General features: G+C 36.9%; 59 protein-coding genes (2 of these 59 running past the window's edge). 40 read left to right on the top strand and 19 right to left on the bottom strand.

Annotated features, from left to right (window positions below; translation table 11 throughout):
- The 26 genes from DN064_RS04960 to DN064_RS04835 form a co-directional block, all read left to right on the top strand.
- Positions 1-124, top strand: the 3' portion of a protein-coding gene (locus DN064_RS04960) for a glycosyltransferase family 2 protein (protein ID WP_115461523.1). 773 nt of this gene lie to the left of the window's left edge; 124 of the gene's 897 nt are visible here — the last part of the coding sequence; its start codon lies beyond the left edge, outside the window; it ends in the stop codon at positions 122-124.
- Positions 121-1,248: a glycosyltransferase family 4 protein gene (locus DN064_RS04955; protein ID WP_115461522.1), complete on the top strand. Its 1,128-nt coding sequence runs from the start codon at positions 121-123 to the stop codon at positions 1,246-1,248. The genes DN064_RS04960 and DN064_RS04955 overlap by 4 nt, the downstream gene beginning before the upstream one ends.
- 50 nt (positions 1,249-1,298) lie before the next feature.
- On the top strand, positions 1,299-2,204 hold the full coding sequence (locus DN064_RS04950) for a glycosyltransferase family 2 protein (protein WP_157962238.1): 906 nt from the start codon (positions 1,299-1,301) through the stop codon (positions 2,202-2,204).
- Between the two features lie 10 nt (positions 2,205-2,214).
- Positions 2,215-3,060, top strand: a complete 846-nt coding sequence (locus DN064_RS04945; RefSeq protein ID WP_115461520.1) for a glycosyltransferase family 2 protein — start codon at positions 2,215-2,217, stop codon at positions 3,058-3,060.
- 6 nt (positions 3,061-3,066) lie between these two features.
- Complete coding sequence (locus DN064_RS04940) at positions 3,067-3,807, top strand: class I SAM-dependent methyltransferase (RefSeq protein WP_115461519.1); 741 nt, start codon at positions 3,067-3,069, stop codon at positions 3,805-3,807.
- Between the two features lie 9 nt (positions 3,808-3,816).
- On the top strand, positions 3,817-4,656 hold the full coding sequence (locus tag DN064_RS04935) for a hypothetical protein (protein WP_115461518.1): 840 nt from the start codon (positions 3,817-3,819) through the stop codon (positions 4,654-4,656).
- The gene (locus tag DN064_RS04930) at positions 4,653-5,585 is read left to right on the top strand and encodes a glycosyltransferase family 2 protein (protein ID WP_115461517.1); all 933 of its coding nucleotides are present in this window, start codon (positions 4,653-4,655) and stop codon (positions 5,583-5,585) included. Before DN064_RS04935 ends, DN064_RS04930 begins: the two co-directional genes overlap by 4 nt.
- Positions 5,582-6,184, top strand: coding sequence for an acyltransferase (locus DN064_RS04925; RefSeq protein ID WP_115461516.1), 603 nt, complete (start codon positions 5,582-5,584; stop codon positions 6,182-6,184). Before DN064_RS04930 ends, DN064_RS04925 begins: the two co-directional genes overlap by 4 nt.
- Before the next feature lie 24 nt (positions 6,185-6,208).
- Positions 6,209-7,462 (top strand): glycosyltransferase family protein, encoded by a 1,254-nt coding sequence (locus DN064_RS04920; RefSeq protein WP_115461515.1) that lies wholly within the window; start codon positions 6,209-6,211, stop codon positions 7,460-7,462.
- Between the two features lie 123 nt (positions 7,463-7,585).
- Positions 7,586-8,131: a class I SAM-dependent methyltransferase gene (locus DN064_RS04915; RefSeq protein ID WP_157962237.1), complete on the top strand. Its 546-nt coding sequence runs from the start codon at positions 7,586-7,588 to the stop codon at positions 8,129-8,131.
- 21 nt (positions 8,132-8,152) lie between these two features.
- Positions 8,153-9,235, top strand: a complete 1,083-nt coding sequence (locus DN064_RS04910) for a glycosyltransferase family 2 protein (RefSeq protein WP_115461513.1) — start codon at positions 8,153-8,155, stop codon at positions 9,233-9,235.
- A 3-nt stretch (positions 9,236-9,238) separates the two neighbouring features.
- A complete protein-coding gene (locus DN064_RS04905) occupies positions 9,239-10,096 on the top strand; it encodes a polysaccharide pyruvyl transferase family protein (RefSeq protein WP_232827390.1) in 858 nt (285 codons plus the stop codon).
- Positions 10,080-10,694 (top strand): class I SAM-dependent methyltransferase, encoded by a 615-nt coding sequence (locus DN064_RS04900; protein ID WP_157962236.1) that lies wholly within the window; start codon positions 10,080-10,082, stop codon positions 10,692-10,694. Before DN064_RS04905 ends, DN064_RS04900 begins: the two co-directional genes overlap by 17 nt.
- Positions 10,695-10,697: 3 nt before the next feature.
- Complete coding sequence (locus DN064_RS04895) at positions 10,698-11,855, top strand: glycosyltransferase (RefSeq protein WP_157962235.1); 1,158 nt, start codon at positions 10,698-10,700, stop codon at positions 11,853-11,855.
- Positions 11,855-12,562, top strand: coding sequence for an acylneuraminate cytidylyltransferase family protein (locus tag DN064_RS04890; protein ID WP_232827388.1), 708 nt, complete (start codon positions 11,855-11,857; stop codon positions 12,560-12,562). The genes DN064_RS04895 and DN064_RS04890 overlap by 1 nt, the downstream gene beginning before the upstream one ends.
- A 44-nt stretch (positions 12,563-12,606) precedes the next feature.
- A complete protein-coding gene (locus DN064_RS04885) occupies positions 12,607-13,650 on the top strand; it encodes an N-acetylneuraminate synthase family protein (RefSeq protein WP_232827386.1) in 1,044 nt (347 codons plus the stop codon).
- Entirely contained in the window at positions 13,643-14,773 is a 1,131-nt protein-coding gene (neuC, locus tag DN064_RS04880) for a UDP-N-acetylglucosamine 2-epimerase (RefSeq protein ID WP_115461510.1), read from the top strand. Before DN064_RS04885 ends, neuC begins: the two co-directional genes overlap by 8 nt.
- Positions 14,770-16,158 carry a UDP-glycosyltransferase gene (locus tag DN064_RS04875; protein ID WP_157962234.1) on the top strand — a complete coding sequence of 463 codons (1,389 nt, stop codon included), beginning with the start codon at positions 14,770-14,772 and terminating at the stop codon, positions 16,156-16,158. The genes neuC and DN064_RS04875 overlap by 4 nt, the downstream gene beginning before the upstream one ends.
- A 12-nt stretch (positions 16,159-16,170) precedes the next feature.
- A complete protein-coding gene (locus DN064_RS04870) occupies positions 16,171-17,298 on the top strand; it encodes a glycosyltransferase family 4 protein (protein ID WP_115461508.1) in 1,128 nt (375 codons plus the stop codon).
- 38 nt (positions 17,299-17,336) lie between these two features.
- Positions 17,337-18,890, top strand: a complete 1,554-nt coding sequence (locus DN064_RS04865) for a glycosyltransferase family 2 protein (protein WP_115461507.1) — start codon at positions 17,337-17,339, stop codon at positions 18,888-18,890.
- Positions 18,883-19,872 (top strand): glycosyltransferase family 2 protein, encoded by a 990-nt coding sequence (locus DN064_RS04860; RefSeq protein WP_115461506.1) that lies wholly within the window; start codon positions 18,883-18,885, stop codon positions 19,870-19,872. The genes DN064_RS04865 and DN064_RS04860 overlap by 8 nt, the downstream gene beginning before the upstream one ends.
- Positions 19,869-20,990, top strand: coding sequence for a glycosyltransferase family 4 protein (locus tag DN064_RS04855; RefSeq protein ID WP_115461505.1), 1,122 nt, complete (start codon positions 19,869-19,871; stop codon positions 20,988-20,990). Before DN064_RS04860 ends, DN064_RS04855 begins: the two co-directional genes overlap by 4 nt.
- Positions 20,987-22,060: a glycosyltransferase gene (locus DN064_RS04850; protein ID WP_115461504.1), complete on the top strand. Its 1,074-nt coding sequence runs from the start codon at positions 20,987-20,989 to the stop codon at positions 22,058-22,060. The genes DN064_RS04855 and DN064_RS04850 overlap by 4 nt, the downstream gene beginning before the upstream one ends.
- 31 nt (positions 22,061-22,091) lie before the next feature.
- The gene (locus DN064_RS04845) at positions 22,092-23,474 is read left to right on the top strand and encodes an O-antigen ligase family protein (RefSeq protein WP_115461503.1); all 1,383 of its coding nucleotides are present in this window, start codon (positions 22,092-22,094) and stop codon (positions 23,472-23,474) included.
- Positions 23,428-24,453: a glycosyltransferase family 4 protein gene (locus DN064_RS04840; protein ID WP_115461502.1), complete on the top strand. Its 1,026-nt coding sequence runs from the start codon at positions 23,428-23,430 to the stop codon at positions 24,451-24,453. Before DN064_RS04845 ends, DN064_RS04840 begins: the two co-directional genes overlap by 47 nt.
- Before the next feature lie 153 nt (positions 24,454-24,606).
- Complete coding sequence (locus DN064_RS04835; RefSeq protein WP_115461501.1) at positions 24,607-26,001, top strand: exopolysaccharide biosynthesis polyprenyl glycosylphosphotransferase; 1,395 nt, start codon at positions 24,607-24,609, stop codon at positions 25,999-26,001.
- Between the two features lie 5 nt (positions 26,002-26,006).
- On the opposite strand, the gene lnt is transcribed toward DN064_RS04835, so the two are convergent.
- Positions 26,007-27,596, bottom strand: a complete 1,590-nt coding sequence (lnt, locus tag DN064_RS04830) for an apolipoprotein N-acyltransferase (protein WP_115461500.1) — start codon at positions 27,594-27,596, stop codon at positions 26,007-26,009.
- A 27-nt stretch (positions 27,597-27,623) separates the two neighbouring features.
- On the bottom strand, positions 27,624-28,694 hold the full coding sequence (locus DN064_RS04825) for a putative type IX sorting system protein PorV2 (protein ID WP_115461499.1): 1,071 nt from the start codon (positions 28,692-28,694) through the stop codon (positions 27,624-27,626).
- A gap of 150 nt (positions 28,695-28,844) precedes the next feature.
- Between DN064_RS04825 and DN064_RS04820 the strand changes: the two genes are divergently transcribed.
- Both DN064_RS04820 and DN064_RS04815 read left to right on the top strand, forming a co-directional pair.
- Positions 28,845-29,615 carry a CDP-alcohol phosphatidyltransferase family protein gene (locus DN064_RS04820; RefSeq protein ID WP_115461498.1) on the top strand — a complete coding sequence of 257 codons (771 nt, stop codon included), beginning with the start codon at positions 28,845-28,847 and terminating at the stop codon, positions 29,613-29,615.
- A gap of 17 nt (positions 29,616-29,632) precedes the next feature.
- Positions 29,633-30,430 carry a TerC family protein gene (locus tag DN064_RS04815; protein ID WP_115461497.1) on the top strand — a complete coding sequence of 266 codons (798 nt, stop codon included), beginning with the start codon at positions 29,633-29,635 and terminating at the stop codon, positions 30,428-30,430.
- Here the strand turns inward: DN064_RS04815 and lptB are convergent.
- From lptB to DN064_RS04795, 4 genes are read right to left on the bottom strand one after another with little or no spacing between them, the layout of a single operon-like run.
- Complete coding sequence (gene lptB / locus DN064_RS04810) at positions 30,427-31,167, bottom strand: LPS export ABC transporter ATP-binding protein (RefSeq protein ID WP_115461496.1); 741 nt, start codon at positions 31,165-31,167, stop codon at positions 30,427-30,429. The genes DN064_RS04815 and lptB overlap by 4 nt on opposite strands.
- Before the next feature lie 40 nt (positions 31,168-31,207).
- Positions 31,208-31,558 (bottom strand): carboxymuconolactone decarboxylase family protein, encoded by a 351-nt coding sequence (locus DN064_RS04805; RefSeq protein WP_115461495.1) that lies wholly within the window; start codon positions 31,556-31,558, stop codon positions 31,208-31,210.
- Position 31,559: 1 nt separating this feature from the next.
- Complete coding sequence (gene tatC, locus DN064_RS04800) at positions 31,560-32,378, bottom strand: twin-arginine translocase subunit TatC (protein ID WP_115461494.1); 819 nt, start codon at positions 32,376-32,378, stop codon at positions 31,560-31,562.
- Entirely contained in the window at positions 32,379-33,362 is a 984-nt protein-coding gene (locus DN064_RS04795; RefSeq protein WP_232827385.1) for a KpsF/GutQ family sugar-phosphate isomerase, read from the bottom strand.
- Between the two features lie 74 nt (positions 33,363-33,436).
- On the opposite strand from DN064_RS04795, the gene DN064_RS04790 reads away from it, so the two are divergent.
- Positions 33,437-35,638: an ATP-dependent DNA helicase RecQ gene (locus tag DN064_RS04790; RefSeq protein WP_115461492.1), complete on the top strand. Its 2,202-nt coding sequence runs from the start codon at positions 33,437-33,439 to the stop codon at positions 35,636-35,638.
- Between the two features lie 84 nt (positions 35,639-35,722).
- Entirely contained in the window at positions 35,723-36,655 is a 933-nt protein-coding gene (locus DN064_RS04785) for a peptidylprolyl isomerase (protein ID WP_115461491.1), read from the top strand.
- A gap of 45 nt (positions 36,656-36,700) precedes the next feature.
- Here the strand turns inward: DN064_RS04785 and DN064_RS04780 are convergent, their stop codons facing one another.
- Both DN064_RS04780 and DN064_RS04775 read right to left on the bottom strand, forming a co-directional pair.
- Positions 36,701-37,684 (bottom strand): S41 family peptidase, encoded by a 984-nt coding sequence (locus DN064_RS04780; RefSeq protein WP_115461490.1) that lies wholly within the window; start codon positions 37,682-37,684, stop codon positions 36,701-36,703.
- A 118-nt stretch (positions 37,685-37,802) separates the two neighbouring features.
- Positions 37,803-38,615: a LytTR family DNA-binding domain-containing protein gene (locus tag DN064_RS04775; protein WP_115461489.1), complete on the bottom strand. Its 813-nt coding sequence runs from the start codon at positions 38,613-38,615 to the stop codon at positions 37,803-37,805.
- Between the two features lie 221 nt (positions 38,616-38,836).
- Between DN064_RS04775 and DN064_RS04770 the strand changes: the two genes are divergently transcribed.
- From DN064_RS04770 to DN064_RS04740, 7 genes are read left to right on the top strand one after another with little or no spacing between them, the layout of a single operon-like run.
- Complete coding sequence (locus tag DN064_RS04770; protein ID WP_115461488.1) at positions 38,837-39,256, top strand: DUF2141 domain-containing protein; 420 nt, start codon at positions 38,837-38,839, stop codon at positions 39,254-39,256.
- Positions 39,257-39,269: 13 nt separating this feature from the next.
- Complete coding sequence (locus tag DN064_RS04765; protein WP_115461487.1) at positions 39,270-39,893, top strand: tetratricopeptide repeat protein; 624 nt, start codon at positions 39,270-39,272, stop codon at positions 39,891-39,893.
- 11 nt (positions 39,894-39,904) lie between these two features.
- The gene (locus DN064_RS04760) at positions 39,905-41,260 is read left to right on the top strand and encodes a histidine kinase (RefSeq protein ID WP_115461486.1); all 1,356 of its coding nucleotides are present in this window, start codon (positions 39,905-39,907) and stop codon (positions 41,258-41,260) included.
- A 9-nt stretch (positions 41,261-41,269) separates the two neighbouring features.
- Complete coding sequence (locus tag DN064_RS04755) at positions 41,270-41,608, top strand: 2TM domain-containing protein (RefSeq protein ID WP_115461485.1); 339 nt, start codon at positions 41,270-41,272, stop codon at positions 41,606-41,608.
- A gap of 4 nt (positions 41,609-41,612) precedes the next feature.
- Complete coding sequence (locus DN064_RS04750; protein ID WP_115461484.1) at positions 41,613-41,966, top strand: 2TM domain-containing protein; 354 nt, start codon at positions 41,613-41,615, stop codon at positions 41,964-41,966.
- A 5-nt stretch (positions 41,967-41,971) separates the two neighbouring features.
- On the top strand, positions 41,972-43,105 hold the full coding sequence (locus tag DN064_RS04745; protein WP_115461747.1) for an amidohydrolase family protein: 1,134 nt from the start codon (positions 41,972-41,974) through the stop codon (positions 43,103-43,105).
- Positions 43,105-43,866 (top strand): LytR/AlgR family response regulator transcription factor, encoded by a 762-nt coding sequence (locus DN064_RS04740; protein ID WP_115461483.1) that lies wholly within the window; start codon positions 43,105-43,107, stop codon positions 43,864-43,866. Before DN064_RS04745 ends, DN064_RS04740 begins: the two co-directional genes overlap by 1 nt.
- Here DN064_RS04740 and DN064_RS04735 read toward each other — a convergent pair.
- The 3 genes from DN064_RS04735 to DN064_RS04725 all read right to left on the bottom strand — a co-directional run bounded on the left by DN064_RS04735 (position 43,863) and on the right by DN064_RS04725 (position 46,180).
- Positions 43,863-45,032, bottom strand: coding sequence for an LETM1-related biofilm-associated protein (locus tag DN064_RS04735; RefSeq protein WP_115461482.1), 1,170 nt, complete (start codon positions 45,030-45,032; stop codon positions 43,863-43,865). The two genes, DN064_RS04740 and DN064_RS04735, sit on opposite strands and share 4 nt — an antisense overlap.
- 68 nt (positions 45,033-45,100) lie before the next feature.
- On the bottom strand, positions 45,101-45,697 hold the full coding sequence (locus tag DN064_RS04730) for a superoxide dismutase family protein (RefSeq protein WP_115461481.1): 597 nt from the start codon (positions 45,695-45,697) through the stop codon (positions 45,101-45,103).
- A gap of 63 nt (positions 45,698-45,760) precedes the next feature.
- Positions 45,761-46,180 carry a YdeI/OmpD-associated family protein gene (locus tag DN064_RS04725; RefSeq protein ID WP_115461480.1) on the bottom strand — a complete coding sequence of 140 codons (420 nt, stop codon included), beginning with the start codon at positions 46,178-46,180 and terminating at the stop codon, positions 45,761-45,763.
- Positions 46,181-46,327: 147 nt separating this feature from the next.
- Between DN064_RS04725 and hemN the strand changes: the two genes are divergently transcribed.
- On the top strand, positions 46,328-47,692 hold the full coding sequence (gene hemN, locus DN064_RS04720; protein WP_115461479.1) for an oxygen-independent coproporphyrinogen III oxidase: 1,365 nt from the start codon (positions 46,328-46,330) through the stop codon (positions 47,690-47,692).
- An 11-nt stretch (positions 47,693-47,703) separates the two neighbouring features.
- Positions 47,704-48,537: a universal stress protein gene (locus tag DN064_RS04715; RefSeq protein ID WP_115461478.1), complete on the top strand. Its 834-nt coding sequence runs from the start codon at positions 47,704-47,706 to the stop codon at positions 48,535-48,537.
- 70 nt (positions 48,538-48,607) lie between these two features.
- Here the strand turns inward: DN064_RS04715 and DN064_RS04710 are convergent, their stop codons facing one another.
- The 8 genes from DN064_RS04710 to DN064_RS04675 all read right to left on the bottom strand — a co-directional run bounded on the left by DN064_RS04710 (position 48,608) and on the right by DN064_RS04675 (position 57,250).
- A complete protein-coding gene (locus DN064_RS04710; RefSeq protein WP_115461477.1) occupies positions 48,608-49,309 on the bottom strand; it encodes a sulfite exporter TauE/SafE family protein in 702 nt (233 codons plus the stop codon).
- A 4-nt stretch (positions 49,310-49,313) separates the two neighbouring features.
- Positions 49,314-49,760 carry a FixH family protein gene (locus DN064_RS04705; RefSeq protein ID WP_115461476.1) on the bottom strand — a complete coding sequence of 149 codons (447 nt, stop codon included), beginning with the start codon at positions 49,758-49,760 and terminating at the stop codon, positions 49,314-49,316.
- A 22-nt stretch (positions 49,761-49,782) separates the two neighbouring features.
- Positions 49,783-51,207: a cytochrome c oxidase accessory protein CcoG gene (gene ccoG, locus DN064_RS04700; protein ID WP_115461475.1), complete on the bottom strand. Its 1,425-nt coding sequence runs from the start codon at positions 51,205-51,207 to the stop codon at positions 49,783-49,785.
- A 12-nt stretch (positions 51,208-51,219) separates the two neighbouring features.
- Entirely contained in the window at positions 51,220-52,206 is a 987-nt protein-coding gene (locus tag DN064_RS04695) for a cbb3-type cytochrome c oxidase N-terminal domain-containing protein (protein WP_115461474.1), read from the bottom strand.
- Complete coding sequence (locus tag DN064_RS04690) at positions 52,203-52,394, bottom strand: CcoQ/FixQ family Cbb3-type cytochrome c oxidase assembly chaperone (protein WP_115461473.1); 192 nt, start codon at positions 52,392-52,394, stop codon at positions 52,203-52,205. The genes DN064_RS04695 and DN064_RS04690 overlap by 4 nt, the downstream gene beginning before the upstream one ends.
- Positions 52,395-52,399: 5 nt before the next feature.
- On the bottom strand, positions 52,400-54,607 hold the full coding sequence (gene ccoN, locus DN064_RS04685) for a cytochrome-c oxidase, cbb3-type subunit I (RefSeq protein WP_115461472.1): 2,208 nt from the start codon (positions 54,605-54,607) through the stop codon (positions 52,400-52,402).
- 2 nt (positions 54,608-54,609) lie between these two features.
- The gene (ccoS, locus tag DN064_RS04680) at positions 54,610-54,804 is read right to left on the bottom strand and encodes a cbb3-type cytochrome oxidase assembly protein CcoS (protein WP_115461471.1); all 195 of its coding nucleotides are present in this window, start codon (positions 54,802-54,804) and stop codon (positions 54,610-54,612) included.
- Positions 54,805-54,877: 73 nt separating this feature from the next.
- Complete coding sequence (locus tag DN064_RS04675; protein WP_115461470.1) at positions 54,878-57,250, bottom strand: heavy metal translocating P-type ATPase; 2,373 nt, start codon at positions 57,248-57,250, stop codon at positions 54,878-54,880.
- 105 nt (positions 57,251-57,355) lie between these two features.
- Between DN064_RS04675 and DN064_RS04670 the strand changes: the two genes are divergently transcribed.
- Positions 57,356-57,671: the 5' portion of a Crp/Fnr family transcriptional regulator gene (locus DN064_RS04670; protein ID WP_115461746.1), read on the top strand. 362 nt of this gene lie beyond the right edge of the window; only the first 316 of its 678 coding nucleotides appear in the window; it begins with the start codon at positions 57,356-57,358; its stop codon lies off the right edge, out of view.

The following is a 57,671-nucleotide window of genomic DNA, read 5'->3' as shown; positions in this document are numbered from 1 at the left end:
TAATAAGAAGTTAAGAGATACAAATAGGTTAATTAGTTCTATTTATCCAGTGTATAGTTTTCAATCTATTAAATATAAAATTTACTCGAAGTTATACCATATTAAAATGTTCTTAAAGATTTGAAAAAGATACTATTTATTACCCATGATACATCCAGAACAGGGGCTCCAAAGGTTCTTTTATTGTTTTTGAATTGGATTGTGGTTAATTACCCCAATATTTATTTTGAAATAGTGGCTCTTAGAGGGGGGGGGATGGAAGGTGAATTTAAGGATTTAAAAAGGCCTTATTACAATTTTGATGCTGAAAAAAAATTGTTTTACGGGAGTATGGTAAATCGTATTCTAATGAGATTAAGGATTTTTAAGAATGACATTTTTAGAGATTCCTTTATAAAGAATAATGAATTGGACAAATTTGATATTATTTATGCCAATAGCGTGGTTTCAATACCTTTTGCAATAGCACTTAAGGATAGTAATCCAGGGTCAAAATTGGTCACTCATATCCATGAATTTAAAACCGTTATAAGTCAAAAGCTCCCAAACCTGGGCGACTATGTCGATAAAATCAATCGAGTTATTGTGCCAGCAAATAGTCTAAAACAAGAGTTAGAAGATGAATTTGAAATTGAAAAGGAAAAAATTAAAGTTATTCGTGAAGTAAGTACAATCAGACCTAAAACTGATTCTCATCAATCTAACGGTGTTTTTGTGGTTGGTGGGGCTGGATCTTTTAGTTGGCGTAAAGGACCTCATCTTTTTATTCAGGTAGCTCGCCATTTTCTAAAAATGTATAATAAGAATGTTGAGTTTAGATGGTATGGAAAGCTAAATAATGCAGAGAGATTGACCATAGGAGAAGATATTAGAAAGTTAGGTTTAGAAGAGTCTATTTTTTTTAAAGGAGAGATAATGGAAATTAGTGATCATTTTAATCAAATGGACATATTTTTATTAACGTCAAGAGAAGACCCATTTCCTTTGGTCTGTATTGAGGTTGGGATGTTGGGTAAACCCATAATTTGTTTTGAAAAGGCTAGCGGAACTCAGGAAATTATTGAAGAAAAAGGTGGTTTTGTGGTTTCTTATCTAGATATTGAAGAAATGGCGATGCGTATCAATCAGTACATGGAAGATAAGGAATTAATGACTTCACATGGGGAGTATAATAGAAAAGAATTCTCCAAATTCACACCAGACGGAATTTGTCCTAGGTATTTTCAAGTAATTATGGAGTTATGTTAATAAGCTATCATCTTTTTTAACCTAAAGAAAAATGAAATAAAATTCTGAATTTGAGTTTAGCCATTATTATACCCTATTATAAACCAGATTTTTTTGAAGACACTTTAAATTCAATTCTATCCCAGACCGACCAGAGGTTTTCATTATATATTGGCGATGATGCGAGTAGGACTGCACCGGTGAATTTATTAGATAAATTAAAATTTGAATGCCCGATACGATATAAAAGGTTTGAGAACAATCTAGGAGGTAAGAGTTTAGCACAGCAATGGTGTCGTTGCATTGACATGTCAATAGATGAGGAATGGATAATGATATTATGTGATGACGATACAGTTAGTTCTAATTTGGTTGAGGAGTTTTATAAAAATTATCACCAATTTAATGAAAAGGCTAATGTCATTAGATTCGCTTCCAAAGTTTTAAATATGAAAACCCAAGAGTTATCACAGGCTTATACCCACCCTATTAAAGAAAATATCTTTGAGTTTCTGGAACGAAAAACAAACGGTATGCGTAGTTCTCTTTCTGAATATGCGTTTAGAAGGGATTCGTATTTAAAATATGGATTTAGAGATTACCCCTTGGCCTACCATAGTGATGATATGGCTTGGGTTCAATTTTCAGAGGAGAAGCCCATATATTCTATTAATGAAGCGGAAGTAATCTTTAGATTGTCTGATGTCAATATAACTGGTAACTCTCAGTTGAAAAGACAGAAAGACGTAGCTTCTCAGAAATATTTTTCTGATTTAATAAGAGGATATGGGTCAAAACTCAATAAGAGAACCCTTATTTTCTATTTGATGCTGTATGAAAAAAATATAAAACAAAGCAGAAAACTAAATAATTCAGAATGGTTGTTTTTATTGAGGTATTATTTGAGGTTTTTTCATAAGAGTCCAGTAAGTTTCCTTAAATTTCTCAGGCGTTTTATAATTAACTCCCAAAAGTAGTATTGTTAATATGGGGAAAGAAATGATATCTGTAGTTATAGCATGTTATAATGATGATCAGTTTGTTACCAAAGCTGTCGATTCAATTTTAAAACAGACCTACAAGAATATTGAAATAATTGTGGTTGATGATGGTTCGAACGCCAAGACTAAATTGGTTTTAAGCACAATTGAACCACGCATTACCAAGCTAATTACCCAAGAAAATAGAGGACAAAGCATTGCGAGGAACAACGGTATAAAAGTCTCTAAAGGGCAATTGATTTTAAATTTAGATTCAGATGATTATTTTGAACCTGAGTTTTGCGAAAAAGCAGTTGCACTTCTCTCCAGAAATGAGGATATTAGAATAGTGACCTGCTGGGCCAATCGTTTTAGTGAGTCTGGACATTCAGAGCTTGTCAAACCCAGAGGTGGTTCTTTTAAAAACTTTTTGTTTGCTAATTCCGCTCTAGGCAGTTCCATGTTTAGGAAAGGCGATTGGTACAGATGTGATGGATATGAAGAGAATCTCCCCATCTTAGGTTTTGAAGATTGGGAATTATACCTAAACATATTAAAAACTGGAGGTCGGGCTCATGTCATTGATGAAGTCTTATTTAATTACCAAGTACGGGTAAATTCTACAACAGATCGTATAAGAAGCAAGAAGTTAGACAAGTTTAAAGAAATAGTCTTAAAACACAAAGATTTGTATCTGGAGGATTTTGAGGACCTCTTAGATCACTTTATTCATAGGGTCAAGCAAGAAGAATTTCAAGTCCTTAAAACTAAAAACAAATTAGACTTTCGTCTGGGGCAGCAAATACTGAACCCAATTAGAAAGATAAAATCGATCGCTAAAAAACGAAATTAAATTTAGGTGAAGGATCTCAATAATTCAGATAAAGTATTCTGGCATCGATATCTACCCTTCTATGAAGAAGAATTTAAAGGTATGGATGGATTTGAACATATTCTTGAGTTTGGAGTTTTTAAAGGGGCTTCTATTAGATGGCTTTTTGAAAGATTTCCGAAATCTATGATTCATGCAGCTGATATACTTCCTGTTCAAGAAGAATGGCCTATACACGATAGAATTCAATACTATTATGTGGATCAGGATTCTAAGCAGTCAATCATTAAGCTTTTTAAAGCTATTGATACCAAACTCGACCTAATTATCGAAGATGGAAGTCATAGGCCTGTTCATCAAAAAAATTGTTTGATCCAAGGATTAAATAATTTAAATCCTGGTGGTGTTTACATTCTTGAAGATCTACAGACTTCTCATCCTGGCCATATTTTCTATAAAGAACTTAGGAAGAAATATTTTGGTCCATACCACTTATTGTTGGCGTTAGAACATCAATTGGCTACATTCAATAAGATTGACCTTGATAGCTTAATAAATGGAGAACCTAAGTCTTTATTCTCTAAAGAAGAACTAGGCTCTGTCGTTGAAAAAATTAAATCAGTTAAAATCTATAAACGTTCCACATTGCCTTTAAAATGTTATCGCTGTGGCAGTTCATCTTTTAACTACATAGATTTAAAATGTTCTTGTGGAATTGGTTTAATGTCTGAATCAGATTCGATTTCAGCTGTTATTCATCTTAAATAGCAGACTTAAATGACCAATCTTCGTCATGTTGATCATATAGCATTCCTAACCACTGTTTATAATTTTAAACTCTATAAAAAATCTTCGTTGTATCATCCTGAGGGTGTGAGGCGTTATATTATTGATGGAAGAAATGGTATGTATGGTATACATAGCATCGTTTACATGATGCAAATGCTTTGGGAAGAGGATATTGATTGGTTAATAATGTTGGATGAAGATGTAATTGTATTGGATTTTGGGGCTATTGAGGATTTAATAAAGTATATGCACCATAATTCTTATGTTCTAGCTGGCATGCAGGATGGCGGTGTTCATGAAATAAGGCATCATAGTCCTTATGCAATTAACACCTACTTTTCAATATTGGATTTTAAAAAAGTAAAGCAATTTTGGAATAAAGAAGAAGTTTTGAAAAATCAATACATCTTTAAAAACGAATTCCAGATCAATAATCAGTTTATACGGCATAACTATGACGAAAACAGCCTCTTTGAAGGGTATTATTGCTTCTATTTTTGGTTATTAAGACAAGGTCAGAAACTATTGTATTTGAATGCAGAACAGCTATTTAAGGATGATGTTTATACCAATGTGCTTTATAATCATAATAACGAACCATTACTATACCATACTTGGCATGCCAGAAGTTTTGGGGTGTCAAAAGTGCATACAAAGAGAATTAGTAGAGTGTTTTCTGAAGCTCAGACTCAACTAAAACCTAAAGGAGTAAAAGAGAAGCCAGTAATTTTTAAGGATAAGTCTTTTAAAGGATATGTGCACAAAAATTCACTAAAAAAAAGAGTCAAGCGTTTGCTGAAAAAGCTAATAAGTGGTTTTAAATTATGAACTGTACAGGTCTCGTCTCTATCATCATGGCTACTTTTAACAGGGCACACCTGATTGAAAAGAGTCTGGAAAGTATTAGCCAGCAAACGTGTGCTAACTGGGAGTGTATCATCATAGATGATGGATCAACAGATAACACACAACATATAATAGAAACCTATAGCGGTAGAGATAATAGATTCCAATATTATTTAAGAAACAATACTTATAACAAAGGCCTGCCTGGATCTAGAAACATGGGGCTTGATATGGCTAATGGTCAGTTTATTTTATTTATTGATGATGATGATTATGCGCACCCACAACTCTTAGAAATATGCTGTAACTATCTGGAAAACAATCTATATGCCTTTTTTTGTCATTATTTAAAACAGCCGTTTACAACAGATATTCCAGAGGTGACTTCCGCTTATCTGCCTAATGGAGATTACTCTATTACCAATACTAGTTTTTATGAAGATTTTGTTACCTATAAAACTCCAATGGCCTCTTGCACTGTGATGTGGCGTGCGATGTGTTTTACAGGCCAACGATTTAATGAAGAACTGACTTATGCTGAAGAATGGGAGTGTTATACAAGGCTATTGGTTGATTTTTCAGTTGGTATTTTGTTAAACAAAATCCTTTACTTTAATAGGAAGCATCCGCATTCTAACACCTATGAATTTTACAGCGGAAATCAAGAAAGGGTAGAGTCAAAAAAGAAGGCAATTCAACTCATAATGAACATGCTTAAGAAAAAAGGGAAACTATTACCAGGAACTAGCAATTATTTAATAAATACTGCCCTAGGTTTTAACGATATCGATTTGATAAATATATTAATGACAAATGCTGAACTAAATTTGGTGAATCGTTTTATTCTGAGGCTTAAGTTTTATAGTTTGCCAATTAGGAGAACCTTAAAGAGACTTAAGACCGTGATATGACACTAAAGCGTTTTGTTTTAACAGTTATTAAATACATTCCTTCCTCTAGAATGAAAGTATTATCCTACCGCCTGTTTTTTAAATATAAAATTGGGAGAAATGTACAATTAGGGCGTGTATTTATAAATTGTAAGAAGGTTGAGATTGGTGATAGTGTGGTCATTTCAAATAGAACTGTTTTTTCATGCAATGAATTATATATTGGTGCTCAAACCAAAATTCATTCATCCAATAATTTTATTGGAGTGAATAATTTTAGTATCGGCTCAAATTCAAGAGTAATCAACAATCATTTTTTTGACCTAAGTAATTCTATTGAAATAGGCGATGATACATGGATAGCTGGTCGTAATTCTGAATTTTGGACACATGGGTCTTTATATACAAGAACCGGTACAAAAGATTTGAGTATTAAGATTGGGTCTGAGGTTTACATTGGATCTTCCTGCTTAATTGCACCTGGAACTGAAATTGCTTCTTATACGCTTGTTGCCATGGGAAGTGTGGTTAATAAGAAGTTTGAAGAGGAAAATGTGCTAATTGCAGGAAATACTGCATCAGTAGTTAAAAAAGGTATTAATTGGAGAGACCATTGGTAATCCATAACAGAAGAGTATTCCTTAATGAGTAAGTATCGCATATTAATTCTGGCAGAATCTATAGATATAGATAAGAGCAGTGGTGTTAAAGGGAGGTTAGCCTTAATACAAGCTTTTCAAAAATTAGATTATGCGATTACAGTCCTCCATTATTCTCAGAAAGACATCGATTTAGAGGGTATATCCTGTATGGCCGTTTACGAGAGTAAGTCAAGTTTTCTTTATGTTCTTAGCAGAATACAAAGACTACTTAACCGATGGTTTGGTTGGGACTTAAGTGATGTCGTCGATAAGTTATTTGGTTTTTCTTTTGGGTTTTTTAATGACTCTAGGAGTATGCGAAAGTCATTGAAATCTTTTAACTCTAAGGATTATGATATGGTCTGGACCCTAAGTATGGGCAACAGTTACCGAACCCATAAGGCTGTTCTGGATCTTGAAGAATGGCATGAGAACTGGTATGCCTATGTTCACGACCCTTTTCCACAACAATTATATCCTAGACCCTACAATTATGTTCCACATGGCTATCGTAAGAAGCGAATGTTCTTTAGAGCAGTATGCGACAAAGCTTTTAGGGTGGTATTTCCAAGTCTTGGACTTAAAGAATGGTTACAGAGTTATTATACCCCAGTTTTAAACAAATCACTTGTGATCCCGCATCAAATTCCAGAAGGAATCGGCGACAGTATGAAATTACCTGAGTTCTTCAGAAAAAATTGTTTTAGCATATTGCATGCTGGAAACCTACTGGATTTGAGAGACCCTTCAATAATTATTGAGGCCTATACTATGTTTCTTCAAAAGTATCCAGAAGCAAGCGAAGAAAGCAGTTTGATGTTCATCGGAAAGTCCTCAGTCTACACGGAATATCTTAAAGGTAAATACAAAGAACTTCCCTCTCTGTATGTGAGTGGGGACTACATGCCTTTTGAAATTGTATATAACCTTCAAAACACGGTGTCTGTTAATGTGATTCTGGAAGCTAAATCTGAAATCAGCCCGTTTTTACCTGGTAAGTTTTCCCATTGTGTGACTGCTGATAAACCAATAATTTTTGTTGGTCCATATTACAGTGAATGCAAGCGTTTACTGGGCGATGAATATCCTTATATATTTGATTTTGATAAGGTTAAAGAGCTAAGTCAGGCTATTGGAAAATTGTATAAGCAATGGAAAACAAATCCTGGTACATTAGTATTAAACAGGCCTGATTTAATGAACTATTTGTCAAAAGAGTATCTTAAAGACGTTATTGAGAACGATAAACTTATCTAGTTATCCCAAAGAATGATGATTAAATATCAATTATACAAACTAAAGGTTAGAACTGTAAGATTTTTAAAAAGACCGTGGTTCCAGCCTTTTTACAAGAGCAGTAATCCTTATTGGGTGCAAAAAATGACCTATATACCAATTGATAATCGATTAGAATTTTTCACGGATTTATGTAAAAACAAGACGGTTATTCATTTTGGATGCACAGATTGGCCAGTTTTTAACCCCGATAATAATCTTCACATTCAATTGTCAAAACATACCAAGGCTATTGATGGTTTTGATATTGATTTAGATGGTTTGAATAATTTAAAGAAATACGTTTCAGGTAATTATTTTAGTGACTTTAGCCAATTAAAAGATAAAAGTTATGATGTATGTCTTGTTCCTGAAACTATTGAGCACGTGGACAATGTTCGTTTATTTTTGGAGGGATTGTCAAAAGTTAGGGCAGAAAAGTTTTTGATTACCGCACCGAATGCTTTTTCCAATGAACAAAAGCAAAGGTTTTACAAAAGGAAGAATCAATTTGTAGAACTCATTCATCCTGATCATAATTATTGGTTTAGTCCATATACCTTAAAGAATTGTATCAAAAAATATATGGAAAAAGACGTCAAACAAATTTACCTTTTACAAAAGGGAAATATGGTTTGCTGTGAATTCTAGACAATTAAAGCTGTAGAAAATTTGAAGAATAGAATAACCATTATTTATGCCTACAGAGATCGAAATGTTGAATTGGTAGAAAATTCTTTGCAGTCTCTAATCGTACAATCGAGTCAGGATTTTTCGATCGTTTTTGTGGATTATGGTAGCCAAGCTAATAGATCACAAAAACTAAAGACATTTATAAATGAAGTTGACAACATATCTTACTATTATGTTGGTCATCCGGGTTTACTATGGAATAAGAGCAAAGCTTTGAACTATGGTATTAGATCTGTTCAATCTGATTTTGTTTTAACGGCAGATGTTGATGTGTTATTTCCTTCAAATTTTATTGAATGTTGCCATGGGTTATTGGATGCCTCCAAGTTTACACTGTTTAAAATTGCCTATTTAACCAAATCATCAACTTCTAAATTGAAGTTTCCACTTGATATTTTAGAACTTGGACATTCTCATATTGGTCAAACATTTGGGATTGGACTTTATCCCAGAGCAGCTTTTGAGTCGGTTTCTGGATACGATGAGTTTTTTCATTTTTATGGATTTGAAGACGAGGATATTAATAACCGCTTGGTTATGTCAGGATGTACTCAGGATCTAAATGATACTACAATTTTTCATCAATGGCATGAGAAATTTCCACGTCAATTGAAGAATGAGTTATCGGTCATACCAAGGTATAAACACGCGCTTCGATTAAATCAACAGCATTTTGTTTGGAATAAATCCACTAAAAGGACAATGGCTAATACCAAACAATGGGGGCAATGTTGGAATTTTGATGATTTAGATCGTTTAAAGAATCCAGATCAGACTATTAAATTGAATAATAATCTGTCTGTTTTAAATCATTTTTTTGAAGTGCAATTGATGCAAATCCCATCTAAGGTTGTAAAAATTGAAATTACAGAATCTCCTATTGCACGGTCGTTAAAGTTTAAACTCAAGAGTTTACTGAATAAGACAACTCAAGTGTATCTAAATATGAGTGAGGTGAATGATTTAATTCTTAAGCAAATTGTTTTTAAATACAGTGACCATAATTATAGCTTTAGGATTTCTGAAGATTTAAAAAGAATTACTTTAATCATAAGTCTTTAGCAAATGATATTTGGAGGTAACAGGATACGAGTTTTCTGGTGGAGTGAGACTAAATTAATGGGTAAGAGCCTGGATAATTATGGGGACATTATCGGTCCTTATTTGGTAGAAAAGCTATCAGGTAAGAAAGTGGTTTTTGTAAGGCCAACAAACAGCGGGATATTTGATTTGCAGCAACCTATTTATTTAACCGTAGGTAGTATTCTTGCCCATGCTACTGCAAAATGTATTGTTTGGGGTAGTGGCATAATTTCTTCTGATCAGAAGGTCAAATCTGCGAAATTTCTAGCTGTTAGAGGGCCTAAAACTCGAGAAAGTTTAATTGATCAGGGTTATCAGGTGCCTAAAGTTTATGGAGATCCGGCGTTGTTATTACCATTATTTTTTCGACCAAAGGTTCAAAAGAAATATTCATTAGGCATAATTCCGCATTATGTGGATTATCATAAGGTAAAAAAGACTCTGAGTAAAAATCCTGAAATTAAGGTCATTGATCTAATGACCAATGATGTTGAGGAAACTACAAAATCAATCATGGAATGTGAGAGAGTAATTTCCTCATCTTTACATGGTCTAATTGTCTCACACGCCTATGAGATTCCGGCAGCTTGGATGAAATTCTCAGATAAGTTGTTTGGCGATGGAGTTAAGTTTGTTGATTATTTTGCTTCCGTTGGTTTAAGAGGCACCTTAGTGGGTGATTTTCAAAATTCTTTTGACTTGATGGACCTCAAAGATATTTCCCCTAATCACTTTACACTTCCAGAAAAACTGGTACTAGGTCAATTACAAAAAGGATTATTAATAAGTTGTCCTTTTAATTATAGTAACATAACTATTAAGGATGAAGAAATTAGTTAAGTGGATATATAATCGATTTGTGAGAAGTCGACAAAGGGTTCTGGAGCGAAAAATGAGCATAAGAACAAAAAGTTTAAAAGAAAATGAGGAGAGTGATTTACAGCGATGGAAGAAAACTGATGAGCTAAAGGATGATTGGAGCCAAAGGACCCACGTGATGTCAACTTTTCTTTCCACCAGTACTAATATTATAGAATTTGGAGCGGGTAACATGTATTTAAAATCGGTTCTGGGTAAAGAACAAAATTACACTCCTTCTGACTTAGTAAAGCGTTTTGATGAAACAATAATATGTGATTTAAACAACCCGATAGAAATAGACCTTACACCATATGATGCTGCTGTTTTTAGTGGGGTATTGGAGTATGTTTATAATTTGGATTTGGTTTTTAAAAAGTTACATGAAGACCAGGTTGCAAAAGTCGTATTGTCCTATGCATGTTCAGATCGCGTGAATCTCTCACGGAGTGCAAATGGATGGTTAAGTGATTACACATTGAATGATATTAAATTGTTAATTGATAGATATGACTATATCATTCTGGATTACAAAGAATGGCGGGATCAATCAATTTTTAACTTGAGTCTTAATAACTAATTGGTGAGAATACTTTTTGTTTCGATAAAGTCTGTGCATTTTAAGAGATGGATTTCTCAGCTAGAGGATTGTGGTTTTGAGCTCTATTTTTTTGATATAAATGGTTCAGATGGTTCTTATTTGGATTTGCCTTGGTTGCATCAAAGGGATTCATGGAAGTTGAAATTAAAGTTACCTGGATACTATCGTCTAAAAAAATTATTTCCTTGGGCTTTTGAGGTTGTAAATAAGTTAATTTCACGTAGGACGGACGAGGTATTTGAAGGCTATTTAAATGAAGTAAAACCTGATGTTGTGCACAGTTTTGCGTTGCAATTATCTTGTACTCCTATAATTAGTATTATGCAAAAGTATCCTAATATTTATTGGATATATTCTTCCTGGGGCAGTGATCTATATTACCACCAATCATTTCCAAAATTAAAAACTAATATTCAAAGAGTGCTTGGTAGAGTTAACTATGCTTTTAGTGATTGTAATAGAGATGTGGCATTAATGAAGAATTTAGGGTTTGAAGGATCTCATTTGGGTGTTTTCCCAGGAGGTGGTGGTTATAAATTGGATATGGTTGAGACATTAATAGAAACCAATTTAAACGATAGAAATTGCATTATTGTTAAGGGTTATGAAGGAGAAATAGGGCGTTGCATCAACGTGCTAAAAGCTCTGGAATTGATTTCTCATGAATTAAAGAATTATAGGATTATTATCTTCAGCGCTGATGAAGAAGTGATAAATGTTATTGAACAGAAGCAGCTTAAGTGGGTATTTGATATATTACTGATAAAAAGTTCAAAACCAATTTCACAAATAGAGGTGATGAGGTTAATGGGAAAATCGCTTTTGTATATTGGTAACAGCATTTCAGATGGAATGCCCAACACCTTATTAGAAGCTGTTATTATGGGGGCTTTCCCGATTCAGTCAAATCCAGGTGGTGTTTCCGAGGAAATAATTACACCCGGACAAAATGGATTAGTAATTAATGATCCGGAAAATATTGAAGAAATAAAGGTGCTGATTCAAAAAGTGATTACAGATAAAGCACTCCAACAACAGGCCTTTGAATTTAATCAAACTACCATAAAACCTCAATTGGATTATGAACTTGTTAAAACAAGAGTTTTCAATGCTTATAAAAGTATTTCAATATCAACATGATGATAGAATCAAAATTAGTTGTAGTTATACCAGCACGTGGTGCTTCTAAACGATTAAAGAATAAGAATCTAAGATCTCTAGGAGGTTATAGTTTGTTAACCCATAGTATATTATATGCATTAAGCAGCTTAAAAGATATTCCTGTTTTTGTTTCTACAGAGGATGAAAATATTAAGAAAGAGGCCCAAAAATATGGGGCTCAGGTCATCGACAGGCCTATTGAACTAGCCATGGATGAAACCACAACTGTGGAGGTAATACAACATGCTATTGATTCAATTGCATTTGACGTAGAGGACGTCATACTTTTGCAGCCAACGAATCCGTTAAGGCCGCAAGGTATTCTGTATAGCGCCCTAAAGGCTTATAAATCAAGAGGCTCCAATTCTCTTTTTACTGTTAGTCCTCAATTAAAGAAATTAGGTGAAATTAATGACCATAGATTCGTTCCAAGAAATTATCAACCAGGACAGCGTAGTCAGGATATGAATCCCTGGTATTATGAGAATGGCCTTTTATATATAGCTTCAAGGGATATTATAAAATCTGGGCAGCTCATCACCAGAGAAGCACACCCTTATATAGTTGATCATATATTTGGTACTGTTGATATAGATACGGCAACAGATTTAGATTATGCGGAATTCATTTTTAGTCATTATCGGAAGGAAATATTCTATTTACCGGACTCAAGAAAGAGTTTTTAATTCCTGTCTTTTATGCTATTTTTGAGAAGCTTAATCTCATTTTTTTGAACCAACAAAATTTTTCAATTCAGGGGCGACACATAGGTCCAGAATTCCCACCACTAGTACTCGCAGAAATAGGCATCAACCATGAAGGCTCTCTCGAGGTGGCGAAGCAAATGGTAGATGCCGCTGCCAGAGCAGGGGTGGAAGTCGTCAAGCACCAAACACATATTGTAGAGGACGAAATGAGTCCAGAGGCCAAAAAGGTAATTCCAGGTAATGCCAAGGTGTCTATTTATGAGATTATGGAGCGCTGTGCCTTAAATGAAGCGGACGAACACGCTTTAAAAGCTTATGTAGAATCCAAAGGCATGATCTTTATTTCCACACCATTTTCTAGAGCGGCGGCTAATCTCCTAGAAGCTATGGACGTCTCCGCTTATAAGATCGGATCAGGGGAATGTAATAATTACCCTCTTTTGGAACATATTGCCAGCTTTGGAAAACCGGTTATACTTAGTACGGGAATGAACACTATAGACAGTGTGTCCAAAGCTGTACAAATCTTTGATCAGGCCAAGGTGCCAGTTGCTTTATTGCATACCACTAACTTATATCCCACGCCACCACATCTGGTACGACACGGCGCGATGATGGAATTACATCAAGCTTTCCCAGAAAAAGTATTTGGACTAAGTGATCATACGTTGAATAACAATGCCTGTCTAGGTGCGGTAGCCTTAGGCGCCAGTATTCTGGAGCGTCATTTTACGGATCATATGCAGCGTACGGGACCTGATATTGTTTGTAGTATGGATGAACAGACTTGTAGAGAGCTTATTCAGGGATCCAAGGAGATCTGGCAGATGCGAGGTGGTACTAAGGAACCCGCGAAGGAAGAGCAGGTGACCATTGATTTTGCCTTTGCCACCGTGTGTACTATAAAAGATATTGAAAGGGGAGAAACACTGACCAAAGAAAATATTTGGGTAAAACGGCCTGGTACTGGATCTATACTAGCTAAAGATTTTAATCAACTTCTTGGTAAAAGGGCAATCAGAGCTTTAACCGATGGGGTGCATCTAAACTGGACTGATTTTGAATAAAGATAGAAAGCGCATAGTTTTTCTTACAGGAACCAGAGCTGATTTTGGAAAGATTAAGGCCTTGATCCAGTCTGTGGAAGACCAAGAAGATTTTGATCCGTTTGTCTTCGTGACAGGCATGCATATGATGACAGAATACGGTTATACCTTGATAGAGGTGGAACGCTGTGGATTTTCTCATATACAGAAGTTCGAGAATCATACCGCTGAAGACACAATGGATTTGAGCTTAGCCAGGACTATTGAAGGGTTTTCAGCCTATATAAAAGATATTCAACCAGATTTGATTGTGGTGCATGGTGATCGGGTAGAAGCGCTAGCCGGTGCCATAGTAGGGAGTTTAAATAATATACTGGTGGCACACATTGAGGGAGGGGAAGTATCGGGGACTATTGACGAATTGATAAGACATTCCGTCTCAAAATTGAGCCATATCCATTATACTGCAAATGAGGAGGCCAAAGAACGACTAAAGCAGATGGGTGAGCTACCTGAAAGTATTTATGTGATTGGTTCTCCTGACCTGGATGTCATGTCCTCCAAATCCTTACCTGAACTTGACGAAGTCACTTCATATTATAATATTCCTTTCGAGGACTATGCATTAATGCTTTATCATCCCGTAACAACCGAGGTTGATCGTATTGAAAGAGATGCAGAAACCATAGTACAAGCTCTAATTGAAAGCGGCCTGAATTATGTGGTGGTATATCCCAATAACGATCTGGGAAGTATAAAGATTTTAAAGGCTTATGAAGCGTTTAAACAACACCCAAAGTTTAAAGTATTTCCTTCGTTACGATTTGAGTATTTTTTAATCTTGTTAAAGAATGCACAATTTATAATTGGTAACAGTAGTGCTGGAGTTAGAGAAGCTCCTTTTTATGGAGTGCCAAGTATTAACGTGGGTTCCAGGCAAAAAAATCGCAGTCTTCTTGAGAGTATCCTAAATGTATCGCATAATAAATCAAAAATTATAAGTGCTATTAATGCTCAAAAAGATAAGTCATTTTTACCAGACGCGTATTTTGGGCATGGTAATTCTAAAGTGCTTTTTATGACTAGTTTGAATTCTACTCGTCTATGGGAAACCCCCCATCAAAAGCAATTTCAAACAGTATGAAACGAAAGAAAGTCCTTCTTTTGTTAACGGATGGGATAAGTTTAAGAAACTTCACGTATAGTCCATTTGTAATTGAGGCCGAAAAATCCGGCTTAGAGCTGGTATTTTGGAATGGAACTTCCTTTGATTTTGAGAAGATGGGCTTACAAGCAATTCCACTGCCAAAAGGGAAAACTCACTGGTTGACCCCTGTATTTAAAAATGCCAGAAAACATATAGAACTCAATTGTTTTTCAAAAAGGAATCAGGATCCAATTTATCAAGCCTACAAATTTCCTTTGAATAAAAAAGGATTAAAAAATTGGTTTCGTACTCTTTTAACCCAATTGCTTATTTTTTTCCTCAATAATGAGAACGGAGCTAATCTTACCAGAAAATGGACTTATCGCTTGGAGTCAAAGACAGCCTATTATAGGAGATGTAGACAAGTGTTATCAGAAATAGAGCCTGATGTTATTCTCAATTCATCACAGCGTTCTTTATTAAGTATAGCACCTGTGGAAGCAGCAAAAGATCTGGGGATAACCAGCCTTGGTTTTATCTATTCCTGGGATAATCTACCAAAATCTACTTTAGAGGTTACCACAGATTACTATCTAACCTGGGGCCAGTTAATGAAGAGTGAATTGATAAAATATCATCCATTTATAGAATCGGATCAGATTTTCGTGACTGGAACCCCGCAATTTGAACTGCACTATCAGGATGAGTTGATAGAAACAAGAACGTATTTTTTTGAAAAGTATAACCTGAATTCAGACATAGAATATTTCTGTTTTAGCGGAGATGATTTCACCACAAGTCCCAAGGATCATTTGTATCTCAGGGATACCGCTAGAGCCATTAGAGAATTAAATCAAAATGGGTATAAAGTTGGTTTAATTTTCAGGCCGTGTCCGGTAGATTTTTCAAATAGATATGATGAGGTGATTGATGAGTTTAATGACATTATTATTCCTATAAGGCCAGAATGGTCTGCGAATGGAGATGTCTGGAATACTGTGATGCCTTTGCCTTCAGACAATAAATTACTAGCCAATCTAGCTTATCATTGTAAAGGGGTTATTAATCTGGGTTCCTCTATGATTTTTGATTTCATAACAAGGGATAAGCCTTGTATGTATTTAAACTATAGGTATAATGAAGAGGGTAAGCCGTTAGAAGGTGTTCATGTTTATGACTATGTTCATTTTAGATCTATGCCAAATAATAAGTCAGTTGTCTGGGGGACAAACCCTTCTAGTCTTTCAAAGAATTTACAAGTGTTTTTAGACTCATCGAAACAAAACCTGACCTATACAAAAGATTGGTTTGACATAGTTAATCTTGCTCCACAGGAAATAGCGTCAAAAAGAATTGCCGAACGTCTCTTGAACCTACATTGATTTGTCTTTTTTATGCATATTTCCTTTTTAACACCAGAGTATCCACATCCAGATTTGAAGAAGTCAGGAGGAATAGGTACCAGTATACAGAATCTAGCTAAGGGTCTTGCAGGTCAAGGAATAGACGTGACCGTATTTGTTATAGGACAAAAGAAGGATGCAATACTTTTTGATACAAACATCAGACTCATATGTATACCTGCGAAACGGCATAAAATTCTATCATGGTATTTCGAGCGAAAGAAATCCCAACGAATCATTAATGATTATATTAAACAATTGAATATCAATTTAATTGAAGCTCCTGATTGGGGTGGGATCACCGCTTTTATGAAATTTTCTGTTCCGCTCGTTATCCGATTACATGGCAGTGACACCTATTTTTGTCACCTGGAAGGGAGGTCTCAAAATTGGAAGTATCGTTTGCTGGAATGGAAGGCCATTAAAGATGCTAATTATATTGTCTCAGTGAGTGAATTTGTAGCCGATTTTACCAAACGTCATTTTAAATTAAAAAACCCTATAGAGGTTGTTCATAATGTAATAGATACTAATTACTTTAAATCAACTCACGATTTTAAGACTGGTAGTCTACTGTATTTTGGCACAATTATTAGAAAAAAGGGCATTTTGCATTTAGCCCATATTTTCAATTTGGTAGTTGAAAAAAATAGAGATGCCACTTTAACTGTTATTGGAAAAGACACCATAGACGTCATTCTAAAAAAATCAACGCTATCGATTTTTAAAGAAATTTTAACCCCTGAAGCTGTAAATCGGACTACTTTTTTGAGTGAAGTTGAGTATTCTGCTATCCGAGATTTAATTCAGTACGCTCAGGTAGGTATCTTACCAAGTTTAGCCGAGGCATTTCCAATGACCTGGTTAGAGGTATTGTCAATGTCACGCCCCTTGGTGTCGTCTAATATTGGTTGGGCAAAAGAACTAATGGTGGAGGGAGAAACAGGGTTTATGGTAGACCCTAAGGATCATCAATTGTATGCTCAAAGAATTGTTGAATTAATTTGTGATGTAGATAAAAGTAAACACCTTGGGCGTAACGCCCGTGCTCATATAGAGAAGCACTTTAGTTTAGAACAGGGTTTGATAAAAAATATTGAATTTTATCATCATGTTTGAGCACATAAATTATATTTTTTCTATTGAAATTAAATAGAATGAAACTAATACTATTAATTCATCAGAATAACAAGGTGCTAGAGATCAGGGATTATCCAAGCGATATAAAAGTACCGATGAATGATGAAGTTGGTCTGATTGGTCAGCTCTTTAATATGGCTATTAGTTATCCAGATCATTTTTTAGGTTGGTGTGAAGAAAGATTATTTCCTTTTTTTAGTTACAATAAGTTTAGAAGCATCTTTCTTCATAAAAGAATAATGTCATCGTTTGAGATTCACGATTATTATATACCTGATACCATTGGTTATATTGAGCATTCGCCTTTAATAAACATCAATAAAAATGTTCCTTATCCTACATGGCGTATGAGTAGTTGTGTTGGTGGAATACATGCTTCCCTAATTTCACAACTTAAGAAGGCCCAATATAAGGACCACTCATTTGAATTGTTCTTAAATGTTATGGCCAAACAAAACATGAAGAATGGGCTATTATGCTATAGTACCCCTGGACTTCTAGAGGGCTTTATTGAGAATTCATATAAGCAATCTCCAAGAGTAAAAGATGAACTATTTCATTTCGTTAGATCTAACTATAAGAAAAGATGGCTTTTCATATTATTTTTAAATTTCCTTATTTACGAGGGCAAGTTGAAGTTGTATAGTTTGATTAAATCCCTCTTTACCAAGGAGGTTAGAGTTAAGTTGACTCTTGACGAATTTGAGATTAATTCGGCAAAAGAGGATTCAGCTGAGGCAAGTATCGATGTAATAATACCAACTTTAGGTAGAAAGAACTTCTTATATGATGTGCTTAAAGATTTAAGTAATCAATCTCTTTTACCTCATAGGGTAATCATTGTTGAACAGAATGCAAACCTTTATTCAGAATCCGAATTGGACTTTTTGACTGAAGAAGAATGGCCGTTTACAGTGGTTCATCACTTTATTCATCAAACCGGGGCATGTAATGCTAGAAATCTGGCTTTACAAGAAGTGTCTTCAGAATATGTTTACTTGGCAGATGATGACAACCGTTTTTCAGCTGACTTGCTGGAAAAGGCGATAATCGAAATGAATAAACTAGGAACCAAAGTATTGAATATGTCCTATCTACAAAAAGGTGAAGTTGAAACAGCTAGGACATGGCTACAATGGCATACTTTCGGCGCAGGGTGTTCCATAATTCGATCTGAATTGCTTAAAGAAGTAACTTTTGATATGGCATTCGAACATGGTTATGGGGAAGATGCTGATTTTGGTATGCAATTGAGAAATATAGGTAAGGACGTCATTTATTCTCCTAATCTTCATGTTCTGCATTTAAAAGCACCAATTGGCGGCTTTCGAAAAGTAAATGTAATGCCATGGGATAAAGATCTTATCATTCCAAAACCGTCTCCTACCATCATGTTATATAAACTGAAACATCAAAGCATAATACAAATTAAGGGTTATAAGCTTTTGTTGTTTTTAAGACTTTTATTTAAACAGAAAAGGTTACATTTTCTAAAATTTAAGAGGCAATTTAATCAACAGTGGAATTCCAGTGTCAGATGGGCAAAATATCTAAAGAGCGAGCATGAATAATCGCAAATTTTCCTTAATCGTTTGTACTTATTCTCGTCCTGAATCTTTGAGTACTCTCCTAAAATCTATAGCCACCCAATCTGTAGCCCCAGATGAGATTTTAATTATAGATGCTTCCTCTGATCAAAAAACTGAAATTGTATGTCAATCCAGCCAATTACCTAGTTTGAAATATTTTCAGGTAAACACGGAACATCGTGGCTTAACAAAGCAGCGTAATTATGGGATTTCTAAAGTAGGTAAGGATATAGATTATGTTTGCTTCCTTGATGATGATATTATTCTGAGCAAAGATTATTTTACGAGCTTAATTAATACTTACATTGCTTTTCCGGATGCTATTGGTGTTGGCGGCTATATAACTAATGAAGTTATATGGGAATTTAAATCAAGTAAAAGTTTAAGATCAAAGTTTTATTTCGAAGAGTTTCAAAGACAGGAACCGATGAGATTTCAGGTAAGACGGCTTTGTGGTTTGGCACCCGACCGTCAACCTTGTTTTTTACCAAGTTTTGGTCATGGAAGATCGGTGAGCTTTTTGCCACCTTCAGGCAAAATTTACGGTGTAGAGCATTTTATGGGTGGTGTGTCTTCATACAAACTTGATGTTCTCAAAAAGGTTGGATTTTCAACTTTTTTTGAAGGCTATGGATTATACGAGGATGCTGATTTCTGTTTTAGACTGCTTAGCTTTGGTGATTTATATGTAAATACGGCAGCCCAATGTGAACATCATCATGATAAGTCCGGGCGTCCAGATTGGTTTGAATATGGTAAAATGGTCATTAGAAATGGATGGTATGTATGGCGAATTCGCTTCCCAAAACCCTCCGTTAAAGATAAATTCAGATGGCGTGCATGTAGTTTGTTGCTAATTTTATTGACTTTAGGAACTCTTAATAGAAAAAGTATAAGGGAGGGTATGGGACGCTTATTTGCATGGACAAAACTGTTCTTTTTTAAACCTAGTATCCAATCATGAAGCTTGCCATTTTTACTATTGTTCAACATACTAAAAAAAATCAACAGTTGTTTGGATACGGACCCTATATAAGAGAAATGAATCTTTGGGGTTACTATGTTGAAGAAATGCTGGTTTGTGGTCCTTTGAATAAAAAGTCTGATCCAGGAACAATTGATGTTGCTTACGAGCATTCAAGGCTCACTTTTTTTAAGGTTCCGGCATTCAACTTATTGTCCGTTATGCAAGTTATAAGAAGTATTTTGGTCATCCCTATAATATTTATCCAGTGTATAAGAGTGATGGCTATGGCAGATCATATTCATTTACGCTGTCCTGGCAATATAGGCCTGATTGCCTGTGTATGTCAGATATTATTTCCTAGAAAACCAAAAAGCACTAAATATGCTGGTAATTGGGATCCTAATAGTCAGCAACCCTGGTCTTATAAATTACAACAGGCCATTTTGCGGAATCGCTTTCTTACAAGAAATATGAAAGTATTGGTGTATGGGGAGTGGCCTAACGAACCTGAACACATTATCCCTTTTATTTCGGCGACCTATTACGACAAGGATAAAGTACCATTTAAGAAAAGGGATTTTGATCAAATCTTGGAATTCGTATTTGCGGCCTCCTTAGTGCCTGGAAAACGACCTTTATTAACCATTCAAATTATTGAAGAATTAAATAAGAAAGGCTATCCAGCCATTCTTCATATGTTTGGAGACGGACCATTAAGAATTGAATTGGAAGCATATATTACTGAAAATCGAATTAGGGATCAAATTAATCTGTATGGGAATCGGGATATTCAGGAATTAAAGAACTATTATCAAAAGGCTCATTTTAACATTTTGCCCTCCAAATCGGAAGGTTGGCCGAAAGCGGTGGCAGAGGGTATGTTTTTTGGTTGTATTCCTGTGACTACCAGCGTGTCTTGTGTAGAATGGATGCTAGATGATGGTATGCGAGGTATTTTAATTGAACCTAAACTCGAAAGTGCCATTAGTTCAATCACTTATGCCTTGGAGCAAAAGGACTTACACTTTCTGGCTCAGAGGGCTCAGACATGGTCTGAACAATATACCTTTGATCGTTTAAATGAAGAAATTAAATCAGTCCTTTTAGAAGTATGAAAGTGTTGCAACTTGTCGATAGTTTGGAAGCTGGTGGCACTGAACGTATGGCAGTTAATCTGGCTAATGGGTTGGTATCGCACGTTCAATTTTCAGGCCTTTGTGCTACTCGGGTTGAAGGTCCCTTAAAGCAACAATTAAAATCCCAAGTGTCCTATCTGTTTTTAGGTAAATCTTCTCGTTTTGACATTTTGGCCTGGAAGCGACTTTATAAATTTATTAAGAAAAATAATATTGATATACTTCATGCTCACAGCAGTTCTTATGGATTGGCAGTAGTCATGAAATGGTTACATCCAACTTTAAAAATAGTATGGCATGATCATTATGGCCAAAGTGAATTCCTTGATCAACGACCTAAACGAATCTTAAAATTGTTATCCCGTTATTTTTCAGGAAGTATTACCGTAAATGCCAAACTGGAATCATGGCATCGGAATATTTTAAGTATTTCACGGGTTATATACTTGCCAAACTTTATAAGTACAACGCAAAGAAAAATTGAGAAAACCACATTAAAAGGAATTAAAGGAAAACGTATTATTTGTTTAGCGAATTGGCGTCCCCAAAAAGATTTAATTAATTTATTAGATGCATTTGAGCAAGTGGTTAAACAATGTCCTGATTGGTCCTTACATTTGGTTGGAAAGCATTTTAATGATAATTACGAAGAAGAAGTACTATCTAAAATTGAGTCAATGGAAGCTAGAGAGGCTGTAAATACTTATGGTTCGGTATCTGACGTACCTAATGTACTTTTACAATCAAGTATTGGAGTTCTATCTTCAAGTTCAGAAGGATTACCATTGAGTCTGCTGGAATATGGTCAGACTGGTCTACCAGTAGTGGCAACTAATGTGGGTGATTGTAACAGGGTTATTATAAATAACAAAACAGGCCTGTTAGTTGAATCAGAGAACTCAAATAGCCTCTTTCTAGCATTAAATAATTTGATCAGAGACAAAATCTTCGCAAATAAATTAGGCAAGGGTTTAAATGAATTAATCAACGATGACTTTTCTGAAAATGGTTCCATTCATAAATTGTTGGGTTTTTACACTGAATTGTAGATGATACAAAAAATTGTAATTTTCAATTAATATGTCAAGAAATAAAACCCCGGTATGGCGACGTGAGTTTAATTACATAAGTCTTGTAGTTATGCATATCATCATTGGGGTGGTTATTTTTTCAATTGAACCATTAAGAAATCCTTTTTACTTAGCAGTAATCGTTTTTTTCTTTTATAAAATTATTACCGCTGCTAATAAGAAAAAACAATTTTGGGTTCTGGCGGCCTGCGCCTATATAATAGCAGGAGAAACATTATTTCGTATGACAGGGGGTGGCCTGTTTTATGAGATTTCTAAGTATCTGGTTATTTTATTTTGTTTGTTTGGAATGTTTTATGACGGGATTTCAGGTAAAGGTTACCCCTATTTTATTTACCTCATTGCTTTAGTTCCAGCTGTGGTAATTGCTTCAATGAATTTGAGTTTTGATCTGAAATTTAGATCCTCTGTAGCTTTTGTATTGAGTGGTCCCGTAAGTTTAGGAATTGCGGCTTTATACTGTTACAATAAAAAAATGAGTAGTTCTCAAATGTTAGATTTATTGAAGATTATGAGTTTGCCAATTATTTCCATGACTACGTATTTGTATTTATATACCCCATCAATACAAGACGTTGTAAGAGGTACAGATTCAAATTTCGCCACATCCGGAGGGTATGGTCCAAATCAAGTGTCAACTTTACTTGGTTTAGGGGTATTTGCGTTTACTGTTAGATTATTTTTAAGATCACCAAGTCTAGGATTAAAGCTCATCAATGGCTTTTTACTAGCCTTTACAGCGTATAGAGGTATTGTAACTTTTAGTCGTGGAGGGGTTCTGGCGGCTATTATAACCATTTCAGCCTTTTTATTTGTTTTATATTGGCAGTCAGGTTATCGCAGAAAACAACAAATATTAGGTTCATTTGTTTTGTTAATAATGGTTGGGATTGGAACCTGGTTTTATTCTAAAAGTCAAACCAACGATCTCATTGAAAAACGATATGTGGGCCAAGATGCCGCAGGTAGAGAAAAAGATATTTCAACTGGTCGTTTAGAACTGTTTATGCAAGAACTAGAGGGATTTCAGAATAATCCTTTTTTTGGTGTAGGTGCGAGTGGTATGAAGAACTTGAGATACGAGGAAGAAGGACAAATTGTTGCGTCTCACAATGAAATTAGTAGAATTTTCTCTGAACATGGTGTTCTTGGTATTTTCATACTCTGTATCTTACTTTTTAAGCCCTTAAGTTTAAGAAAAAAAGGCAATAAAAATATCTTCTTTTACGCTTTTTTAGCGTTCTGGTTTGCCACCATCAACCATTCGGCGATGCGTTTGGCCGCTCCTGGATTTATTTATGCCCTGGCTTTAATTTATGTGACCAATGACAAAAAACGTCCTGTACGTAGGCAATTACCTAAAAGGGCCTAAGAACCCTTCTTATATGTTTACTTTGGGGCCTTTACTCGAAGCTTTAGGTTATCGTATAATATATACCTCCAGCGCAAACAATAAGCTTGTACGTCTTTTGGATATGATATGGTCTGTTGTGCGTCATCGGCGTTATGTTGATGTGGTCCTTATCGATACCTACAGTACTCAAAATTTTTATTATGCGGTGGTCATTGCCTGGCTGTGTAGACGATTCAAGTTGATATACATCCCCATTCTGCATGGTGGAAATCTGCCCAATCGATTAAAAGAGTCGCCAAGCCAATGTCAATTACTTTTTGGAAATGCAACTGCCAATGTAGCTCCCTCCAGGTATCTAGAACAGTCATTTCGTGACTTTGGTTTTAAGAATATTTATCATATTCCCAATGCCGTAGCCCTTGAGAATCTTCCTTACTTAAGGAGAGAAAAAGCAGAACTTAAACTTCTCTGGGTACGCCGCCTCCAGGACATTTACAACCCAATGATGGCTTTGCAGGTGTTTCTTGGATTAAAAGCTAAAGGCTTAAAAGCTGAATTATGTATGGTGGGGGCTGACCATGATGGGAGCCTGGATACTTTAAAATCCTTTGCGCAAAAATATGCCTTAAACGTTGATTTTAGTGGTTACCAATCGAAAGAAGAATGGGTTGCTCTATCCAAAAATTACGACATCTTTTTAAATACAAGTACCATTGATAATACTCCCTTAAGTGTTATTGAGGTTATGGCTTTAGGATTAGGGGTGGTTTCTACCAACGTCGGGGGCATGCCTTATTTAATAGATCATGGAATAGAGGGTATACTGGTCGATTCAAAAAATGTGGAGGCGATGACAAGTGCTGTTCTGAATTTGGTTGAAGATCCTGAGTTGTTTCAGGAATTAACTGCCAAGGCCCGTCAAAAAGTCGAGACTTTCGATACCATTAAAGTAAAACAACAGTGGAAGGAACTCTTCCGGTCATTAGGTACTAAGTAAAGTTGTGAGGTCTAATATTTTAACCAAAAGAAGACATTTAATATCCATAGAATTACCAAAGCTATTATTGTTAAGAACCGGTGAACTAGTTTCTTAAAATTGTCTTAACTAGGAATCAAAGACTTCTTATATTTAGGTGCAATCTAAATAACCATGACACACCAAAAAGGGATCCACTTCGAAGTCTCTGAACGCAAGCTTCTCCTACGAGTGATGGACTTGTTTATGATTGGCTTTGGTATATATCTACTGCCATTTATTGTTGACTTTGAATATCTTATATACACTCAAGAAAATGCGATTGCTTTTGCGGTGCTAGCCATTTATTTCAGCATCTTCGCTACGGTCTTTGAGCTCTATGAATTATTTCCTGCAAGCAAGTTCTATTTGACCTTTCGGAATGCGGTCATGTGTCTATCAGTAGTAGTACTTTTTTATTTACTGACACCTCGTATCACTCCCTTTTTACCAGAGGATCGTATTCAAATCTTGTATTTCTATATTGGCATACTTCTAATGCTATTATTGGGAAGACTATTATATATCGGTTTGTTACAGTCTCCCAGATTTTATAAGCGCGTTTTACTGGTAGGGGAGGTAACCCAAATGGGTAATGTGCTGAAGTCTCTAAAAAAGCACAGTCCTAATTTTCAAATCGTTGGTTTTGTAAATTCAGAACAGGATGAAGAGGAACGCATTAGTTTTAAAGGATTGACCCAATTTCCAGGTCAGCAGTTAATAGACATTCTCATTGATGAGCAGGTATCGGAGGTAATTGTAGCGCATTTTAATGCTGAGTCTATGAATGACGATATTTACGATCAGTTATTATTGCTCATGGAACGCGGATTTAAAGTGCGCGATTTTACGCAGGTTTACGAAGAATTACTCTTTAGGGTACCCATTCAATATATTGGGAAAGACTTTTATAAATACTTCCCATTTAGCCGTAATAATGAGAACCAGTTGTATCTGTTTTTTAGGCGGGTTTTTGATATTATTTTATCGCTTATTGGCTTGTTAATTGGTGTGCTGTTGTCTCCATTTATTATCCTCGGTAATTTTATGGGAAACAAGGGTCCCTTATTCTATTCTCAGGTAAGAATTGGCCAGCACGGGCGGCCGTTTAACATTCACAAATTACGCACCATGGTGCCTAATGCCGAAAACGGAAAGGCACAATGGGCGCAAAAAGGGGATTTGCGAATTACCACATTTGGGAATTTTCTTCGACGTACACGGCTTGACGAACTACCCCAATTCTGGAATGTGCTCAAAGGGGATATGAGTTTTATTGGTCCGCGACCTGAACGTCCGTACTTTGTTAAGGCCCTTGCTGAAAGTTTGGCGTTTTACGAGGCGCGTCATATTATTAAACCGGGTTTAACTGGCTGGGCTCAGGTGAAATCGCGGTATGGGGCTTCCATAGATGATAGCCGTTTAAAGCTTCAGTACGATCTGTATTATATTAAACACAGAGGGATATTCCTTGACCTGAACATTTTTGTAAAAACTATTTCTACAGTTCTGTATTATCGCGGGCAATAAACCATTTAAATACGCGGTTTTCTAAAACGAATAATCAAAAACATCAAGGGAGTAATGAATATGGCTATTCTGGCAAGATAATCTCCTGCTACTACATAAAAGGTTTCTTTTGTTTCAAGTGGCAGCTGACTCGATAAGGCTCCTTGTGTATCGTAAGGTAAGGAACTGAGGAGTTCCCCTTTTGGATTGATAAAAGCAGAGATGCCCGTATTGGCAGAACGTGCTATGGAACGTCTGGTTTCAATGGCACGTAAGCGCGCATAACTCAAGTGCTGCTGGTGTCCTTGGGTGTTGCCCCACCAGGCGTCATTGGTAATGATCCCCAAAACATTGGCTCCATTCCTAACGTATTCTGTTACAAATTCTCCATATACCGATTCGTAACAAATTATGGGGGCAATTTTATGGGCTTCGTTTGTGCCAGTGAAAACTGCTCTGGTATCCTGCGTAGTTTTCATGGCCACCGTACCACCAAGATCAATCATGGCATCTCCAATAATCGGTTTTAAAACCGATTGGTAGGGGAAATTTTCAACACCCACAACCAACTTGCTCTTATGGTACATTGGGATTTCAGCATTGTCCTGGATTAAAATAGCAGAGTTGTAATCGTTGTACCAGATTCCCTTTCTGTAGAAGTTACTTTGTTCCGTCACTTTTGTGGGGTCATTTATAAATTCTATAAAAGCAATACCCGTTAGCCAACTGGTTTTCGGTTGGGTGTATAAAGATTTTTTAAGTTCGTTTATAAAGTCCGAGTCGGCAAATTTTCCAAGTCGCGCATTATCAGCAAATACCGTTTCAGGGGCCAAAATAAAGTCGGGAGTGGCATCGGTGTTCTTGGTATCGGCGAGCTCCACTAAGGTCTTAGCAATTTCTAGGTTGCTCAGTTGGTATTTTTCCTCATAGGGATCGATATTGGGCTGTAAGACAGTAATGGCAACAGTATCATGGGATGGTTTGTAATTATAAAACATTACCATTGAAATGGCTATTGGCATTACAATCCATGATACCAGAATGAGTCCCGGTTTCTTCAACCCTTTAACTCGGTCACCAGAATTGTATTTGTTGTAGATTCTGAAGGCTAATACATTTCCAATCCATACCCAAAGGGTGCCTCCAAAGGTGCCGGTGTATTCATACCATTGAATCCATGTAATCTGTTCGGAAAAGGCATTTCCAAGATTTAACCAGGGCCATGAAAATTCCCAACTGAGGTGCAATTTTTCAAAGCACAACCATAGCAATATCAGAAAAACCAAGGATCGAAAGGCGTTGGTACGTTTAGCAACACTGTGATAAAAAAGTATGAGTACTGCCATGAGCGCACTGTTAACTCCTATGGCAAACAAACATCCAAAAGGGTCAGCAAACCATAACCAAGAAGTGGTAAACGTGTTCCATATGATAAAGGTTAAATACGAGCCAAAAAATAGTTGGGTACGTTTGCGCCTTATATCCGATGTCCTGATGCGTTGTTCATATGCCAACAGTGGGACAAAGGCGAAAAATAACGGCAAGGGAAAACCGTAAGTAGGCCAGGATAGGGCCAGTAAAAGCCCGGAACTAATTACTGCAAGTAATTTTTTCATTGGCTAAAAATAGTTGTTTTCAAGCTCTTATCTAAAAATGGAGAAGTCAATTTTTAACGAGAATACATTGGAATACAAGGCCACACTTTGGTCTCCAATATCAGTAAAGGCATAATCCAATTGAATGCCCTTAAACTTGAATCCCACCCCAAAATTTGGTTGGAAGGTTAGGTTTTGCGAATTATCGATTTGAAGTTCGTTTTGAAAGTTTCCAACACCACCTCTTAAAAACACCAGATCGGTATACCCAAATTGAAAACCAAATGCTGGATTAATACTAGCAAAACTGCTTGAAATGATGGCATTACTTTCAATAAACCTAATGTTGAGGTTTAAAGCTGCTTCTAGAGAATAGTCATAATGAAACAACCATGATTTGGATACCCCAAACTCTAATTTAGGAATCGTGATTTCGGTAGTTTCAGGGAGGGTCTGGTTTTGTCCATCAATGGCTCCACTAATTTTTTCGAATTCTTCGTCATCGATGGCCCATGAGTTATAAGTTGTGGTGATATCACGTCCCATGATCCCTATTTTCCAGTCATTTTTTGTTTTAAATTGTAGTCCTGCATCGATTCCAAAACCCCAGGCACTAGCAAAGTTTCCAATAATTCTTCTTATAATTTTAGCATTGACACCATAACTGAATCCTTCCAGTTTTACATTTCTGGCGTAAGAAACTGTAAAGGCATAATCAGCTGTAGAGAATGTACTAATACGGTCGTAATTAATATTGCCCTGGTCGTCTATTAATTGCGTTGTATCTAATATATCATCGACTCCAAACCTAATCAAGGATGCCCCTACCGCTGATCTGTCATCAATAGGCATAGCCCATGCTATATAATTGTAATTAGCAATGTTGGCGAAATAACTGGAGTGCATAAGTGCTATTTGTGAATCTTCTAAATTCACCAAACCAGCAGGATTCCAATAACCCGAGTTTACATCAGCAGTCTGGGCTGTTACGGCATTGCTCATACCTAATGCAGCAGCGTCCACGCCAATGTTTAGAAACTCATTTGAATACCTCCGTGTGGTTTGTCCATTAAGAACGCTGCCAATGCCCAGTATAAAAAAGAGTAAAAAAGTCCTCAACCACAATTTTTTTACAAAGATGCATAATATTTTATAGCTATTAAACTGCTTTTTTCAGTACTTATTGCCTAGGTTATTAACCGTGAAAATTGTCTTGGATCCAAATTATATTTCATCGAGTTTTATATTTTTACGGGGTTACGCCATCTTATGAAACAACATATTCCAAATATCGCTACCCTTCTTAATTTAATGTCTGGCTGTATCGCCATTTTATTTGTGGTTCAAGGTGAGCTCGTTTGGGGGGCAATATTTGTTTGTATAGGCATCGTCTTTGATTTTCTTGATGGTCTATTGGCTCGAATGTTGAACGCACAAAGCGCTTTAGGACTTCAGTTGGACTCTTTGGCAGACGTTGTTACCAGTGGGGTTGTTCCGGGATTGATTATGTATCAGTTGATGGCCATGTCAGTCAATACCTCTGGTGAGTTGATTTATTTATTGGAGACAAATTCAAATGACGCAACCTGGTATAATACAGAACTTGGTTTTTTTCCACTAATTGCACTTTTGATCCCCTTAGCTTCGGCCTATCGCTTAGGAAAGTTTAATCTGGATACGGAACAACAGGATTTTTTTAAAGGCTTGCCCACTCCGGCTAATACCTTACTTATTATTTCCTTACCCTTAATTCTAGAGTATCAAAACAATGATCTTATCAATGCTCAGATTGTCAATCCCTGGGTATTGCTTGGCATTACGATACTTTCAGTATATATGCTAAACGCACCGATAAAGTTATTTTCCTTAAAATTTAAATCCTTCGATTTTAAATCCAATGCCACACGTTTTAGTTTCTTAATACTGACCTTAGTATTATTAATAGTCTTAAAATTCGCCGCAGTTCCAGTTATTATCATATTGTATGTGGTAATGTCGCTGTTGGATAATTTGGCATCTAGATCTAATCAATCGTCTTAGTTTAATTCCACTTAAGTATGTTAGAAAATATTTTCACATTATTAATGCTTGTGATGTTGCAGGCAGTTCTTGGATTTGATAACTTATTGTATATATCCCTTGAAAGCAAGCGGGCTCCTAAAGAAAAACAGGCCTATGTTAGGCGAATTGGGATATTATTGGCCATTGCTCTGAGGATTGCACTTTTGTTTGTGCTCATTAATGTAATCGAGTATTTCCAGGACCCAATTTTTTCGTTTCCATTTGAAGGAGTATTAACCGGTAATTTTAATATTCATAGTTTGATTGTTCTTGGTGGTGGGATCTTTATCATATATACCGCCATTAAAGAGATATGGCATATGATTGGGCATACCCAAATGGATACAGCTGTTGACAAGGACCGTCAACCAAGTAGTTTAAACAAGGTTATTACGATGATCGTGATTATGAATCTGGTATTTTCATTTGATTCCATATTGAGTGCTATGGCCTTAACCAATGTTTTTTGGGTAATGGCAACAGCCATTGTCATTGGGGGCTTGTTAATGATCGTGCTTTCTGATAAGGTTTCAGAGTTTCTCGAAAAGAACCGTATGTATGAAGTGCTTGGGTTATTTATTTTGTTTATAGTAGGGATTATGCTGGTAACAGAAGGTGGTGAATTGGCGACGCTTACCATTTTCGACAATCCCATAGAGCATATGAGTAAAACCACCTTTTACTTTGTAATTGTTATTCTGGTAGTTGTGGATATTGTTCAGAGTAAATATCAAAAAAAATTACTCGCAGAAAAAGAGCGCGTCCAAAAGGAGATCTCTAATAAAGAATCCTAGAAATTCAATTTCTTTTTTCTCAATTCAAAATTCTGACCTAAATAGACTTTTCGGACCATCTCATCACTGGCCAGTTCTTCTGGAACCCCAGCCTTGAGAATACTCCCTTCAAACATTAAATAGGTCTTATCTGTAATAGCTAAGGTCTCCTGCACGTTATGGTCGGTAATAAGAATACCAATATTTTTCTTGGTCAGCTTGGCCACAATACGTTGAATATCCTCAACCGCCACAGGGTCAACCCCTGCAAATGGTTCATCAAGAAGGATAAAGTTTGGATCGGTGGCTAGGGCCCGGGCAATTTCTGTTCGTCTTCGCTCACCACCAGATAACAAATCGCCACGGTTCTTTCTAATATGACCAAGGCCAAACTCTTCAATTAAAGATTCCATTTTCATGTGCTGCTCTTTCTTTGTGAGCTTGGTGAGCTGAAGAACACTTAAGATATTATCCTCGATACTCAGTTTTCTAAACACAGATGCTTCTTGCGCCAGATAGCCAATACCGTTTTGTGCACGCTTATACATGGGGTACTTGGTGATCTCTGTGTTTTCAAGGAAAATCTGGCCACCATTAGGTTTAATAATTCCCACGATCATGTAGAAGGAAGTGGTTTTTCCAGCACCATTTGGGCCTAAAAGCCCAACGATCTGACCTTGATTAACCTCCAATGATACATCCTTAACAACCTTTCGACCGCTGTAGGATTTCATAAGATTTTGTGCGTGTAATTTCATGGCTGTGAATAGAACGGAAAAATACTAAAAATCGTACGATTTATTCCTCTGAAGATTCAAGTGCTTCCCAAAATTCGTAGGCACGCCTTAAATGTGGGATAACTATAGTACCACCAATTAAGGTTCCTATACTTAAGGTTTCGGCAATTTCTGCACGTGAAACCCCTTCCTTATAGCAGGTTTCTAAATGGTACTTAACACAATCATCACATCGCAGAACCGTTGAGGCTACAAGCCCTAGAAGTTCTTTGGTCTTAATATCCAAAGCACCTTCCTGAAACGCATTGGTATCCAGATTAAATATACGTTTAATGATTTTATTATTATCTGCTAATATTTTATCGTTCATCTTAGAACGATAGGCGTTAAATTCTTCTACAATATTTGACATACTAGGATGAGGATTCTTTCTTTTGACGTTTAACAACTATGGCTGAAATGTAAATGCTTACCTGATATAAAACTAAAATAGGTATAGCAACAATTACCTGACTGGCAATATCTGGAGGAGTAATTACAGCCGCCAGAATTAAGACGATGACTAGTGCAAACTTCCTATATTTTCTCAAAATTTGAGGTGTTACTAGTCCAACCTTAGTTAAAAAGTATATAATGATGGGAAGCTCAAACACGAGCCCTGAAGCAAGTGATGAGGATCTCACAATAGCTATTACCGAACTGGCATCGAACTCATTTGAAATCTTTGAACTAATGGTATAATTGGCTAAAAAATTCAATGACAGGGGTGTGATGACATAATAACCAAAAAGGACCCCCATAAAAAATAGTAGCGAGGCGATTACGATGAATCCCTTTGAGTTCTTACGCTCGTTAGTTTTAAGGCCAGGACTAATAAAATGCCATGCTTGATACAGAACGTAAGGAAATGCTATTATGAGCCCTGCAAAAATGGATGTCCAAATGTGCATTGAAAACTGCCCCGCTACCAACCTGTTTTGAATAATAAATGGAAGTTCTGCCGCACAAAACGTAGTTTCAACTCCAATTTTATTGGCAGCAGCACACAACCATCGATAAGTGGGGAAGTCCATTTCAGTGGGGCCGAAAATCACCACTTCAAAAATAAAGGTCTTCATTGTAAAGGCTATGATAGCCGCAACAAATACGCCAAGTGTTGCTCTAATTAAATGCCATCTTAAGTCTTCCAGATGATCTAGGAAAGACATTTCATTTACATCAACTTTAGCCATCTAGAGTATGCCTTCTTTTATTAGGTCATGTAAATGAACAACACCATCATATCTGTCATTAGATGTGACCAGAAGTTGTGAGATTCCATATTCTTCCATTAGCTCTTTGGCATCAACGGCCATGGCGTCTGAATCGATTGTTCTTGGATTTTCACTCATAATGTCCGATGCGATAATTCGTGTCAAATCATCAGTGGTGCTTAACATACGTCTTAGGTCGCCATCTGTAATGATACCTTTAATGATGCCATTATCGACAACAGCCGTAACCCCAAGCATCTTTTTAGTGATTTCCACAATTACCTCCTTTAAAGGAGTGTCAGAACTCACTACAGGTTTTTCATTTTGTGAGGAGAGGTCATTAACTCTTAAGTACAATCGTTTTCCTAAAGCTCCACCGGGATGGTATTTGGCAAAATCCTTGCTTGAAAATCCTCTTAGATGCAGCAGGCAAACAGCCAAAGCATCCCCAATAACCAATTGCGCAGTGGTGCTTGTTGTTGGAGCTAAATTATTAGGACACGCTTCTTGTTCCACATAGGCATTTAATACGAAATCGGCCTGCTGTCCTAAATAAGAATCAGGATTACCCGTAATGGCAATCATTTGATTTTTAGCATTTTTTATAAGAGGAACCAAAACTTTGATTTCAGGGGTGTTTCCGCTTTTAGAAATACAAATAACCACATCATCCTCTAGGATTAATCCAAGGTCTCCATGTATGGCATCAGCGGCATGCATAAAAACAGATGGAGTACCTGTGGAATTCAGTGTGGCGACAATTTTATTGGCAATGATGGCGCTTTTACCTATCCCCGTGATGATAACTCGTCCCTTTGAGTTGTAAATAAGTTCTACGGCATCTGAGAAATCCTTAGTAATCAAATTACTGAGATTTGATATGGCATTAGCCTCCATGGCTATGGTGTCCTTTGCCTGATCCAGAATTGCGGACATACTGTTCAAAACTTGTGATTTTTGCATTATAATAGTTTAAAGAAATTCTTATCTTTAAACATACCGCGCAAAGGTAACCATAAATTAGGAAAAGGGATTTAATGAGCACAGCAGAAATTGACTTGCATTCCGAGCTAAAAAAGTACTTCGGTTTTTCACAATTTAAAGGACTTCAGGAAGAGGTAATAAAAAGTGTCATCAATGGTGAGAACACCTTTGTAATTATGCCAACGGGTGGTGGTAAATCACTTTGTTATCAATTACCAGCTCTTATTAAAGAGGGTACAGCAATTGTGGTTTCTCCATTAATTGCCTTAATGAAAAATCAAGTGGATGCCATAAGAGCAGTGTCTGACGATCATGGTGTGGCCCATGTACTTAATTCATCTTTAAATAAAGGGGAGGTGAAGCAAGTTATGGCTGATATTAGTAATGGTGTCACTAAATTGTTATATGTAGCTCCAGAATCACTGACCAAAGAGGATTATGTTAATTTTTTAAACTCTGTTACCATTTCCTTTATGGCTGTCGATGAAGCACATTGTATAAGTGAATGGGGTCATGACTTTAGACCAGAATACCGCAATCTGCGCCAAATATTGAAACGCATCGGTAATGACATTCCAATTATTGGACTAACGGCAACAGCAACCCCTAAGGTTCAGGAGGATATTCTTAAAAGTCTTGGAATGTCCGATGCTACAACCTATAAAGCATCATTTAACAGGCCTAATCTTTATTACGAAGTCCGTCCTAAAACTAAACAGGTGGATGCTGATATTATTCGTTTTGTCAAGCAAAATGAGGGTAAGTCAGGTATAGTTTATTGTTTAAGTCGTAAACGTGTAGAAGAGCTCGCTCAGGTGCTTCAAGTGAATGGAATTAAAGCGGTTCCTTATCATGCTGGGCTCGATGCTAAAACTCGAGTGAAACACCAGGACATGTTTTTAATGGAAGATGTGGATGTTGTTGTGGCAACAATTGCATTTGGTATGGGAATCGATAAGCCCGATGTGCGTTTTGTAATTCACCATGATATTCCCAAAAGTATTGAGAGCTATTACCAGGAGACAGGCAGAGCAGGCCGAGACGGCGGGGAAGGACACTGCTTAGCCTTTTATGCCTACAAGGATATAGAAAAATTAGAAAAGTTCATGGCTAACAAGCCAGTAGCAGAGCAAGAAATTGGACATTCGCTATTACAAGAGATGGTGGCCTATGCTGAAACATCGATGTCGCGCCGAAAGTTTATACTGCATTACTTTGGTGAGGAGTTTGATAATGAAACCGGCGACGGTGGTGATATGGATGATAATGTTCGTCATCCAAAGACACAAAAAGAAGCCAAAGACGATGTTTTGGTGGTTTTAAAAACAGTGCAATCAACCTTAGAGAAATATAAGTCAAAAGATCTGGTACAAGTCATCACAGGTAATGCCAATGCGCTTATAAGTAGTCATAAGACAGATGCGCAGCCATTTTTTGGTGACGGCAAGGACAAAGAACCTCGGCATTGGATGGCCTTGATCAGACAAATGCTAGTTGTCGATTTGATACGAAAAGATATTGAGTCTTATGGGGTATTGAAACTCACAGAAGAAGGCAGATCATTCATTACAAGCCCTAGTAGTTTTATGATGACTGAGGACCATGTGTATCTGGATCAAGCTGATGATGGCATCATTACAAATGCCAAAGGTGGCGGCGGAGTGGCAGATGAGAATTTGATGAAAATGCTCAAAGACTTGAGAAAGCGCAATGCCAAACGTATAGGTGTACCACCATTTGTTATATTCCAAGACCCTTCTTTGGAGGACATGGCTTTAAAGTATCCTGTTACCATTGAAGAATTATCTAAAGTTCATGGAGTCGGTGAGAGCAAGGCTAAAAAGTATGGTAATGACTTTGTTGGATTAATTGCAGACTATGTTGAAGAAAATGATATAACGCGTCCAGATGAATTAGTGGTTAAATCAACCGGAATGAACTCTGCTTTAAAGTTGTACATTATCCAGAATATCGATAGAAAACTACCACTCACTGACTTAGCTCAAGCTAAGGGAATGGACATGCCAGACTTTATTAAAGAAATGGAGACCATCGTATTCTCAGGAACCAAATTAAATATCGATTATTGGATTGATGACATTCTTGACGAAGATCAACAGGAAGAGATTCACGAATACTTCATGGAATCAGAAACCGATAAAATATCAGATGCTATTGATGAGTTTGATGGTGATTATGATGATGAAGAACTACGTCTGTACCGTCTTAAGTTTATGAGTGAGGTGGCAAATTAATTTAACTGTTGTAATCTCTAGGCATCCTCCTATAATCATCTTTCTAGTTTCCTTATCTTTGCAGCCTTAAATCAAAAAGATATTATGCAAGACGGTTTATATGCAAAGATTAACACCTCAAAAGGTGCTATACTACTAAATTTGGAATTTGAGAAGACCCCAGGTACAGTTGGAAATTTCGTTGCCTTGGCTGAAGGTAATTTAGAGAACTCGGCCAAACCTCAAGGAAATCCATATTACGATGGGCTTAAATTTCATAGGGTCATTCCTGATTTTATGATACAAGGTGGGTGTCCACAAGGAACAGGGACTGGTAATCCAGGTTACAAATTCGATGACGAAATTCATCCAGACCTGAAGCATGATGGACCAGGTGTTTTGTCCATGGCCAATGCTGGGCCAGGTACCAACGGAAGTCAGTTTTTTATAACTCATATTGAGACGTCTTGGTTGGATGGAAAGCACACAGTTTTTGGAAAAGTTGTTGAAGGACAAGAGGTTGTTGACGCTGTTGCGCAAGGTGATCTGATGGATTCGGTTGAGATTATTAGAGTTGGAGAGGCTGCTGAAGAATTTAATGCTGTGGAAGCATTTAGAACCTTTGAAGGAGCTCGAGAAAAAAGATTGGCAGCAGAAAAAGAGGCTAGAAGAGCAGAATTAGACAAGCTAGCTGCTGGTTTTGAAGAAACAACCAGCGGGTTGCGTTACCAAATGATCCAAAATGGTGATGGTCAACCAGCAGAAAAAGGAAAAACCGTTTCGGTACACTACAAAGGACAATTGGCCGATGGTACTGTATTTGATTCCTCTTATAAAAGAAATCAGCCCCTACAATTTCAGGTAGGTGTTGGTCAGGTAATTCCAGGATGGGACGAGGGAATAGGCTTATTAAAAGTAGGTGATAAAGCTCGTTTTGTAATTCCTAGCGACTTAGGATATGGGGCTGCTGGTGCCGGTGGAGTTATTCCTCCTAATGCGACATTAGTCTTTGATGTGGAATTGATGGATGTCAAGTAAGATTGATAGATATAAATAAAAAAAGCACCCGACAGGGTGCTTTTTTTATTTGATCAACTCAGTTAATACATAGTCCAAAGCCTCTTCAGAGCGGACGCGGTGTTTAGGGATCACACCAACTTTATCGAGTCGTCTTCCATCCCCAGTTTGATAATCCGCAATCGGAAGAAATAGTTGATAATTGTCATCAATCTTAAAACTGGCTCCTGATAGCATATTACCAGCAGAGGGTGGGCCTATAATGGTTCCTATGCCTTTATTCTGAACTAAATCTATTAAAGGTTCACAGGCGCTAGCGGTGTTTGAGTTGATTAATACGTATACCTTACCTTGATATACCGGTTGGTTATGAGGTGGCAACACCATTCTAAAGGCATCAGTACTACTGTACATTTTAGAAATACCTTTAAAGGTAAAATCTGTTAAGAAAGGAAAGGACTTTATATCTTCGGCTGTGGCTGCACGTTTGTTTTTTTCAAACCAACTCCTATTTAAATAGACGCCTGCATCAATAGATTCTTGGGTTAAAAACCTGCCCAAAACTACTGGGGCATCTAGACTACCACCACCATTGTCTCTTAAATCTATGATTAGATTTTCGTATTGATCCATACCTATTTCCGATAAGGCTTTTACCATAGGGCTGGCATCTGTAACAAAAGTTCTCACTCTCAGGTAAGCAGTTTTACTGTTTAATGCTTTCCACTCAATCACGGGGTCATTATTACCAGTTCTGTATTTGTTATTATACTTTTTAGAACGTAAATCTATATGTGAGAAATCCAGATTGTGCCTTACTTCCTTGAAGTATTGAATAAATTCATCCTCGCTCATCTCCATAACTTTATCAGAGTATAAGTCCTCCTTAAATTCTATAAAGGAATCTGTTTCAAGCCAGTATGGATTGGCAATATTTTCTTCGAGGAGTTGGAAGATCTTATCTAATAATTGTTCTCTTTCTGGGTTAATAACTGTGTTTGGAGACCAAAAGCTACAGCAACTGATCCATAATAATACTAGTGTTTTCATTTTGTGAATGTTTTAAGTTTTCAACAAAACAACAGGCTGAGAATAGTCCCTACAAATTAATGTGACCAAGCTGAATATTTAGTGCTAATATTGAAGTATTAGGGATGAATTTGTAGTTTCAGGGACGATTTTGAAGCCAAATTTTTAAGGCTTTAAAGTGCTTTGGAGAAACGGGTACAGAGTCTTCATAATCCTTAATAAAACACCAGCCTTTGCGGCTATTACCTTCCAAACGTAAAATACGATCTTTATTAATTAAATAAGAGCGATGTACTTGGAGGGCTTGTGGAATCTGGGGTGCTATTTTAGACAATGACGAACGAATAAGTGTTTTTTCAACTGGAATTTCATCTCCAGGAGATGTAATAATTTCGACATAATTAGATTGAGCTCTAGCTAATAAAAAGTGATTCCAATTGAAATGATAGACTTCATTTGCATTATCTCCTAATAGTGTCAGTGAGGTACTAATTTTGCTTGATTCTACTACTTCTATTTTACTAAAGCGAAATCTGAGATAGGCCCACAGCATGAGCATCAATGGGGCAAATGGCAAACCAAACACCTGTAACCACGTAAAAAACTCAGTGAAGGGCAAAGCATCTTTGTTGACAAAATTATTGAGATAAATAAAAGAGAGGAATGTTATGAGCAGAAGTCCTAAACCCATAATAAAAAGCTCATTCCAGAGCAGCCATTTTTGTTGTTTGGCGAACCACTTGTTCTCAAATATATGTATCACAAGTATTGAAATTGTAATGGGAATGGCATAGCCTACTAGTTTTAAGTTTTTATAAGGCATTTGCACATCATAAGTATCAAAGGGCTGTAAAAAGACTAGTATAAAACTAAAAACGGCCGAAAGGATCAAGCAAATTAATAGGGTAGATCGCCAGCTATGTGTATAGGATATGCTTCTGTTGATTTGCATTGTTTTGTGAAATATTGCCCTTTATGTAGGGCCGAACAAACTTACAAAGCCCAGTCCACTGCTGCAAAAATTACGGTTTAAAGAATTGAAGAAAGCTACTTCAATTATTCCTTAATTTCAAGTAACTTACAGTTCATCCTAAAAATATTACAATTGGGTCCTTCCGCTTTTTATTTACTGTAACCTTGAAGGATATTTGTATCAACATTTAACCAAGCGATATGATACTATTAACAAAATATCTACTGATTTACCTATTTTCTGTTATGTCCTCTGTAACAGTTGCTCAAAATACCTACAGCATAGAGGTGACTATTGAGAACCTTAAGTCCGATGACGGAAAAGTATTGGTTGGTTTGTACAATACAGAAAAGGACTTTTTGGAAGACACTTTCATGGGTGAGGTTGGTGTCATTAAGGACAAAACCACTAAAGTAGTATTTAATAATGTTCCCAGCGGTACCTATGCAGTATCCTACATACATGACGCCAATGATAATGATAAGATGGATACTAATTTTATGGGAATACCAAAAGAAGGTTACGGTTGTTCTAACAATGCCAAAGGTTTTATGGGCCCACCAAAATGGGAAGACGCTAAGTTTGAACTGACCGAATCAATTTCAATAACCATTAATTAAATTACGATTTAGGATGAAGACTATAACACTATACATAGCTATTATTTTTAGCACTCTCAGCGTTGCGCAAGGTAATTATGAACAAGGCATGAATAAGGCATTTGAACTTTGGATGAACGACCAAAGGGACCAGGCAGCTAATTTGTTTGAACGTATTGCTAATGCTGAGCAAGACAATTGGGTACCGCATTACTATGTAACTCAAATTAATATTTTAAAGAGTTGGAACGTTAAGGATGAAGCTGTCTTAAAAGCACAATTGGATAAAGCCCAGGAACATTTAAATTCGGCTAATGCTTTGTCACCAGATAATCCTGAATTGATGATTTTACAAGCCCAGATTTATACCAATTGGATTGCTTTTGACGGTATGACCTATGGTATGAAATACAGCACAAAGATTACAGAGATTTATAAAAAGGCCCAGTCCTTAGATCCAGGAAATCCGAGGGTAGTATTAAGCAAAGCAGAATGGGATATGGGTAGTGCCAGATATTTTGGGCAGGACCCAACACCACATTGTGAAAAAGTAAAACAAGCTATAGCCTTATTTGACACCTACGAGGTTGATGGTGAATTCCATCCTGATTGGGGAAGGGAGCATGCTAAAAATGTTATGGCAAGTTGTAATCAATAAAGAGACACTTAATGAAACGAATTTCTAAAATCATAGTATCAGGGGTTATCATTGGTATGGTATTGACCATAGTCGATTTTAGTATACGCTTTTTCTCTGGTGGACATATCTTTTTTGACGAGAGCCTTCTGCAAATGCTACTCTACTATGTTATTTATTCGGTGCCATTAAGTCTTGTCAATTCTCAATTCTTTGACTTTTTATACCGGAAAGAGGTTTGGACCAAATACGCAAAATACAAATTGGTTATTGGGTTCGCTGGATCGGTGGTATTGACCTTGATAACTATATTCTTTGTAAGGGCCTTTATTGAAATTGTATTAGAAGGAGAAAGCTTTAATGAGTTCATAAATGGTGAACGTACGGCTTACTATTTCAGTGCTCTTTTGATAACCCTGGTTATTTCGTTATTCTTTCATGCCGTTTACTACTATAAGGAAGTTCAAAAGAACAAGGTTAAAGAACAAAAGGTAATTGCAGGCACAGCTAGTGCTAAGTTTGATGCCCTTAAGAATCAATTGGATCCTCATTTCTTATTTAATAGTTTAAATGTATTAACCAGTTTAATAGAAGAGAATCCAGATAATGCACAGAAATTCACTACTTCATTGTCCAAGGTATACCGGTATGTACTGGAGCAAAAAAACAAAGAGTTGGTGACTGTAGATGAGGAGTTGAATTTTGCCAGGACATACATGTCCTTGTTAAAAATGCGATTTGAGGACAGTATCATTTTTGATATCCCAGAATCGGCCTCCAATCCAGAGAGCAAAGTAGTGCCATTATCATTGCAATTGCTACTTGAGAATGCTGTAAAGCACAACATGGTAACAACTAGTAAGCCACTACACATCAAAATTTACGAGGAAGGTGGTTTTCTCGTTGTGATGAATAATCTTCAGCCCAAGCAAATAGTTAAAAAGAGTAGTGGTGTTGGGCTAAGTAATATTAAACAGCGTTATCAGTTACTAACGCAAAAACAAGTTATGATTAATCAAGGGGCTAAGGAATTTGCAGTTGCCATTCCTATGCTCACAAAACCTATAGCCGTTATGAGACGTTTAACAACAGGTCAACAAGAAATCGACGATGCTTATGTGCGAGCCCGAAAGCGTGTTGAAGAATTAAAGGGCTTTTATTACAGTTTAATATCCTATATAGTGGTTATTCCATTATTAGTATATATCTGGTACACTTTTTCGAGATTTACCATTCAATGGTTTTGGTTCCCAGCAATTGGTTGGGGTTTAAGTCTGATCATTCAAGCCTATAGAGTTTTTGTGGACGATGGAGCTTTAGGGGCAAGTTGGGAGAAACGCAAAATCGAAGAATACATGCGTAAAGAAGAGCAAAACCGTTGGAACTAATACTGGGTTATGAAACAACTAAATAGCAATGACAAGCGCTTTATTAGAGCCAAATACCGAGTGTCTCAGTTAAGATCCTATTACACACATTTACTGGTGTATATTTTGGCTAATCTAATGATATCAGGAGTGAAAGTAGCTTTTTATATCAGAGGTGGTAGCTCCTGGGAAGAAGCCATATTTAATCTGGATACCTTTATAGTGTGGATTATTTGGGGGGTGTTTATGCTTATTCACACTTTCCGAGTTATGGGATTGCCGTTAATGCTTGGCTATGACTGGGAATCTAGAAAACTGGAACAGTATGTTGAAGAGGAGATGAAAAAAGAGCAGAATATTAACGTGTAAAATTATGGAAAATTATAATATTGAACCTTACGATCAGGATAAGGTTTCAAAAGACTTTAGACGAGAGGATGCTTATATCCGTGCAAAAAAGAAGGTTGATGACCTAAAAGGATTTTACTGGCACCTGGCTGTTTATATAGTAGTAAATGCCTTCTTAATCATTTTAATTGGATCCAATTCCAACGGAGGTTATTTTAGTTTTGGGGCCTGGTCCACAGCTTTTTTCTGGGGGATAGGTTTGTTCTTTCACTTTGTTGGAGTTTTTGGTCCTAATTTTATGTTTGGTAAGGATTGGGAAAAGCGCAAAATTGATGAATACATGAAAAAGGATCAGGATAAGTGGAAAGACTATCACTAATAACTATGCGTTTACAATTGTCTTTGGCGTCCATCATTCTTTGCTTTTTTTCAAGTCTTATCACAGCCCAGGATCTGACTCTTATTAAAAATGTTACTGTCTTTGATGGGGAGCGTATCATGGAAAACACATCGGTGTTTATTGAAGGCAACAAAATCAAGGCCATTGGCAATATTTTGGGCGATGTAGATGGACGTCTAATTGATGGAACGGGAAAGTTTCTAATGCCGGCCATGATTAATGCGCACGTTCATGCTTGGAGTCCCGAGTCATTGAAGGAAGCAGCAGATGCTGGTGTTTTAAATGTTATGGACATGCACGGGATCGAACGTTTTCAAAATCAGATGAAACAATTAAATGATTCCACGAAATACGCTAATTATTATATTGCTGGCGCAGCCGCTACGGTTCCCGAAGGTCATGGGACACAATATGGTTTTCCAACACCAACCTTAACGACTCCTGAGGAGGCTAAGAAGTTTGTGGCCGATCGTGTTGCAGCTAATGTTGATTATGTTAAGATCATAGTTGAACCTTGGAAAAAAACGCTGAATTCTGAAACAGTTGAAGCCTTAATTACTGAAGCACATAAGGCCGATAAATTGGCTGTTGTTCATGTGAGTCGTTTAGATGATGCCTTAATGGTTTTAAACCACGGAGCCGATGCACTAGTCCATATTTGGTGGGATAAGGAATTGTCTGCTCAAGATATAGAGGCACTAAAGCGTAGAGACTTTTTTATTATACCAACGACGCTCACTACTTTGAAAGCCTTTAAATCCATGGGTGAAAAGTCCTGGGAGTATTTGAGCAAAGAGGCGCTTTTAAATCAAATTAGAATGCTACACGAGGCGGGAATACCCATTGTTGCTGGGACAGATCCACCTAATTTAGGAATCAATTATGGTACCGATTTGTATGAAGAACTTCGATTATTGTCGGAAGCAGGACTTTCTAATCTGGAAGTGCTTAAATCGGCTACAAGCAATGCGGCTATAAGCTTTAAAATTGCCAAACGTGGGTTTGTAAAACCAGGTTACCTGGCAGACCTGATACTACTCGATGGTAGTCCAGTTGAAAACATTAATAACATCGCTTCCATTAACCGTATCTGGAAGCAAGGAAAAATAGTAAAGTAATGAGAGTAATCATTATTGAAGACGAAAAACCATCTGCACGTCGCCTAAAACGAATGATTGAAGAACAGCAACTGGAAGTTGAAGTCATGCTGCATTCAGTGGAAGAATCTTTAGATTGGTTTCAGAACAATCCCCATCCTGATTTGATCTTTTTAGACATACAACTTAGTGATGGTTTATCCTTTGAAATTTTTGAAACCATTGATATTAAGTCTGCCATCATATTTACAACAGCTTACGACGAATATGCCTTGCAAGCCTTTAAGTTGAATAGTATTGATTACCTGCTTAAACCTATAGATTCAGACGATCTAAAAAAGGCTGTAGAGCAGTATACAAGTCGTGCTCCCCAACCTCAAAATGTAACCTTGGATTTTGACTCTATAAAAAAGTTATTGGTTAACCCAGTCGAACGCGAGTTTAAAAAACGTTTTTCTGTTAAGGTAGGACAGCATTTAAAGCTCATTCATGTGGATGATATTGAGTGTATTTACAGTGAAAATAAAGGTACCTACGCGCATACTGTGGATGGGAGGAATTACCTTTTAGACATGACTTTAGATCAATTAGAAGACGAATTGGCGCCCCATTTATTTTTTAGAATAAGCAGGAAATTCTATGTCAATATCAATGCTATTAGAGACATGATCAGTTATACAAACTCTAGGCTCCAGATTAAACTCAATAGTTTTAATGAACAGGAGGTTATTGTAGCTAGAGAACGGGTCAAAGCTTTTAAAACCTGGTTGGAACAGCCTTAATTGTCCATACGATTATCGTCAAAAGCTGAAGGTAAAAGCTGAGGTATGAATTTGATAAACAGCGGCATTAATAACATCCCTCCGGGTAATAGAAAAATAGCTAAACTTGGAATGCTTTTAAAAATGTCTAATAATTGGGTCTGTATTATTTTCTGTTCTGTTTCCGTAAGTGGGCGTTGCGTAGACTTTGTGAGAAGTACCATGGCTTCTTTGCTTTGAGACAGTTCTTTGAGCAGTCGTTTACTATTACGTTTTATTAATCGTATGACCAGATTACTGCTATTATCATAAAAACTCTGTGCCAAATTGCGATGATTCAGAAAGGCAATATCCTTTTTGTGCTTTTTGTAAAAGGCGTTTATATCATCGATGGATTGTTCAATTACCGAAGTCTCAATTTTAAGTGTTTGACGCAATTGAGCTAAATAGGCGTATTCATCCTTGTCAATATAAGTGTCACTCCAAGAAGCCATGCAAACAGCATCGATTAAATATTGCTTTTCCAGATTGGTTTTAACAATTTGCGGGATGTAACTACTCTTTATTTCAATATGACTTTGAAAGCGCATTGAGCTTTCAAATAATTTAATAAGGCTGAGGTCATATTTTGTTTTTATAGACTTAGAATTCAACACTTTAAATACAACAGTTTCAAGCGCTGCTTCATACTTATTCATATAGGATTTAAGGTTATTGTGTCCTTTTAAAAAGTAGTTAAACGCTAAGATGTCTGTAAATAAGAGTGCATTAATCAGGAAATAATTGAAGTTCTTAGTAATTAGGAATCCATCTATATGAATACGTTGATGAATAATCTTCTCAACTGAGGTCTGCGCACTATTTCCACCAAGAAATTCTGAGAAAATAGACTGTTTATGACCGTCAATAGCCTTGTAGAATTTGAATACGGATTCTGCAAAATCTAAATCGCAATGTTCTTGCTTGTAGAAATAATACAAGCCAGTAATCATATTTGCTTTGCAGGTCTCTTCCTCTGATAAATCTAAATAAGACAGTTGTTCTTCTAAAAGGCTGATATTACTACCATAGATAAATCCTGTGGCCTTTAGTTGACGGTAAAACAAGGCTTCATCCAGATTCCAAAGCATGGATTCATCTAGAATGGCTAATAACTTTTTAAGCCAACCACTGGCAGAAGGATTCATAATCTAAATTTGGTATAAAACTAAAAAAAGCTGCTATACGGCAGCTTAATTCTTATGTGCAAATTAAATTATTCTATAATTCCAGCGCAACTTACACGTGCTCCAGCAGCACCTGATGGTTGTGAGGTGAAATCATCAGCCCCTTGATGGACTATGATCGCTTTACCTAGAATATCCTTGTTGTCATCACCGCAACCAATGCACCATTCATCTGTCATCATTGAAACTTTTCCTTTACCATCTTCACCAACTTCAAAATTTCCTATATCGCCTTTATGATAGCCAGTTGCATCTCCCCATTTTCCATGTGGTTGTGCAGTTGGGTTCCAGTGGCCTCCAGTAGATTTTCCATCTGGTGATGAGCAATCAGCAGTTTGATGAATGTGAATAGCATGAGTTCCTGCACTCAGTCCAGTCATATGAGCCAATATTGAAACATATCCATCCTTTTCCTCAAATGTAACAGTTCCACTAACTTGCGAATCGCTTTTTGGCTCCAAAGAAATAGTCATACTCATTTCCTTTAAAGTGCCGTCCACGACCTCTTTCTTAACTTCCTTTTCTATTTCAATAACCTTCTCTGTATCGGTGGTTTTCTTATCACTTTTGCAAGACAATACAGAACTGACAAGTATTCCGGCTAATAAGATGCTTTTTAATTTCATTTTTTAGTGGTTTTGTTAATGGTTTAAAGTTAACCATAAATCAAAAGTTCTGCAATAAGCAATTCAAGGCTTTAACCATGACCTTTGATCCGTTACACCAAGCTTAATATTTTTACAAAAATTCAAGGACTTGGAAATCCTAAGGTCAGGATTCTTAATTTTTAAAATACTATAAATAAGACTTCTTTTTTTTCCAGGGGTCAATTGTTCGAAAAGTTCGTTGGCGATGTGGTCACTCATAAGAACAGCCCCAAGTTCTTCTGGCATTTCAACGCCATATTTACTGGAATCTTCAATGAGTTCCAGAGTAAAGTAATCATTCAAGAATACACCTAAAGCCTTTTGCTTGGCTTTACTAAAATAGGTAACATAGTTATCTTCATTGAATTTTTTAATAGCAGCGTGATATTCAATCTGCTGTGATTCAAATCTGACTATTATTTTAACTCGGCTTTGGCCTCTTTCTATAAAAGGCCTAACCACCTCGTTTGGTATGAGAATTTACATTTGATCCAGCAGTGTCACTTCTGTAAGAGCGCTTCTAAGCATTTGAAAATAAAGGATTCTACGTGACAAATATCATATTTTTTAGCAGTCCATAGCTGTAATTTTGAATTGATATTTAGAAGTATGTGCCAAAATCTAATTCAAAAATATAATGTGGCAGGGCCTCGGTACACGAGTTACCCAACCGTTCCTTATTGGGATGAGGCCAATTTTACCAGATCAAAATGGGAGGATTCTGTGCGTTTTGCCTTTAGAGGTGATTCAGCAAAAGATGGATTTAGTCTCTACATTCATTTACCCTTTTGTGAAAGCCTCTGTACTTTTTGCGGTTGTCATAAGCGGATTACAAAGCGTCATGATGTAGAACTGCCATATATCAAAGCACTTTTAAAGGAATGGTCTTTATACCAGGATTTAATTGGTGAGCGACCACTTTTAAAGGAATTACATTTAGGAGGAGGTACCCCTACTTTTTTTGCTCCTGATAACCTTAAACATTTAATTTCTGGATTATTAGAGACGGTTGAATTAGCGGAGCATCATGAATTTAGTTTTGAAGGCCATCCCAACAATACCACCAGGGAGCATCTAAGTACCTTATACAATTTAGGCTTTAGACGTGTTAGTTTTGGTGTTCAGGACTATAGTCCAACGGTTCAGAAAGCAATTAATAGGATACAGACTTTTGACAAGGTTGCTGAGGTAAGCCAAATGGCTAGAGACATTGGATATACTTCTGTTGGGCACGATTTAATATTTGGATTACCATTTCAAACAGAGGCAGATTTGGCTCAAACCATCGCTTATACAAAGCAAATCATGCCAGACAGAATAGCTTTGTATAGCTATGCGCATGTACCCTGGATTAAAGGTAATGGACAACGAGGCTTTAAAGATGCTGATTTGCCGTCACCAGAATTGAAGCGTCAACAATATGAGTTGGCTAAAAGAGATTTAATACAATCGGGTTATCTGGAGATAGGTATGGATCATTTTGCATTACCTGAAGATTCTTTAGCCACAGCCATTTATAATGGCGAGTTACATCGAAATTTTATGGGATATACCGCCGCTAAAAGTCATGCTATGATTGGTTTAGGTGCTTCATCTATAAGCGACAGTTGGCAAGGATTCGCCCAAAATGCCAAATCCATTGAGGACTACTACAGGCTACTGGATATTGACAAAATCCCGGTCTTTCGCGGGCATATACTGTCTTATGAAGATCTAATTATAAGACAGCACATTCTTAATTTAATGTGTCAGTTTAAAACGTCATGGAATTCTGAAAACCTTAGGTTTGCTGAATTACCTGATGTACTCGAGCAATTAAAGGAGTTTAAAAATGACGGGTTGCTTTATTTTGAAGCAAATACACTCCTTGTGACTAAAAAAGGACGACCATTCATAAGAAATATATGTATGGCTTTCGACCTCCTATTACAGCGTAAAAAACCTGATACGCAGTTATTTTCTATGACCATTTAAATACTTTACCTATGAAACGCATTATTGTACCAATTGATTTTTCTGAGCATTCAGATTTTGCACTGGAGGCTGCTGCTAACCTGGCAAGGAAATATGATTCAGAACTTTTAGTTCTGCACATGTTAGAATTGTCTAGCGCTATTCTAACTACTGCCGGAAATGCTATTAATGAAGAGGCGGTTTTTTATTATAAACTAGCCGAACAGCGTTTTGAAGAATTCCTGAATAAGGATTATCTGGAAGGGATTAAGGTGACCCCCATCGTCAAACACTTTAAAGTATTTAGTGAGGTCAATGAGGTGGCTAAGGATCACGATGCCAATTTAATAGTTATGGGATCTCATGGTGCCAGTGGTGTTAAAGAGGTGTTGGTTGGTTCTAATACCGAGAAAGTGGTGCGATATGCGGATATACCTGTGCTTGTTATTAAGCACAACCCCATCTTATTAGACTTTGAAAATGGTGTCTTTGCAAGCGATTTCTCCGAAGAGGCAATAATGCCGTATCTAAAAGCTAAATTAACGTTTAAGAAGCTTGGTGCGAAGATGCATTTGGTATATGTCAATTCACCAGATGGTAATTTTAGAAGTTCCACCGAAATTGATAAGCGCGTTTCATTGTTCCTAAAAAAGGCGGAAGGAAGTTTGGATAGTATTAATGAAGTTAATGTGGTATCAGACTATTCAATAGAGAAGGGCATACTAAATTTTGCAAATGCTATAGGCGCAGATCTTATTGCTGTAGCAACCCATGGACGAAAAGGATTAGCGCACTTCTTTGAAGGCAGTATTTCTGAGGATTTAGCCAATCATTCAACCTTGCCAGTGATGACTTTCAAGATATAATTTACTTATTACAAGTTACAAATTGATTACGTAGAAGAAGAGCGTTAGAACGATAGATCTAGCGCTTTTTTTAATGGCAGTCTATAGCTGAATCAACCATTTCTACAACAGGAGCGGGCGATATATATGGAATTCCTAAACCAAGTCCTCTTAAAATGAATAAGACTCCAATAATGACTACAAATAGGGGTATGGCCTTTTGGATTTTGGCTTTGATATTGAAATTGAGAAACTTACCTATATAAACGGCTGTAGTCATAAGAGGTATAGTTCCAATACCAAAAAGGACCATGTACAATGAGCTTTCGGCTAAATTGCCCATGGCAATCGCCCCAAAAACGGCCATATATACCAAACCGCATGGTAAGAACCCGTTTAAGAATCCAATGGTTAAAAAAGTGTCTGGCGTACGTTTCTTTAAGGCAGTTCCTAAATTGGACTTGACTCTTGAAATGATTTTATAAATGGGTTGTGCGATCCTAAGATTGCCTGCCAGACGGTTTGGTATTAAAACAAGAACAATCATTAGAACTCCAATAGCAATGGATAATTGCTGTTGAATACCAAATATGTAAAGGCTTTTGCCAATGAGCCCAAATACCAATCCTATGATACTGTAGGCAAAGATTCTACCAAGGTGGTACAAGGCAATCTGCCCCGCCTTAGCCCATGAGTTACTTCTATTCACTGGTAGCATAAAGGCGATAGGCCCGCACATGCCCATGCAATGCAGACTTCCAAGTAAACCCAAAACAAGCGCAGAGTAGAGCATTAGCTTAATACGTTAATGCCGATTTGTAAAGGTAGGTTTCCTTTCCCTCGGTCCATTCGATTCTAATGTTCCAACGACCATCCAATAAACGGTTGTCAGGTATGAGCAAATAATGGTTAGATAATGAAATAGGCATTTCAAAATCTAATTGTTTATTAGATGGTCTTATTAGGAACACTTTACCTTCTATTTTTAATTGATCAATTTCTTTAGGGAAACTTAAAAGCAATCCTTCCTCAGTTTTTTTATAACTGATCTCCTCAGAAAGTGCTTTAGCGTTTTCAACTTTGTCTATATCATTTTGATATTCTAATTCTTGCTGATAATAATCATCAGCTACTAACTCGTGATTGTACTTGTCATCCGTGCTCATGCGTACCACAAAAAACATGATAAAGCCTATAAATCCTATAAAGGCAATAACAATGGCGGTTCCCCAGTTTAACTTCATTTTATTCTTCTTTTAGCAATTATTAATTATAACTTCTAGGTCCAAGGAAACTTACACTTGTCGTTTCAATTAACTCTTCTTCACTATACACATCTACACGAATTTTGTGTTTATCTCCTTCAAGATCCCCCTGTTTCATTTCAATGAATAAGGTGCCTTCCGCTAACCCCGTAGCAGGAACTTCAATACTGGAATTATTGGATACCAATTTGACAATTCCCATTTGATTTCTAACTCTAAAGGTGACCCCTTTTATAGTATCCGTTGTTTTATTGATGAGCTTATAGGTGTACACATTACTGATCACATTATTGTCTTTACGCTCATACAATTGACCTGGAAGTCGCAGTATGGTCGCTTCAACATCGTTGCGTAAGGCCAACATACCTAACAACACAGCTATTAGTATGCCTAAAACCGCAACGTATCCCTTCATGCGAGCAGTAAACTTAAAAGGGACTTTATTTTCTATGTTTTCTTCACTAGCGTAACGTATAAGACCTTTAGGTTTGTTGATCTTTTCCATGATGGTATCACACTCGTCAATACAGGCGGTACAATTAACACACTCTAGTTGAGTGCCATTTCTAATATCTATTCCTGTTGGACAAACGTGGACACATTGGAAGCAGTCTATACAGTCACCATGGCCTAGAGCATCACGGTCCTCATTTTTCCGAAATTTTTTTCGTCCATTCTCACCTTCACCGCGTTTATGATCATAAGCCACTACTATGGACTTTGTATCTAGTAAGACACCTTGCAGTCGGCCATATGGGCAGGCAATAATGCACACCTGTTCTCTAAACCAGGCAAACACGAAATAAAAGACAGCGGTGAAAATTATAAGTGGTATAAATGTACCCATATGCTCAAAAGGCCCATTTTTTACATAGTTCAATAATTTATCGCTCCCAATTAGGTAGGCTAGAAATATATTGGCAATGAGAAACGAAATGATCATAAAAATGAACCATTTCAAACTTCGTTTACGAATTTTTTCTGCATCCCATTTCTGGCGTTTAAGACGCATTTGTTTGTTTCTATCTCCTTCAATTGCATATTCTATTCTTCTGAATACCATTTCCATAAAAATAGTCTGCGGACAAATCCAACCGCAGAAAATGCGTCCAAATCCAACCGTAAATAGGGTGACGAAGACCACTCCAATAATCATGGAAATAACAAACAAATGAAAGTCCTGAGGCCAGAAGGGCAGTCCAAAGATGTTAAAGCGCCGTTCCAGCACATTAAACATCAGGAATTGGTTTCCATTTATTTTTATAAAGGGGGCTGCAAAGAGAAACGCCAGCAAAAAGTAACTTACCAGTTTTCGTTTTTCATAAAGCGGTCCGGCAGGTTTTTTAGGAAATATCCAATTACGCTTACCTTCTTCATCGATGGTAGCAATGGAATCTCTAAATACTTCATTTGGTGGCGCTTCCATGCACGTTGTTCGTTAGTTGTTTGATGCTACAGTTGTGGTGGCTTCAATAGGTTCGGCTGCTTCTTCGGCAGGAGCCTCTTCGGTTGCCTCTGTAGCAGATTCCTGTGTAGATTCTTCTACTGCACTTTCATCTACCCAAATCTCACCTTCTGGTTCTTTTGGATTAGCCGCTGTTGTGCCTTGAAATTGCAGAACATAACTAGCTACCTGTGCCATTTCCGAAGGTTTTAAACTGGCTTTCCAAGCAATCATCCCTTTACCGGAACGACCACCTTCAGAAATGGTATTAAAGACATTTTTAATACCCCCACCTAAAATCCAATACTCATCAGTAAGGTTAGGTCCAATACCTCCGCCACCGTCTGCCATATGACAGGCCACACAGTTAACTTCAAATATCTTCTTACCAGCGTTAAGATCACCTGCGTCTGTTAACAACTCAACGGTGTTAACATCTACTAGATCCTTAGCTGTTTTTTTGTATTCTTCAATGGCCTTGGCTGCTTCGGCATACTCGATTTCATATTCCACAAATTGGTCGTCAGCACCTAATACGTGATAACGTATCATATAAACCACACCAAAGATGATGGTGACATAAAAACCATATAGCCACCATGGTGGTAAGCTATTATCAAGCTCTTTAATACCGTCATAGTTATGATCAAGAATAATTTCTGCTTCTTCTTCAATGGGTTTACTACCCAAGAGTTTTAGATATATGGCCTTTAATCGTTTGAATTCTGGGGCCTTATTCTTTTGCTCTAAATAGCGTGCCTGGGCTTCCTTATCTAAGCTTCTAAATAGAATATTATCTAAAGCTGCCACAATCCCTTCTATAGCTAATAGTATGCAAAGCACTAAGATTAAAAACAGCATAATTACTGGTTGTTCTATAAATGCAGGTTGATCACCTGAAGGAACATAGTATTCAACAAGGCCGGCAATGATGAAAAAGACAACCGGAACACGTATGTATGATGGGATTAGATTTCTCATAATATGCTGTCGTTTTGATTGTTAGTTTCTAAAGGAATGTTACTCACCTTAGTGATATAGTCTTTCTTAGCGGTAATAACCCAGTAAAACAGGACCATAAAAAAGGTGAAAAAGATGACGAGAGAGATTAGCGGATAGATCTCAATCCCTGCGATACTCTCCATATGATGTTTTATAAATTTTAGCATGATGTTTAGTTTTGAGCAGTTTGATTTTCGAGATCAGATTTCTTAATGTCTGTTCCAAGTCTTTGGAGATAGGCAATAAGAGCAACTATTTCTCTGTTTTTCATTTCAACAAAATCACTTCCAGCTGCCGCCTTGTCAGCTTCGTAGGAAGCAACAAAATCCGGATCACTGTAGAGGTTATTTTCAATTTGAGTTCCTTGTTCTAACATTGAGGCTTGTGCATTTTCTATTTCTTCCTCTGTATAAGGAACTCCAAGTGTCACCATGGCCTGCATTTTCTTTTCGGTCATAGATTTATCCAACTCATTTTTAATGAGCCATCGGTAGGATGGCATTATGGAACCACTTGATGTGCTTTGCGGGTCATACATATGGTTAAAGTGCCAGTTGTCTGAATATTTACCCCCAAGCCTGTGTAAGTCTGGACCAGTTCTTTTAGAACCCCATAAAAACGGATGGTCGTACACATACTCACCAGCTTTGGAATATTGTTTGTCATTAGAGAGATCATAACGCTCTACCTCAGATCTAAACGGACGTATCATTTGCGAATGACAACCCACGCACCCCTCTCTAATATAGATATCGCGCCCTTCGAGCTCTAGAGCTGTGTAAGGCTTAACACTACTAATAGTTGGGATGTTAGACTCTACAACTAAGGTTGGTATAATTTGAACCACACCACCAATAAGAATGGCTATGGTAGCATAAACAGTCAATAATACAGGCTTTCTTTCCAACCAGGTGTGCCATCCTTCATTGGCAACACGTTTACCAGTTACTCTTGCCAGAGCTGGGGCTTCAGCCAACTCATCTTCTACTTTAGAATCGGCATGTCTAATGGTCATAACAACATTATAAACCAATATCAAGGTTCCAACAATGTAAAGCGTACCTCCAATAGCACGCATCCAGTACATAGGCATAATTTCAGTTACGGTTTCAAGGAAGTTACCGTAAACCAATGTTCCATCAGGGTTAAACTGTTTCCACATACTTGCCTGGGTAAACCCGGCAACATACATGGGGAGTGCATAGAGTACAATACCTAAGGTTCCTAACCAGAAATGTGCATCGGCCAGTTTAAAGGAATACAGACGTGTTTTAAATAATTTAGGAACCAGGTAGTAAATCATACCAAAGGCCAGGAAGCCGTTCCATGCTAGAGCACCCACGTGAACGTGTGCAATAACCCAATCTGTAAAGTGCGCAATCGCATTAACATTTTTGAGCGATAGCATAGGACCTTCAAAGGTTGCCATACCATAACCTGTAATGGCTACGACCATAAACTTAAGCACAGGATCCGTTCTTACCTTATCCCAGGCACCACGAAGGGTTAATAAACCGTTGATCATACCACCCCAGGATGGAGCAATAAGCATTACCGAGAAAGCTACACCTAAGTGTTGTGCCCACTCTGGAAGTGCTGTATATAATAAGTGGTGTGGTCCGGCCCAGATATAAATAAAAATAAGAGACCAGAAGTGTACGATGGAAAGTCGATACGAATACACAGGTCTGTTGGCAGCCTTAGGTACAAAGTAGTACATAAGCCCTAAGAACGGAGTGGTTAGGAAAAATGCTACCGCATTATGTCCATACCACCACTGCACCAGCGCATCTTGTACACCTGCGTAAACAGAATAACTCTTTAGAGCACTCACAGGAAGTTCTAAACTGTTGAAAATATGGAGGACTGCAACCGTTACAAACGTGGCAATGTAAAACCAGATGGCAACATAGAGATGTCGTTGTCGGCGTTTTAAGATGGTACCAATGAGGTTAACACCAAAGGCTACCCATATAAGTGCAATGGCAATATCAAATGGCCATTCCAATTCGGCATATTCTTTAGAGGTGGTAATCCCTAGTGGCAAGGTAATGGCTGCTCCAACGATTAATAATTGCCATGCCCAGAAATTAAAATTACTCAGGAAATCACTGAACATTCTGGTTTTAAGTAGCCGCTGCGAAGAGTAGTAGACTCCCGCAAAAATGGCGTTACCCACAAAGGCAAAAATTACAGCATTAGTATGCAGAGGTCGTAGACGACCAAAACTTAACCACGAAATACCATCGGTTAGGTTAGGGAAAATAAACATGAATGCCAGTAGCAATCCTACCAGCATCCCAACCACTCCCCACAGTATGGTGGCATAGATAAATTTCTTTACGATTTTATTATCGTAGTAAAACTGTTGCATTTCCATAGTTAGTGTAATTTGTCTGTATTAGTATTTATTGATTGTTTTGTTGATTTTTTTACAAGTTCATCTTCAAACAACATGCGAACAGATGGCGTGTAGCCGTCGTCGTATTGTCCAGATTTTACCGCTAGGATAAATATGATGAAGAAAGCAATAGCTACTATGATGCTAATGCTCAAGAGAATATATATAACGCTCATACCTACTGAAGTTATGTTTCAAAAATACTTTGGTGTCCATGGTTAAAACATGATTTTTATCATATCCATTTTATTATTTCAATTTTCGTACCAGCATGTTGGTACATACTGTGGTAAATACAACAATACTAATAGAACTTAAAGGCATTAGTATGGCCGCAATTACAGGTTCTAATTGGCCTGTTACTGCAAAGTACAGACCTATAACATTGTAAAAAAAAGAGAAAACAAAGCTCCATTTTATTATATCTATAGCTTTCCTGCTGGCCCATAGATAGGAGTCAAGTTGGTTGAGCTTGCAGGCATCTAGGATGGCGTCGCATGCAGGAGAGAAGACATTGACATTATCGGAGATGGCAATTCCAACATCGCTCTGTGCCAAAGCGCCGGCATCATTTAAACCATCACCAACCATTAGAACCTTTGAACCTTCAGATTGATGGTACTTTATGAATTCCAGCTTATCGTCCGGTTTTTGATTAAAGATGAGTTTGGTCTTTGCTGGGAGCAGTTTTTGAAGGTTGTCTCGCTCACTATCGTTATCTCCTGATAAGACAATTAATTCAAATTGTTTCCATAAACGTTTGAATAATCCCGATACCCCCTTTCTATAATTATTATAGAAAGCAAAATGTCCTTTATATTCATTATTTGAACTTATGTGGACAACAGTATTAGTTATTGTTTGCTCCTGAGCTTGCCCGACAAAGTTGGCCGATCCAATTTTTAAATCAATGCCTTTAAAGCTTGACTCGATGCCCTTACCAGTGTGCTCAGCAAAATGATCCAGACTGATGATGTCATTGGATTGCAGTAATTCGTATAAGGATCTGCTTAAGGGATGGTTGGATCCTCTAAGCGTGTTTTTAAGAACCAATTCTTCTTTTGTATTGAGAGGTTCGCCAACGTAACTCGTATGGTTACTATTAGAAGTTAAAGTTCCTGTTTTATCAAAGACAATGGTGTTGATTTTAGAGAGTTGCTCTAAAGCCCCAACATTTTTAATATAAAACTTTAGTTTCCCAAAAATGCGCAGCATATTACCAAATGTAAAGGGAGCAGAAAGGGCAATGGCACAAGGACAGGCAATGATTAATACAGCGGTAAACACATTCATCGCCTTTGATATATCTGCATAAAGCCAGAAACTTGTAGCAATTAGGGCAATGGTTAAAATAGCAATTGTAAAGTGCTTGGAAATGGCATTGGTAATATTGGTGAACCCCTCTTCCTTATTTTTTGAGAAGATATCATTACTCCAAAGTTGCGTGAGATAACTTTGTTCGACCGATTTAAGAGCCTGAATCTCTAGAACACCCCCCTTTTGCTTACCACCGGCAAAAAGTTTGTCTCCTGAATGTTTGGCGACATGATGTGATTCACCGGTCACAAAACTGTAATCTATGGCGCCTTCACCTTTAATTAAGATACCGTCAACAGGAATTAGCTCTTCATTTCTAATCAATAAACGATCTCCTTGCTCAATCTTATAAACAGGAATGCTCTCCTCTGTGTTGTCCTTATTTATTTTTGTGATGGCAATTGGAAAATAGGATTTATAGTCCCGTTCAAAAGACAAGAAGTCATAGGTTTTTTGTTGAAAGAACTTTCCAACCAATAAAAAGAAGACCAACCCAGATAGGCTGTCAAAGAAGCCTGATCCCAGATCGAACATGATATCTATGGTACTTCTTAGGAATAAAACTGTAATACCGAGAGCAATGGGGACATCAATATTTAGCAGTTTTGCTCTAAGGCCTTTAAATGCTGAAATAAAATAATCTTGTGCAGAGTAAAAAACCACCGGCAGCGATAAGCTAAACATCAACCATCTAAAAAAGTGTTTGTACTGTTCCAACCAGTATTCATTAACCTCGAAATATTCCGGAAAGGATAAGAACATAATGTTTCCAAAAGCAAATCCGGCAACACCAAGTTTATAAATTAAACTGCGGTTGATATGCTTTTCAGAACTACTATAATCTTCTAAACTTATATAGGGTTCATAACCGATTCTACTGAGTAAAAGTACCAGTTCTTTTAAACTTGTATTTTTAGCACTATAGGTGACTCGTACCGTCTTCTTACCAAAATTAACTTGAGAATTACTGATACTGGGATTCAGCTTGTTCAAGTTTTCCAGAATCCATATACAGGAACTGCAATGAATATGAGGTATGTAAAGCGTAACAATCTCAATATCATCGTCTTGAAATTCAGTGAGCTTTTGCACAATTGAAGCCTGATCAAGAAAATCATACTTTTCTTCAATTTCAGTAGGAATGGCTCCTGGTGATTTTTGAAGATCGTAATAACTGGTTAAGTCGTTTTCTGAGAAAATCTCAAAAACCGTCTTACAACCGTTACAACAGAATTGTTTTTCTTGAAAATGAATAGGTGTAGAACCACAAGGGTCACCACAATGAAAACATTGATTGTCTTCCATTTATTTGCTCTATTATACCTGATACAAATGTGAAAATAATGTTAAGGGTAAAATATGATTTTTGTCATGTATTACGTATTTTAGTAATTGACTAAATCAATTGATATGAGTAAATGTGAATCGTGTATTGTTAAGGAGTTCAACTCTTTGAAAGCCTTGACAAGGGAAGAACTGATGCGCGTTTCAGCGTGTAAAACTGGAAAATCTTTTCGAAAAGGTCAGGTGATTTTTCAGGAGGGTGAATCCCTCAACGGTGTTTATTGTGTACGAGATGGAGTTTGTAAATTGACAAAGCTCAGTGAGAACGGAAAAGATCAGGTGGTAAAGTTAGTGGTCAAAGGAGGGCTATTAGGTAAACGCTCATTAATCACTGAGCAAAAGACCAACCTTAGTGCTGTGGCACTTAATGATATGGAGATGT

Source organism: Winogradskyella aurantiaca (genome assembly GCF_003362725.1).
GTDB lineage: Bacteria > Bacteroidota > Bacteroidia > Flavobacteriales > Flavobacteriaceae > Winogradskyella_A > Winogradskyella_A aurantiaca.
The sequence above is the reverse complement of the archived record's forward strand: the minus strand, read 5'-3'. Positions and strand labels throughout refer to the sequence as shown.

Bases quoted from the DNA above. Each gene is read 5' to 3' on its own strand.
- tatC (WP_115461494.1), bottom strand. From the start codon at position 32,378: ATGGCTAAAGTTGATGTAAATGAAATGTCTTTCCTAGATCATCTGGAA.
- DN064_RS04790 (WP_115461492.1), top strand. From the start codon at position 33,437: ATGAGCACAGCAGAAATTGACTTGCATTCCGAGCTAAAAAAGTACTTC.
- DN064_RS04710 (WP_115461477.1), bottom strand. From the start codon at position 49,309: ATGCTCTACTCTGCGCTTGTTTTGGGTTTACTTGGAAGTCTGCATTGC.
- DN064_RS04845 (WP_115461503.1), top strand. From the start codon at position 22,092: ATGTCAAGAAATAAAACCCCGGTATGGCGACGTGAGTTTAATTACATA.
- DN064_RS04905 (WP_232827390.1), top strand. From the start codon at position 9,239: ATGATATTTGGAGGTAACAGGATACGAGTTTTCTGGTGGAGTGAGACT.
- DN064_RS04755 (WP_115461485.1), top strand. From the start codon at position 41,270: ATGAAACAACTAAATAGCAATGACAAGCGCTTTATTAGAGCCAAATAC.
- DN064_RS04890 (WP_232827388.1), top strand. From the start codon at position 11,855: ATGATAGAATCAAAATTAGTTGTAGTTATACCAGCACGTGGTGCTTCT.
- DN064_RS04820 (WP_115461498.1), top strand. From the start codon at position 28,845: ATGAAACAACATATTCCAAATATCGCTACCCTTCTTAATTTAATGTCT.
- DN064_RS04730 (WP_115461481.1), bottom strand. From the start codon at position 45,697: ATGAAATTAAAAAGCATCTTATTAGCCGGAATACTTGTCAGTTCTGTA.
- DN064_RS04835 (WP_115461501.1), top strand. From the start codon at position 24,607: ATGACACACCAAAAAGGGATCCACTTCGAAGTCTCTGAACGCAAGCTT.
- DN064_RS04930 (WP_115461517.1), top strand. From the start codon at position 4,653: ATGAACTGTACAGGTCTCGTCTCTATCATCATGGCTACTTTTAACAGG.
- DN064_RS04760 (WP_115461486.1), top strand. From the start codon at position 39,905: ATGAAACGAATTTCTAAAATCATAGTATCAGGGGTTATCATTGGTATG.
- DN064_RS04785 (WP_115461491.1), top strand. From the start codon at position 35,723: ATGCAAGACGGTTTATATGCAAAGATTAACACCTCAAAAGGTGCTATA.
- DN064_RS04675 (WP_115461470.1), bottom strand. From the start codon at position 57,250: ATGGAAGACAATCAATGTTTTCATTGTGGTGACCCTTGTGGTTCTACA.
- DN064_RS04915 (WP_157962237.1), top strand. From the start codon at position 7,586: ATGACCTATATACCAATTGATAATCGATTAGAATTTTTCACGGATTTA.
- DN064_RS04770 (WP_115461488.1), top strand. From the start codon at position 38,837: ATGATACTATTAACAAAATATCTACTGATTTACCTATTTTCTGTTATG.
- DN064_RS04925 (WP_115461516.1), top strand. From the start codon at position 5,582: ATGACACTAAAGCGTTTTGTTTTAACAGTTATTAAATACATTCCTTCC.
- DN064_RS04840 (WP_115461502.1), top strand. From the start codon at position 23,428: ATGACAAAAAACGTCCTGTACGTAGGCAATTACCTAAAAGGGCCTAAG.
- DN064_RS04775 (WP_115461489.1), bottom strand. From the start codon at position 38,615: ATGCAAATCAACAGAAGCATATCCTATACACATAGCTGGCGATCTACC.
- DN064_RS04765 (WP_115461487.1), top strand. From the start codon at position 39,270: ATGAAGACTATAACACTATACATAGCTATTATTTTTAGCACTCTCAGC.
- DN064_RS04945 (WP_115461520.1), top strand. From the start codon at position 2,215: ATGGGGAAAGAAATGATATCTGTAGTTATAGCATGTTATAATGATGAT.
- DN064_RS04935 (WP_115461518.1), top strand. From the start codon at position 3,817: ATGACCAATCTTCGTCATGTTGATCATATAGCATTCCTAACCACTGTT.
- ccoG (WP_115461475.1), bottom strand. From the start codon at position 51,207: ATGGAAGCGCCACCAAATGAAGTATTTAGAGATTCCATTGCTACCATC.
- DN064_RS04865 (WP_115461507.1), top strand. From the start codon at position 17,337: ATGAAACTAATACTATTAATTCATCAGAATAACAAGGTGCTAGAGATC.
- lptB (WP_115461496.1), bottom strand. From the start codon at position 31,167: ATGAAATTACACGCACAAAATCTTATGAAATCCTACAGCGGTCGAAAG.
- DN064_RS04795 (WP_232827385.1), bottom strand. From the start codon at position 33,362: ATGCAAAAATCACAAGTTTTGAACAGTATGTCCGCAATTCTGGATCAG.
- DN064_RS04705 (WP_115461476.1), bottom strand. From the start codon at position 49,760: ATGAAGTTAAACTGGGGAACCGCCATTGTTATTGCCTTTATAGGATTT.
- DN064_RS04815 (WP_115461497.1), top strand. From the start codon at position 29,633: ATGTTAGAAAATATTTTCACATTATTAATGCTTGTGATGTTGCAGGCA.
- DN064_RS04870 (WP_115461508.1), top strand. From the start codon at position 16,171: ATGCATATTTCCTTTTTAACACCAGAGTATCCACATCCAGATTTGAAG.
- DN064_RS04690 (WP_115461473.1), bottom strand. From the start codon at position 52,394: ATGCTAAAATTTATAAAACATCATATGGAGAGTATCGCAGGGATTGAG.
- DN064_RS04900 (WP_157962236.1), top strand. From the start codon at position 10,080: ATGAAGAAATTAGTTAAGTGGATATATAATCGATTTGTGAGAAGTCGA.
- DN064_RS04860 (WP_115461506.1), top strand. From the start codon at position 18,883: ATGAATAATCGCAAATTTTCCTTAATCGTTTGTACTTATTCTCGTCCT.
- DN064_RS04875 (WP_157962234.1), top strand. From the start codon at position 14,770: ATGAAACGAAAGAAAGTCCTTCTTTTGTTAACGGATGGGATAAGTTTA.
- DN064_RS04855 (WP_115461505.1), top strand. From the start codon at position 19,869: ATGAAGCTTGCCATTTTTACTATTGTTCAACATACTAAAAAAAATCAA.
- ccoS (WP_115461471.1), bottom strand. From the start codon at position 54,804: ATGAGCGTTATATATATTCTCTTGAGCATTAGCATCATAGTAGCTATT.
- DN064_RS04715 (WP_115461478.1), top strand. From the start codon at position 47,704: ATGAAACGCATTATTGTACCAATTGATTTTTCTGAGCATTCAGATTTT.
- DN064_RS04920 (WP_115461515.1), top strand. From the start codon at position 6,209: ATGAGTAAGTATCGCATATTAATTCTGGCAGAATCTATAGATATAGAT.
- DN064_RS04780 (WP_115461490.1), bottom strand. From the start codon at position 37,684: ATGAAAACACTAGTATTATTATGGATCAGTTGCTGTAGCTTTTGGTCT.
- DN064_RS04805 (WP_115461495.1), bottom strand. From the start codon at position 31,558: ATGTCAAATATTGTAGAAGAATTTAACGCCTATCGTTCTAAGATGAAC.
- DN064_RS04740 (WP_115461483.1), top strand. From the start codon at position 43,105: ATGAGAGTAATCATTATTGAAGACGAAAAACCATCTGCACGTCGCCTA.
- hemN (WP_115461479.1), top strand. From the start codon at position 46,328: ATGTGCCAAAATCTAATTCAAAAATATAATGTGGCAGGGCCTCGGTAC.
- lnt (WP_115461500.1), bottom strand. From the start codon at position 27,596: ATGAAAAAATTACTTGCAGTAATTAGTTCCGGGCTTTTACTGGCCCTA.
- DN064_RS04695 (WP_115461474.1), bottom strand. From the start codon at position 52,206: ATGAGAAATCTAATCCCATCATACATACGTGTTCCGGTTGTCTTTTTC.
- DN064_RS04735 (WP_115461482.1), bottom strand. From the start codon at position 45,032: ATGAATCCTTCTGCCAGTGGTTGGCTTAAAAAGTTATTAGCCATTCTA.
- DN064_RS04850 (WP_115461504.1), top strand. From the start codon at position 20,987: ATGAAAGTGTTGCAACTTGTCGATAGTTTGGAAGCTGGTGGCACTGAA.
- DN064_RS04750 (WP_115461484.1), top strand. From the start codon at position 41,613: ATGGAAAATTATAATATTGAACCTTACGATCAGGATAAGGTTTCAAAA.
- ccoN (WP_115461472.1), bottom strand. From the start codon at position 54,607: ATGGAAATGCAACAGTTTTACTACGATAATAAAATCGTAAAGAAATTT.
- DN064_RS04745 (WP_115461747.1), top strand. From the start codon at position 41,972: ATGCGTTTACAATTGTCTTTGGCGTCCATCATTCTTTGCTTTTTTTCA.